Origin of the sequence: Alistipes senegalensis JC50, assembly GCF_025145645.1 — a bacterium.
Classification (GTDB): domain Bacteria; phylum Bacteroidota; class Bacteroidia; order Bacteroidales; family Rikenellaceae; genus Alistipes; species Alistipes senegalensis.
On record NZ_CP102252.1, the window covers coordinates 2017904 to 2075574 of the forward strand.

At 59.8% G+C, this 57671-nt stretch carries 46 protein-coding genes (2 of these 46 running past the window's edge); 23 read left to right on the forward strand and 23 right to left on the reverse strand.

Features of this window, described 5'->3' with window-relative positions; translation table 11 throughout:
* On the reverse strand, window positions 1-483 hold the 5' portion of the coding sequence (locus NQ519_RS07870) for a polyprenyl synthetase family protein (RefSeq protein WP_019151710.1). The gene continues 489 nt to the left of window position 1, outside the view; 483 of the gene's 972 nt are visible here — the first part of the coding sequence; its start codon is at window positions 481-483; its stop codon lies beyond the left edge, outside the window.
* Between the two features lie 117 nt (window positions 484-600).
* Here NQ519_RS07870 and NQ519_RS07875 point away from each other — a divergent pair, with 117 nt between their 5' ends.
* The gene (locus NQ519_RS07875; protein WP_026076721.1) at window positions 601-1605 is read left to right on the forward strand and encodes an ROK family protein; all 1005 of its coding nucleotides are present in this window, start codon (window positions 601-603) and stop codon (window positions 1603-1605) included.
* An 88-nt stretch (window positions 1606-1693) separates the two neighbouring features.
* Window positions 1694-2767, forward strand: a complete 1074-nt coding sequence (locus NQ519_RS07880; RefSeq protein WP_026076720.1) for an SGNH/GDSL hydrolase family protein — start codon at window positions 1694-1696, stop codon at window positions 2765-2767.
* 69 nt (window positions 2768-2836) lie between these two features.
* On the opposite strand, the gene NQ519_RS07885 is transcribed toward NQ519_RS07880, so the two are convergent.
* The 4 genes from NQ519_RS07885 to NQ519_RS07900 form a co-directional block, all read right to left on the reverse strand.
* On the reverse strand, window positions 2837-3772 hold the full coding sequence (locus NQ519_RS07885) for a hypothetical protein (RefSeq protein ID WP_019151707.1): 936 nt from the start codon (window positions 3770-3772) through the stop codon (window positions 2837-2839).
* Between the two features lie 51 nt (window positions 3773-3823).
* Entirely contained in the window at window positions 3824-4621 is a 798-nt protein-coding gene (locus NQ519_RS07890; RefSeq protein ID WP_019151706.1) for a DUF3108 domain-containing protein, read from the reverse strand.
* Window positions 4622-4696: 75 nt separating this feature from the next.
* Entirely contained in the window at window positions 4697-6808 is a 2112-nt protein-coding gene (recG, locus tag NQ519_RS07895) for an ATP-dependent DNA helicase RecG (RefSeq protein WP_019151705.1), read from the reverse strand.
* Between the two features lie 159 nt (window positions 6809-6967).
* Window positions 6968-7381: a radical SAM-associated putative lipoprotein gene (locus tag NQ519_RS07900; protein WP_019151704.1), complete on the reverse strand. Its 414-nt coding sequence runs from the start codon at window positions 7379-7381 to the stop codon at window positions 6968-6970.
* 88 nt (window positions 7382-7469) lie between these two features.
* Between NQ519_RS07900 and ispG the strand changes: the two genes are divergently transcribed.
* Together ispG and NQ519_RS07910 are read left to right on the forward strand one after the other, a co-directional pair.
* Complete coding sequence (ispG, locus tag NQ519_RS07905; protein WP_026076719.1) at window positions 7470-8951, forward strand: (E)-4-hydroxy-3-methylbut-2-enyl-diphosphate synthase; 1482 nt, start codon at window positions 7470-7472, stop codon at window positions 8949-8951.
* Window positions 8952-9126: 175 nt separating this feature from the next.
* Window positions 9127-9732, forward strand: coding sequence for a WbqC family protein (locus NQ519_RS07910; protein ID WP_227901147.1), 606 nt, complete (start codon window positions 9127-9129; stop codon window positions 9730-9732).
* Here NQ519_RS07910 and NQ519_RS07915 read toward each other — a convergent pair.
* Together NQ519_RS07915 and NQ519_RS07920 are read right to left on the reverse strand one after the other, a co-directional pair.
* Window positions 9653-11686, reverse strand: a complete 2034-nt coding sequence (locus tag NQ519_RS07915) for a glycoside hydrolase family 2 protein (protein ID WP_019151701.1) — start codon at window positions 11684-11686, stop codon at window positions 9653-9655. The two genes, NQ519_RS07910 and NQ519_RS07915, sit on opposite strands and share 80 nt — an antisense overlap.
* 370 nt (window positions 11687-12056) lie before the next feature.
* Window positions 12057-15521, reverse strand: coding sequence for a hypothetical protein (locus NQ519_RS07920; protein WP_019151700.1), 3465 nt, complete (start codon window positions 15519-15521; stop codon window positions 12057-12059).
* A gap of 158 nt (window positions 15522-15679) precedes the next feature.
* On the opposite strand from NQ519_RS07920, the gene NQ519_RS07925 reads away from it, so the two are divergent.
* From NQ519_RS07925 to NQ519_RS07945, 5 genes are all read left to right on the forward strand, one after another.
* Window positions 15680-15892, forward strand: a complete 213-nt coding sequence (locus NQ519_RS07925; RefSeq protein WP_026076718.1) for a helix-turn-helix domain-containing protein — start codon at window positions 15680-15682, stop codon at window positions 15890-15892.
* Between the two features lie 119 nt (window positions 15893-16011).
* Window positions 16012-16530, forward strand: a complete 519-nt coding sequence (locus tag NQ519_RS07930) for a CvpA family protein (RefSeq protein ID WP_019151698.1) — start codon at window positions 16012-16014, stop codon at window positions 16528-16530.
* A complete protein-coding gene (rsgA, locus tag NQ519_RS07935) occupies window positions 16520-17437 on the forward strand; it encodes a ribosome small subunit-dependent GTPase A (RefSeq protein WP_026076717.1) in 918 nt (305 codons plus the stop codon). Before NQ519_RS07930 ends, rsgA begins: the two co-directional genes overlap by 11 nt.
* Window positions 17418-18128: a TrmH family RNA methyltransferase gene (locus NQ519_RS07940; RefSeq protein ID WP_026076716.1), complete on the forward strand. Its 711-nt coding sequence runs from the start codon at window positions 17418-17420 to the stop codon at window positions 18126-18128. The genes rsgA and NQ519_RS07940 overlap by 20 nt, the downstream gene beginning before the upstream one ends.
* Entirely contained in the window at window positions 18121-19320 is a 1200-nt protein-coding gene (locus tag NQ519_RS07945) for an aspartate aminotransferase family protein (RefSeq protein WP_019151695.1), read from the forward strand. Before NQ519_RS07940 ends, NQ519_RS07945 begins: the two co-directional genes overlap by 8 nt.
* Window positions 19321-19349: 29 nt before the next feature.
* Here NQ519_RS07945 and nfo read toward each other — a convergent pair whose 3' ends face one another.
* Window positions 19350-20198, reverse strand: a complete 849-nt coding sequence (gene nfo / locus NQ519_RS07950; protein WP_019151694.1) for a deoxyribonuclease IV — start codon at window positions 20196-20198, stop codon at window positions 19350-19352.
* A gap of 95 nt (window positions 20199-20293) precedes the next feature.
* On the opposite strand from nfo, the gene NQ519_RS07955 reads away from it, so the two are divergent.
* The 3 genes from NQ519_RS07955 to NQ519_RS07965 are packed head-to-tail and all read left to right on the forward strand — an operon-like array spanning window position 20294 to window position 23359.
* A complete protein-coding gene (locus NQ519_RS07955; RefSeq protein WP_019151693.1) occupies window positions 20294-21460 on the forward strand; it encodes a DUF3078 domain-containing protein in 1167 nt (388 codons plus the stop codon).
* The gene (locus NQ519_RS07960) at window positions 21460-23094 is read left to right on the forward strand and encodes a S41 family peptidase (protein WP_019151692.1); all 1635 of its coding nucleotides are present in this window, start codon (window positions 21460-21462) and stop codon (window positions 23092-23094) included. Before NQ519_RS07955 ends, NQ519_RS07960 begins: the two co-directional genes overlap by 1 nt.
* Window positions 23087-23359, forward strand: a complete 273-nt coding sequence (locus NQ519_RS07965; RefSeq protein ID WP_019151691.1) for a hypothetical protein — start codon at window positions 23087-23089, stop codon at window positions 23357-23359. Before NQ519_RS07960 ends, NQ519_RS07965 begins: the two co-directional genes overlap by 8 nt.
* 70 nt (window positions 23360-23429) lie before the next feature.
* On the opposite strand, the gene NQ519_RS07970 is transcribed toward NQ519_RS07965, so the two are convergent.
* The 7 genes from NQ519_RS07970 to rpsO all read right to left on the reverse strand — a co-directional run bounded on the left by NQ519_RS07970 (window position 23430) and on the right by rpsO (window position 30400).
* Entirely contained in the window at window positions 23430-23984 is a 555-nt protein-coding gene (locus tag NQ519_RS07970; RefSeq protein WP_019151690.1) for an RNA polymerase sigma factor, read from the reverse strand.
* Window positions 23965-24288 (reverse strand): hypothetical protein, encoded by a 324-nt coding sequence (locus NQ519_RS07975; RefSeq protein ID WP_019151689.1) that lies wholly within the window; start codon window positions 24286-24288, stop codon window positions 23965-23967. The genes NQ519_RS07970 and NQ519_RS07975 overlap by 20 nt, the downstream gene beginning before the upstream one ends.
* The gene (locus NQ519_RS07980; RefSeq protein WP_019151688.1) at window positions 24285-24692 is read right to left on the reverse strand and encodes a 4Fe-4S dicluster domain-containing protein; all 408 of its coding nucleotides are present in this window, start codon (window positions 24690-24692) and stop codon (window positions 24285-24287) included. Before NQ519_RS07980 ends, NQ519_RS07975 begins: the two co-directional genes overlap by 4 nt.
* A gap of 114 nt (window positions 24693-24806) precedes the next feature.
* A complete protein-coding gene (gene deoC / locus NQ519_RS07985; RefSeq protein WP_019151687.1) occupies window positions 24807-25688 on the reverse strand; it encodes a deoxyribose-phosphate aldolase in 882 nt (293 codons plus the stop codon).
* A gap of 174 nt (window positions 25689-25862) precedes the next feature.
* Complete coding sequence (locus tag NQ519_RS07990) at window positions 25863-27584, reverse strand: hypothetical protein (protein WP_026076715.1); 1722 nt, start codon at window positions 27582-27584, stop codon at window positions 25863-25865.
* 207 nt (window positions 27585-27791) lie between these two features.
* Window positions 27792-30035, reverse strand: a complete 2244-nt coding sequence (gene pnp / locus NQ519_RS07995) for a polyribonucleotide nucleotidyltransferase (RefSeq protein WP_019151685.1) — start codon at window positions 30033-30035, stop codon at window positions 27792-27794.
* Window positions 30036-30127: 92 nt separating this feature from the next.
* Window positions 30128-30400, reverse strand: coding sequence for a 30S ribosomal protein S15 (rpsO, locus tag NQ519_RS08000; RefSeq protein ID WP_019151684.1), 273 nt, complete (start codon window positions 30398-30400; stop codon window positions 30128-30130).
* 191 nt (window positions 30401-30591) lie between these two features.
* Between rpsO and NQ519_RS08005 the strand changes: the two genes are divergently transcribed.
* The 4 genes from NQ519_RS08005 (at window position 30592) to bla (ending at window position 34401) form a co-directional block, all read left to right on the forward strand.
* Window positions 30592-31602, forward strand: coding sequence for an FAD:protein FMN transferase (locus tag NQ519_RS08005; RefSeq protein WP_019151683.1), 1011 nt, complete (start codon window positions 30592-30594; stop codon window positions 31600-31602).
* Between the two features lie 9 nt (window positions 31603-31611).
* Complete coding sequence (locus NQ519_RS08010; protein ID WP_019151682.1) at window positions 31612-32478, forward strand: diacylglycerol/lipid kinase family protein; 867 nt, start codon at window positions 31612-31614, stop codon at window positions 32476-32478.
* Between the two features lie 120 nt (window positions 32479-32598).
* The gene (locus NQ519_RS08015; RefSeq protein ID WP_019151681.1) at window positions 32599-33513 is read left to right on the forward strand and encodes an AraC family transcriptional regulator; all 915 of its coding nucleotides are present in this window, start codon (window positions 32599-32601) and stop codon (window positions 33511-33513) included.
* 6 nt (window positions 33514-33519) lie between these two features.
* The gene (bla, locus tag NQ519_RS08020; RefSeq protein WP_019151680.1) at window positions 33520-34401 is read left to right on the forward strand and encodes a class A beta-lactamase, subclass A2; all 882 of its coding nucleotides are present in this window, start codon (window positions 33520-33522) and stop codon (window positions 34399-34401) included.
* Between the two features lie 34 nt (window positions 34402-34435).
* On the opposite strand, the gene NQ519_RS08025 is transcribed toward bla, so the two are convergent.
* A complete protein-coding gene (locus NQ519_RS08025) occupies window positions 34436-34963 on the reverse strand; it encodes a DJ-1/PfpI family protein (protein ID WP_026076714.1) in 528 nt (175 codons plus the stop codon).
* A 148-nt stretch (window positions 34964-35111) separates the two neighbouring features.
* Here NQ519_RS08025 and NQ519_RS08030 point away from each other — a divergent pair, with 148 nt between their 5' ends.
* Window positions 35112-35477 carry a winged helix-turn-helix transcriptional regulator gene (locus NQ519_RS08030; RefSeq protein ID WP_019151678.1) on the forward strand — a complete coding sequence of 122 codons (366 nt, stop codon included), beginning with the start codon at window positions 35112-35114 and terminating at the stop codon, window positions 35475-35477.
* A 101-nt stretch (window positions 35478-35578) separates the two neighbouring features.
* Here the strand turns inward: NQ519_RS08030 and NQ519_RS08035 are convergent, their stop codons facing one another.
* From NQ519_RS08035 to hemW, 5 genes are all read right to left on the reverse strand, one after another.
* The gene (locus tag NQ519_RS08035) at window positions 35579-36796 is read right to left on the reverse strand and encodes a glycoside hydrolase family 57 protein (protein ID WP_019151677.1); all 1218 of its coding nucleotides are present in this window, start codon (window positions 36794-36796) and stop codon (window positions 35579-35581) included.
* Window positions 36797-36803: 7 nt separating this feature from the next.
* A complete protein-coding gene (locus NQ519_RS08040; protein WP_315968683.1) occupies window positions 36804-38123 on the reverse strand; it encodes a glycosyltransferase family 4 protein in 1320 nt (439 codons plus the stop codon).
* Window positions 38124-38265: 142 nt separating this feature from the next.
* The gene (locus tag NQ519_RS08045; RefSeq protein ID WP_019151675.1) at window positions 38266-40335 is read right to left on the reverse strand and encodes a glycogen debranching enzyme N-terminal domain-containing protein; all 2070 of its coding nucleotides are present in this window, start codon (window positions 40333-40335) and stop codon (window positions 38266-38268) included.
* Between the two features lie 107 nt (window positions 40336-40442).
* A complete protein-coding gene (glgP, locus tag NQ519_RS08050; RefSeq protein ID WP_019151674.1) occupies window positions 40443-44693 on the reverse strand; it encodes an alpha-glucan family phosphorylase in 4251 nt (1416 codons plus the stop codon).
* A gap of 156 nt (window positions 44694-44849) precedes the next feature.
* On the reverse strand, window positions 44850-45962 hold the full coding sequence (gene hemW, locus NQ519_RS08055) for a radical SAM family heme chaperone HemW (RefSeq protein ID WP_019151673.1): 1113 nt from the start codon (window positions 45960-45962) through the stop codon (window positions 44850-44852).
* Window positions 45963-46302: 340 nt separating this feature from the next.
* On the opposite strand from hemW, the gene pckA reads away from it, so the two are divergent.
* Window positions 46303-47910, forward strand: a complete 1608-nt coding sequence (pckA, locus tag NQ519_RS08060; RefSeq protein WP_019151672.1) for a phosphoenolpyruvate carboxykinase (ATP) — start codon at window positions 46303-46305, stop codon at window positions 47908-47910.
* Between the two features lie 254 nt (window positions 47911-48164).
* Here pckA and NQ519_RS08065 read toward each other — a convergent pair whose 3' ends face one another.
* Window positions 48165-48803 (reverse strand): DUF3575 domain-containing protein, encoded by a 639-nt coding sequence (locus tag NQ519_RS08065; protein WP_019151671.1) that lies wholly within the window; start codon window positions 48801-48803, stop codon window positions 48165-48167.
* 212 nt (window positions 48804-49015) lie between these two features.
* Entirely contained in the window at window positions 49016-50932 is a 1917-nt protein-coding gene (locus tag NQ519_RS08070) for a SusE domain-containing protein (RefSeq protein WP_019151670.1), read from the reverse strand.
* Window positions 50933-51329: 397 nt separating this feature from the next.
* On the opposite strand from NQ519_RS08070, the gene NQ519_RS08075 reads away from it, so the two are divergent.
* The 5 genes in view from NQ519_RS08075 to NQ519_RS08095 are tightly spaced (at most 26 nt apart) and all read left to right on the forward strand, a layout consistent with a single transcriptional unit that may run on beyond the window.
* Window positions 51330-53339 (forward strand): glycoside hydrolase family 97 protein, encoded by a 2010-nt coding sequence (locus NQ519_RS08075; RefSeq protein ID WP_026076712.1) that lies wholly within the window; start codon window positions 51330-51332, stop codon window positions 53337-53339.
* A gap of 26 nt (window positions 53340-53365) precedes the next feature.
* Window positions 53366-54556, forward strand: coding sequence for a glycoside hydrolase family 130 protein (locus NQ519_RS08080; RefSeq protein ID WP_026076711.1), 1191 nt, complete (start codon window positions 53366-53368; stop codon window positions 54554-54556).
* On the forward strand, window positions 54553-55995 hold the full coding sequence (locus tag NQ519_RS08085; protein ID WP_019151666.1) for an MFS transporter: 1443 nt from the start codon (window positions 54553-54555) through the stop codon (window positions 55993-55995). Before NQ519_RS08080 ends, NQ519_RS08085 begins: the two co-directional genes overlap by 4 nt.
* Window positions 55995-57200, forward strand: a complete 1206-nt coding sequence (locus NQ519_RS08090; RefSeq protein WP_019151665.1) for an AGE family epimerase/isomerase — start codon at window positions 55995-55997, stop codon at window positions 57198-57200. Before NQ519_RS08085 ends, NQ519_RS08090 begins: the two co-directional genes overlap by 1 nt.
* A 19-nt stretch (window positions 57201-57219) precedes the next feature.
* Window positions 57220-57671, forward strand: the 5' portion of a protein-coding gene (locus NQ519_RS08095) for an AraC family transcriptional regulator (RefSeq protein ID WP_019151664.1). It continues 442 nt past the right edge of the window; the window shows 452 of its 894 coding nt (coding positions 1-452); the start codon lies at window positions 57220-57222; the stop codon falls past the right edge of the window.

The window sequence follows — 57671 nt, forward strand, 5'->3', positions numbered from 1 at the left end:
GTACTCCACGACCGAGACCTTGGCCTTCTGCTCGAAATCCATGTCGTACTGCTGCCCCTCGCACACTTCGAGGGCCATGTCGTTGAACGTCGCCAGCACCTGCGGCAGCTGTTTCGCCGGAACGGTGCTCAGCAGGCGGTAGGCGTAGATCAGCATGGCGTCGCCCGAGAGGATGGCCACGTTCTGGCCCCATTTGGCATAGACCGAGGGTTTGCCGCGCCGCACGGCGGCGTTGTCCATGATGTCGTCGTGCAGCAGCGTGAAGTTGTGGAACACCTCGACCGCCGCGGCCGCGGGCAGCGCCTGCTGCATGTCGTCGGAGAAGATGCCGTGGGCGAGCATCAGCAGCATCGGCCGCAGGCGTTTGCCGCCTCCGGCCAGCGAATAGCCGATGGGCGCGTACAACAGTTCGGGTTCGGCCGGGAAGTCGGCCTGGGCGAGGTAATTCTCGATGGCGGAAAGTATCTGTTCGTTGCTTTGCATGATCCGGGTAGTGTTTTTCGACCTGAATATGTCCCAAAAGTAGGAAAAAAGTTTGGAGTAGCCGAATTTTGAATTAACTTTGACAAGATAAAACTCAACTTTAATTTGAATCCCGATATGAAAAAACTCGCTATCGGTGTGGACATCGGCGGCATCAACACCGCGTTCGGTCTCGTTGACGAGAACGGCGACCTCTATGCCGAATCGGTCATTTCGACCCGCAAATATCCCCATGTGGACGACTATCCGGCTTATGTCGAGGAGCTTTGCGACGCCATGCGCGCAATGGCCCAGAGCCTTTCGTTCGAATACGAACTGGCCGGCATCGGCATCGGCGCTCCCAACGCCAATTATCACAAAGGTACGATCGAGAATCCGGCGAACCTCTGGAAATTCAGGCCCGACGAGCCCGATCCCGACGAGTCGCGCCGCATTTTCCCGCTGGCGGCCGACATCTCGAAGCACTTCGACGGCGCGAAGACGATCATCACCAACGACGCCAACGCCGCCACGATCGGCGAAATGATCTACGGCAATGCCAAGGGCATGAGGGACTTTGTCATGATCACCCTCGGCACGGGGCTCGGTTCGGGGTTCGTCGCCAACGGCGAGATGATCTACGGCCACGACGGCTTCGCCGGGGAGTTCGGCCACGTGATCGTCGAGCGCGACGGCCGCGAGTGCGGCTGCGGACGCAAGGGCTGCCTGGAGACCTACGTTTCGGCGACGGGTATCAAGCGCACGGCGTTCGAGCTGATGGCCAAGATGAATGCTCCCAGCAAGCTGCGGGGCATTGCGTTCGAGGATTTCGACGCCTCGATGATCTCGGCGGCCGCCGAGCAGGGCGACCCCATCGCTTTGGAGGCGTTCCGCTTCACGGGCGAGATGCTGGGCCGCGCGCTGGCCGACGTGGTGACGGTGACTTCGCCCGAGGCGATCTTCCTCTTCGGCGGTCTTTCGAAGGCCGGCAAACTGCTCTTCGACCCGACGCAGTGGTACATGGAGGAGAACATGCTCTTCGTCTTCAAGAACAAGGTGAAACTGCTTCCGAGCGGTATTCAGGGCAAGAACGCCGCCATCCTCGGCGCTTCGGCGCTGATCTGGCAGGAAGCTGCGAAATAGGCCCTACGGCCGTTCCCGCAAGGGCGAGGTTCGAGGACTTCGCCCTTTTTTTCGAATAGATTAACCGACAAACCTGAATTTCTAAACGATGAAACGTCTTTTTTTACTCTCCGTCGCATTGCTGACGGTCTGGGCGGCGGCCGCGCAGGTGCGGTTCGTCGATGCCACTACCCTGAATCTGATCGGCAAGGCCCAGCCTACGTCGCAGCCCTACCACCGGATCGACACGGTCGTCTACAAGGGCTTCACCAAGTCCGAGAACCAGCAGGTGCGCTGTTCTGCGGGTCTGGCGCTGGTCTTCAAGACCAATTCTTCGCGTATCGACCTCTTGCCCGAGTACACCTCGTTCGTCTATAACGGTTCCAGCACCCCGCGGGTGGCTTCGGAGGGCTTCGACCTCTACATCCGCAAGGGCGGCGAGTGGGTGTACGCCTCCTCGCGCGCTCCCCGCAAACGCGGCGAGGCGTTCACGCTGATCAAGGGGATGGACGGCTCCGAGAAGGAGTGCCTGCTCTACCTGCCCAACTACAACGAGCTGACTTCGTTGCAGGTAGGCGTGGATGCGGACGCGAAGATCGTGCCGATGGAAAATCCCTTCCGCCACAAGATCGTGATCTTCGGTTCGAGCTTCACGCACGGCGTCAGCACCAGCCGTTCGGGCATGAGCTACCCGATGCAGATCGCCCGCAACACGGGGCTTTACTTTTGCAGCATCGCTTGCAGCGGCAACTGCAAGCTCCAGCCCTATTTCGCCGACTACCTCGCCGACGTGAAGGATGCCGATGCGATGGTCTTCGACGCCTTCTCGAATCCCGGAGCCGAGATGATCGCCGAGCGGCTGATCCCCTTCATCGCGCGAATCCGGGAGTCCCTGCCCGAGACGCCGCTGATCTTCGTGCAGACGATCTACCGCGAGAGCCGCAACTTCGACCGTGAGAGCGACGAATTCGAGGCCGCCAAGCAGGCGATGGCCCGGCAGCAGATGGCCGAGGCGGTGAAACGCTTCAAGAACGTCTATTTCATCGACAAGGCCGGTCTTACGGGCACCGATCACGTCACCTCGGCCGACGGCACGCACCCCTCGGACCTGGGTTACTGGCGCTGGGCGCAGAACCTGCAACCCGAGCTGCTGAAAGTTCTGAAGAAACACGGCATCCGCTGATCGGGCGGACGATAAGAAAGGGAGGCTTTCCGCGGAAAGCCTCCCTTTTTTGCGCCTGTCGCTGTGGGGCTATTTCATCACCACCTGCGTCTGGCCGATCAGACGGCCGTCGCTGTAAAGCTGGATCTGGTAGGTTCCGGCCGCGAATCCGGTCGAGTTGTAATAGATGCCCACTTCGAGGTCCTGATTCTGGTAGTCGATCTCACGCATGGCGGAGTAGCTCAGCCGTTCGCCCTCGAATTCGAAGGTCGGCATCGCCTCGGTGGTCAGCACATAGCCGTCGGGCGAGGTGATGCGCACGTAGACGGCCCTGTTGCCCGGCGTGGCCAGTTCGTTGGCCGCGAGCACGAAGTCCACGCGCAGGCGCGAGGCGCTCTTGACCCTCGATACGGGTTTGCTCCGGTCGTTGAGGGCCGCAAGGCGGATGTCGCGGGCGCGGAGTACCGAACCCACCTTGACCTTGTTGTCCAGTTCGGCGGCCTTCTCCTCGGCCATGTCGGCGCGCAGTCTGGCCGACGATATCTCCTTGCGGAATCCGACGTTCTCCTTGATGAGCTGTTTGTTGAGCGTGTTGAGCGAGTCGATCTGCTTCACGTAGCCCTTCATGATGGAGCGCAGCGTGCCGACCTCCTTCTCGTACTGTTTGATCTTGGCGAGGTTCCACGAACGCTCCTTCTTGAGGCGCGTCATCAGCGAATCGGCGCGTTCGCGTTCGAAGTTCAGCCCGGCGGAGATCGAGTCGTTCGAGATTTGCAGTTCGTCGTAGTCGGTCATCAGGCGTCCCAGGTCGTTCTGGATCGAATCGCGGTCGGCCTGCAACAGTTCGTTGTCGAGCATCTGTTGGCGGTGGATGCTGAAATAGAGCACCGAGATCGCCACCAGGATCACCGAAAGGATGATGATGACGATGCGGTAGCCGCGGATCGACTTCCCGGCATCGGGCTGCGGGTTCATGTAATCGTCGTCTTCGAATTCCGAAGGGTCGTATCCCTGTCTGTTTTCCATAAAAGTTGAGTTGCTTTTCTTCGCTTTCGTTCCGCTAATATACGAAAAAAATTATTTCATCAGGCTCGACACCGGATATTTGAGCCCCTTGTAGCCCGAAATGTAGGCGTTGATGCTGCCGACCTTGACCGGCGATTCGATGTAGAGCGGGATTTTGTTCTCGTCGTCGGAGATCCAGATCGTGAAGATCGTGCCGTCGGTGAACGAATATCCCTCGGTGGTTCCCAGCTGACATTCGAATTTCAGCGTCCGGAAGCGTCCCATGTTGCGGATCTTCTTGTTCTCGCGCCCCAGATAGCGGTAGTGCAGGTGGCGGATGGTGTCTTGCAGGACCATTTGCAGGGTGGCGGGCTCTCCGACGCGGAAATCCTCGGCCGTGGCCGAACGCAGGCTGAAGAACAGCGCGATGGGGTCCATGCTCTCCTGCGTGAGGCGCATCTGCTTTTCGTTGAAGGGATTCTTGCGGCTGCGCCAGCGGGTGTGGATGGTCGAGTCGGGCCAGACGTAGGTGTAATAGCTCTGGAAGGTGTAGTCGCCCTCGCGGATGTCGCTCTCGAAGCGCACGGGGCGCAGCGAGGCGGTGTCGATCCACACCGTGTAAATGTCTTCGAGGTTGAAGAACCATCGGTAGGTGGGCAGCGTGCGGCCGATGCCTTCGACCTTGTAGCGGGTCTGGCCGTCGGCGTTCTCTTCGGAGGTCTTGACCTCCACGGCGCCGACCTCCGTGTTGGGGAACATCTTGGCCTTGTAGCTCACGCGGTAGAAGAGCTGTTCGCCCGGATGGTAGAGCTGCGCGGCGAGGGGCGAGGCTGCGGCGAGCAGGAGTATGAGGGTCAGGAAACGTTTCATCGGTGGAATTTTACGAGATAAGACAGGGTTGTGTTGACGGTTTGTGATTGGATAACGTTCGTTGGGTGTTCCATATTACGAAATACGTGAAAAATCAATCTCTTCGCGGCCCGAGTAGCGCCGTCTCAGGGCTTCGAGCCCCCGGTTGGCAGGATGTGCCAGCGCGGGGTCCGCAGCGAGAATCCCGGCCGCGGCCTCGCGCGAGACGGTGAGTATCTGCACGTCGGCCGTCGGACTGGCGATTTTCAGATCAAATGCCATGCCGCTCTGCATCGTGCCGTTGATGTCGCCCGAGCCCCGCAGTTTGAGGTCGAGTTCCGCGAGCCGGAAGCCGTCGTTGGTTTCGCACATCGCATCGAGCCGCGCCCGCGATTCGCGCGAGAGCTTCTCGCCCGACATCAGGATGCAGTAGGACTGTTCGCCGCCGCGGCCCACGCGCCCGCGCAGCTGGTGGAGCTGCGAGAGCCCGAAGCGTTCGGCCGATTCGATGACCATGACCGTGGCGTTGGGCACATCGACGCCCACCTCGATCACCGATGTCGCCACGAGGATCTGGGCCTCGCCCGACTTGAACTGGCGCATCGACTCCTCCTTGTCGGCGGGCTTCATCTTGCCGTGGCAGATCGCCGTGACGTACTGCGGCAGCGGAAAATCCCGCGAGATGGCTTCGTAGCCGTCCGTGAGGTCCTTGTAGTCCATCGCCTCGGACTCCTTGATGAGCGGGTAGACGACGTAGATCTGCCGGCCCTTGGCGATCTCCTTCCGCATGAACCCGAAGAGTTTCAGCCGTGCGGCGTCCGTGTAGTGGAACGTTTTGATCGGACGGCGCCCCGGGGGCAGTTCGTCGATCACCGACACGTCGAGGTCGCCGTACATGGTCATGGCCAGCGTGCGGGGGATCGGCGTGGCGGTCATCACGAGGATGTGGGGCGGCTGTTCGTTCTTGGTCCAGAGCCGCGCGCGCTGCTCCACGCCGAAGCGGTGCTGTTCGTCGATGACGACGAATCCCAGGTTGGCGAACCGCACGCGGTCCTCGATCAGCGCATGGGTGCCGATCAGGATGTCCACCTCGCCCGAGGCGATGCCTTCGAGGGCCGTCCGGCGCTCTTTGGCTTTCGACGCGCCGGTCAGGATCGCGGTTTTCACATCCATCCCTTCGAGCATCCGGCAGATCGTGGCGAAGTGCTGACGGGCGAGTATCTCGGTCGGAGCCATCATGCAGGCCTGGTAGCCGTTGTCCACGGCCAGCAGCATCGTCATCAGCGCCACGAGGGTCTTGCCGCTGCCGACATCGCCTTGCAGCAGGCGGTTCATCTGGAATCCCGTCACGGTGTCCTGCCGGATCTCCTTGATGACCCGTTTCTGGGCTCCGGTCAGCGGGAAGGGGAGTTTTTCGTTGTAGAAGGTGTTGAATACGCCTCCGACCTTCGGGAAGAGGAACCCGTTGCTCTTGGCGAGGCGTTCGGTGCGCCGCTGCTGGATGTTGAGCTGCACGCCCAGCAGTTCGTCGAACTTCAGGCGATACTGGGCCTGCCGCAGCAGCTCCTGCGACTGGGGGAAATGGACGTTGTAGATGGCTTCGCGGAGCGGGATCAGCCCGTATTTGGCGCGGACGGCCTCGGGCATCGGGTCCGCGATGCGGTCTTTGGCCAGCGCCCAGGCATTGCAGATGATCTGATACATGCCCTTCGCGCCCAGCACGTTGCCGAGCTTCTCGGTCGAGGGGTAAATGCCCTGCATGCCGCTCTCGGCCTTGCGCGAAAGTGCCTGTTCCATAGTTTCCAGCTCGGGATGCGCCATCGACAGCTCGCCGCGGTAGAACGACGGACGCCCGAAGACGAGGTATTCGCGGCCGACCTCGATCCGTTTCTCGATCCACTTGACGCCCTGGAACCACACCAGTTCGGCCGATCCCGTGGGGTCCTGAACGAAGGCCGTGAAGCGGCGTTTGCGCCCCGTGCCGGCATAGGCCACGCCCGTCACGCGGGCCCGGAACTGGACGTAGGAGAGTCCCGCCGCATCGGTGATCTCCGAAATGCGGTAGACGCGCGTGCGGTCGATGTAACGGAACGGATAGTGGCTGAGCATGTCGCCCAGCGTGCGGATTCCCAGCTCCCGTTCGAGGAGTTTGGCCCGGGCTTCACCGACGCCCGCTACGAATTTGATATCGTTGTCGAGTATATCCACCGGGGCAAATATAGTGAAAGTCGAGTGCAATGCCAAACTTGTTTGAGCATTGCCGAGACGCAACCTGTATTCTGTGAATATACGAAAAGTCGGACGCAATGCAAACCCGATCAGGCTCTGCCGGGGCGTATTTTCTGTTCCGGAAGGCGCTGCGGGCGCTTATTCCTTCTTTTCGAGCGCCGCATCGACGCCCGAGCGGGAGAAGGTGCCTTCGTACCAACCCTTGCCCTTCCCCGTGCGGTCGGCTTCGGTAAATTCCACGGTCACTTTCTTTTCGGTAAATTCGCCGCCGTTTTCCGGTCCGTCGATGTCGGTGAAGGTCAGCGTCGTTTGGCGGAAGGACCACTCCCTGCCCGAAAGCTCGTAGGAGCCGTCGCTTCCCGACGTTACGGGACCGGCGTCCTGGCTGCCGACCTCGATGCCCTTGACGGGGGCGCCCTCCTTGTCGGTCACTTTGCCCTTGACCTTGTAGTCGAAGTACGGGGTGCCGTACATGTCGACCGTTCTTTTGTTTTCGCAGGCCGTTGCGAACCCGAGCAGCGATGCGGCTGCCAGCAGCAGTTTCTCTTTCATGACGCCGACATTTTGGTTTCTCGAAATATAGCGTTTTTTTCGCGGTTCGCCAAATCCTTGCTATCTTTGCATGCAAATCGGAAAACAGATGAATCTTTCGGAATTCAGGCGCCGCCCGGCGTGCGAAGTGCGCATCGGCGGGGTTACGATCGGCGGGAAACACCCCGTCGCCGTGCAGTCGATGACCAATACCGACACCAACGACACCGCGGCCAGCGTGGCGCAGATCGAACGCATCGACCGTGCCGGGGGGCATATCGTGCGCCTGACGGCGCAGGGCCGCCGCGAGGGCGAGAACCTCGGAAACATCGTCCGGCAGCTGCGTGCCGACGGATTTTCGACGGTCGTGGTCGCTGACATCCATTTCGTCCCCGAGGTCGCGGCCGTCGCCGCGAAGTACGTCGATAAGGTGCGCATCAACCCCGGCAACTACCGCACGGACCACGGCGAGTTCGAGGCGTTGATCGAACAGTGCCGCGAGCGGGGCGTCGCCCTGCGCATCGGCGTCAACCACGGGTCGCTGGCCCGGCGTGTCTTCGACGAGTGGGGCGATACGCCGCAGGGGATGGTCGTCTCGGCGATGGAGTTCCTGCGGGTGTGCCGCGACCGGGATTTCGATCAGGTGGTCGTCTCGATGAAGTCGTCGAACACCCGCGTGATGGTCGCCGCCTACCGCCTGCTGGTCGAGGCGATGGACGCCGAGGATATGCATTATCCGATCCACCTGGGGGTCACCGAGGCCGGGAACGGCATCGAAGGGCGCGTGAAGAGCGCCGTGGGCATCGGGGCGCTGCTGGCCGACGGCATCGGCGACACGATCCGCGTGTCGCTCACCGAAGCTCCCGAGAACGAGATTCCCGTGGCGCAGCTCCTCGCGGAGCATTTCGCCGAACGTCCGGGGCGTTTCGAGGTCCTGCATCCCGAGCGTTATTCCCCGACCGAATACCGCCGCCGTTCGCGGGTGACGGAGCCCGTCGTGCACACCGAGCCGCTGGAGGGCTTCCGCGTGATCGAGGCCGTGTCGGGCAACCCGACGGCCGAACTGCGCGCCGCGATCCTGAATCTCGATGTCCCCGACGAACCGGTCGTCGTAAAGCGCCGCTATGAAGAGTCCTCGTTGGAGACCCTCGCCGTGAAGGCCGCCGCGGACCTGGGGCCCCTGCTGCTCGACGGGTTGGCCGACGGCATCTGGATCGACGCGCCGGGCTTCCCGGAAGATGCGGTCCGCGAAGTCGAGCTGACGATCCTGCAAGCCGCGCGCGTGCGCTTCTCGCATACCGAATACATCGCCTGCCCCTCGTGCGGCCGCACGCTCTACGACATCGAAAAGACCCTCGCCGACATCAAGGCGCGCACGTCGCATCTGAAAAACCTGCGCATCGGCGTCATGGGCTGCATCGTCAACGGCCCCGGCGAGATGGCCGACGCCGACTACGGCTACGTGGGCGCCGGGCCGGGCCGCATCACCCTCTACAAGGGGCGCGAGGTCGTCGAGCGCAACATCCCGCAGGAGGAGGCCCTCGACCGCCTGATCGAATTGATTCGGGCGAACGGCGACTGGCCCGCCTGAGAAGCCGCCCGCCTGAGAGGCGGGTTTCAGGGGGCGGGCGATTGCTCCGAAACGCTCTCCGTCCGGTTCTGCGCCCGCCTGAGAGGCGGGTTTTAGGGGGCGAAGGAAAGTCATTCCGTTTTCCTCCCGGTTCCGCGCTACGGGCATTTTTAATTTTAATTCTTAATTTTTAATTGTGTCAACCGTTTTACCCCTCGCATACCTCCCCTCGGTGGAGTATTTCACGCACCTCGTGCGCGGCGGCTGCGTCGTGGACCTCGGTGAGCACTTCGTGAAGCGTTCGGAGCGCAACCGGGCCCGGATTCTGGCCGCCGACGGGGTGATGGAACTCACCGTCCATGTCCGCAATGCCAACCGTCCCCGCCAGCCGGTGCGCGACGTGCGCATCGACTACTCCAAACGCTGGCAGCATCAGCATTGGGGCGCGCTGGTCGCCTCCTACAAGTCGTCGCCCTATTTCGACTTCTACGCCGAGCGGTTCGAACCTTTCTACCGCCGGGAGTGGAAATTTCTGGCCGACTACAATCTGGAACTCCTCGACGCGGTGTGCTCGCTGGCGAAGGTTCCGATGCCGGCTCTCTCCGAATCCTATGTCGATGCCGCTCCGGGCGACCTCGACCTGCGGCCCAAACGCAAAGAGGGCCCGGCGTTCGTCGCCGAGCCCTATTTCCAGGTCTTTTCCGAGCGGATGCCCTTCGCTCCTAATTTGTCGTTTGCAGACCTGCTGTTCGCCGAAGGACCTGCGTCCGTTTCGGTTTTAGCACGTTGCCGACAAGAATAGTCACGCTGTCGCGCAGCTCTCCCGCCAGGGCTTTCACCTCGACCGTCCCGTGCATGGCCACCGAATCCGTCCGGTACTGGAACGGGGCGTATTCGGTCACGGCCAGCGTGTCGCTTCCCGCAATCAACACGGGCTCCCCGGCCGACGAGTAGACGCGGAAAGCCTGCATGTCGTTGTCGCGCAGCCGGCGCCGTTTGTCCACGATGTGCAGCGTCGGTTCCTCCCGGTTCCACATCGCTTTATAGAGGTAATACGCATCCTTGCATTCGCGGCGGTTGAGCGTCACCAGCCCGGCGCCGTTGACCCCGTAGGGGCGGCGCGACGAACCGTAGTCGAACATGTTGTCGATCCAGATTCCCCAGAACAGCGAATCGTTTTGCAGGTTTTTGGCGTACTCTTCGTGGAAGCGCGTCTGATTCTCTTCGGGCATCCAGTTCGAGCGCGGTTCGGCCTGCGCCGTGTAGCTCTTGTGGCCGATGAATCCGCTGCCGCCGTAACTTACCGCCGAGCGCAGGTGCGACCAGCTCTTTTGCAGCTGATTGCGCCACAGGATCACGTCGTCGGTCGAGCCGCGCTGCCAGCCCACGTCCTGCCGCCAGACGATCAGGTCGGTGATGAAATTGATGCCGCCGTTCTGGTCGCTGCAAGCCACCGTCGGACGCGACGGGTCGAGCGCATGGGCCGCGTCGTTCAGCCGTTTGAGGTAGGGCGTCACGTCGTCGCCCCGGGGCCAGAGCCGCGAGAAGATGCCCCACATCACCACCGAAGGGTGGTTGATATTCTGGGCGATGATCTCCTGCAACTGCTCCATCCCGTTCTGCTCGAAGGCCGGCATGGCGTAATAGGCCACGTCGCCCAGGAACGACGAGCGGTGCAGCGGCGTGTCGACCCAGACCAGCATGCCCTGCTCGTCGCAGCGGTCGTAAAGGTACTGCGCATGCGGTATCACCGCCGAACGCAGGGCGTTGGCCCCGAGTGTGCGGATCTGCCGCAGGTCGGCGTCGTAATCCTCCGGCGCCAGCGTGCCGCCCGAAAGGGCGTTGTCGTGGTAGAGCGTCACGCCGTGTACGGGAATCCGCTCGCCGTTGATCGTCAGCCCGTCGGCCGTGCTGGCGGCTATCGCGCGGAAGCCCGTGCGGACCGTGACGCTGTCGGTCACGGTCTCGTCGCCGATCGTGGCCGTCACGGTGTAGAGCGCCGGCCGGTCGGGGCTCCAGAGCGCGGGATTCTCGATGGTGAAAGGTACGACGACGGGTTTGCCGTCGAGTTTTGCCCGCTGGCGTTTGGTGTAGGTGCGGACCCCGTCAGGGTCCGTGATTGCCACGTTCAGCATGCAGGAGTTGTCGCCTTTCGAGGTGATGTGCACCTCGACTTCACCCTCGACCTTCTCGGGCGTCACGCTCTGCTGCCGCACGAGCACGCCCTCCGAACCGAGGTAGAGCGGCGATATGGCCGTGCGTTCGGTGAGAATCAGTTCGGCTTCGCGGTAGATGCCTCCGTAGAGGTTCATGTCGGTCGAGGTGGGCAGCACGTCGTCGCGGTAGCTGTTGCTGACCACCACGAGCATGGCGTTGTCGGTTCCGAACCGGACCTTGTCGGTGATCTCGAAGGTGAATGCCGTGGCGCCGCCGCGGTGCGTGCCGACGTAGTTGCCGTTGACGAATAGGTCGGCCACCGACTGCACGCCGTAGAACTTCACGAACAGGCGTTTCGAGGCCCATTCGGCGGGAATGTACATGCCGTTCTGGTAGTTGCCCGTGGTTTCGAGCCAGTAGCCCTGGGCCAGCGGGTCGGTGTTCCAGCTGTGGGGCAGGGTGACGTGGCGGGCGTTGTCGGAGGTTTTCTCCGACTTGAAGAAAAATCGCCAACCTTCGTTGATCGGAAATACCTCGCGGGCGCGGGCCGTTGCGGCGAGGCCCGTGAGCAGCAGGAGAATCGCTATGTATCGTTTCATGGCAGGCTGTTTTTTAGTGTCCGGGACAAAGATAGTGAAAAGAACGGGGGGCTCCAAAACCGAATTGCATGCGGTGCGGCAAAACGCCCCGACCGATAAAAGTGTCGTTACGACATCAAAGATAATGCAAACGGAGCGTAAAATCAAATCGGATTGTAGTCGGACAGGCTTCGTTTGTGTTCGGTAGCGGTTCGGCCGCCGTTCCGGCAGGGACAAAAAAATGGCGGACCGCGCCTCTTCGGTCCGCCAAAAAGCAGGGGATATATGTGAAACTTGTTAACTAAAAAACAACTCCTTGGGTGTCATCCCCTGCGTGAGTTAGAGGAGGAGTTTCCCGGAACCGTCGGTCCCGGGAAACCGACTCCGGGTGTTATTTCTTGAAGCTGATCTTGATCGTCTTCGTGAACGGCTTCTTCTCGTAGCCCGTCACCTTGCCGGTCTTGTCCTTGACAGGCTCGTAAGCGAAACGATACTTGTAAGTTACGTCGATCGTCGCCGTCGTGGCCGCTACCGACTCGTTGCTGGCCGTTGCCGTGATGACACCGGTCTCCTTGTCGAACGTTACGCCTACGACGGGCAGGTTGTTGGCCCATTTCAGGTCGCTGTATTCGACTTCGCCATTCGTATTCGCGAATTCGTAACCGTCGGCGGCCGTAGCGAGCGTAGACAGTGCATAGTCGTCTTGGCTCTTCGCGTAGATCGGGTTTTCGAAAATATCCTTGGCGACGGGCATGACCGTGACGGTCGTCTCGCCCTCGTTGTATTCTCCGGGTTCTTTGCCGTCGGCCGACATGGCGAGTACCTTATTCACGATGTCGAACGTAACGTCCTCTTTGCCTGCGGCCGGGAGAATGATCTCGCTGCCCTGGAAGAAGTTCCACGAATCGAAGTCGATCGGGGCTACCAGCGTGATATCGAACTGCTCCGTAGCGCAAAGTTTGTCGTTCTTGTCGAACAGTTCGGCTTTGACCGTGCACGACGGCAGGATAAAGTTCTGCCAGCTCATGCTGCTGCCCGAGATCGACGGCCATTTCGAGGCGTCGCCCTTCGCATAAACGGTTTCGTAGGTCTTGTAATCGTCATTAGCGTCTTTTACCAGCGTGTAGACGACTGTCGCACCTGCCGCCTCAGCCTCTGCGGTCATATCGTATGCGCGCTTGAGGTCGATAGCGTTCAGAACGACTGCATCTCCTTTGACTCCGGCATTCAGCTCGATGAACGGATTCTTGCCTGCCGCTCCGGGCTTGAGGTACAGATCGTTGCCCTTGAGCGAGAAGATTTCGTTGGTCAGGGTGTAGGAACCTGTCAGTTTGATCTCGAAGGCTTTGTCGTCGCTGACGATGCTGCCCTTGCCCGTTCCGGTCGGTACGGTGTAGGTGTACGAAGGCTGCTTTTCCCAGTTGATATTCGTTCCGTCGAATGCGAGTTTGAGCGTTGCGCCGTTTTCGAGCGTAACCTCAGCGGGCAGAACGATCGGGTCTGCCTTGTCGTTTCCGGCTACATTTACACCGTCATAGTTCAGCGTCAAGCCATTCAGGAAAGTAGCTACGGCTGCCTTGTCTGCGAAATACTGCTTGTCGAAGAACGTTTCGTTGACTTTCTCGAACGAGATCTCATAGTCGTCACCTACCTTGGCACCCTCGTTCTTTATCTCGTAGGAGAATGCGGGCAGTCCGTTGAAGGTTACCTTACCGGAGATGTTGACGAACGTTTCGGTGGAGCCTACCTTGGGTGCGGCGGTGAAGGTTGCTTCGCCATTGCCGTTCAGCCACTTGGTTACGGTTACCGTGAGCTGCTGTGCCGATTCGGCGTTCAGCATCTTGACCGGAGCGATCGTTACGGCAGGTACGGCCTGGCCGTCCAGAACCAGTTTGCTATCCTCGGGAAGTTCCGCTACCTCTGCATCGATCGATGCGGGCAACTCATTGAACATTTCCCAGTCCATTGCCTTGTCGGCCGGAACGGTAACCGTGAACGAATAGGTGTTGCCAGCTGCATAGGTTGCATATTTCCAGTCGATCACGCCGTTGATCTCCGTCAGCTCGGCGGCCTTGTCGCCTATGATTTTGACCTGCGATTTGATACCGGTGAGCCATGCGACGCTCTTCTTATCGAAAGTAATCGTGAGATCATCGGTAATTTCGAGTACGTTGCCTACGTTGTCAACGCTCTGTTTTGCAGCGTTTTTGACGGTAATCGGCTTGTTTGCGTTGGCTTTCTCCAGCGGCTTTGCCGGATTGACCGTGAGCTGGGTCTGGTTGGAGAAATCACCGGCGTTACCAGTGTAGGCTGCGTTTTTGTGGGTGTATGCGAATGCCAGTTTTTCGGCAACGCCTGCATCCCACAGATACTTGGCTGCGGCTTCTTCCAGCGAAAGGATCTCTTCGCCGTCCTCGTATGCGAGCTGATAGTCATTCAACAGCGTTATCGTCTCGGTCGAGTTCCATACCAGCGGATATACGGCTGCATTCTCGTAAGCGACGAGTTTGTCTTCTTCACCGGCTTTTGCCAGGATAAAGTTGTCTTTGACGTCTTCCGATGCGCCCGTGGTCGAGATATAGGGAGAAACGATCTCGAAGCCTACGTATTTGTATCCGTTGCCGTCCTCGTTCTTCTTGGCTTCCTGCTTGAGACAGAGGGCCACGGCATAGGTCTTGCCGGCCTTTTCGAGCTCCTTGTAGAGTGCCTCGTCGGCAACGGCCGTGAAGATCAGCTTGCCTTCCTCGGCCTCTACATCGCCTTCGTAGGTGACGGGTGCGGCTTCGGCAGCACGGGTCTTGACCTCTTCGGGAATGAACGAAACTGCGACCTCCCCGTCGTTGATCTGCCCGGCGAGCGTTTCGGCGAGCGCTGCGGGTGCTACGCGGAAAGCGATCTTCACTTTGGGGGAAGAAGCCAGCGGAATGTTGTCGGCTGCTTTGGCGCCAGCGATGTACGAACCGCCGAAGTTTACGTCATAATCGGCTCCGACCTCCGTCGGGACGAATACGATCGACTGGATGCGGCCGGCGAGGTCGTCGATGGCGCTCCAAATGGCCGTGATCTTTTTGTCGTATTCGGCGAATACGGTTGTCAGATCGTTGGCTTTCAGGTATGCGGCGTTGCCGGTCGTGCCGTAGTCGGGACCGTTGTCGGGAATCAGACCGATGATCTTCGCTTTCAGCTCCGAGTTGGCGGCGTCGAGGGCGGCGATGGCTGCATCGCTTACCTGACCGGCCCATACGGCCTGATTGTCTGCGATGTATTCGGCTATGTACTGGGAGAAGCCCGAACCGACCATTTCCGAGATGGCCTTGCGGATTCCATCGACTTCTTTGTCGTCGTTGATCGCTTTGACGATCTCCTGTTTGATGGCGGTCAGGTCGGCATCGCTTACGCTCGTGTCGATTTTGCCGATTTCGGTATCGATCAGCTCCTGAACTTCTTTTTGCACCTCCTTCGTCCAGATATTGGCGAGGGTGAACTGTGCCTCGATCAGTTTGTCGATGGCGGCCTGGTCGAGCGTATTGTTGCCGATCAGGTCCAGAATCTCTTTTTCAGTTTTGTAACCGAGCTTTTTTACCTCTTCGGCCAGTTTGCTGCTCGCTACGTAGCCGGCCAGTTTGGTATCCAGCTGGGCGTTGGTGACAAATGCCGAGAAATCGACATTCTGCAATTTGTCGGTGATCGCCTGAAGGGCAGAAGCGTCGGCCTTCAGCTCGATTTTGCCTTTCAGGTCGTCGATCTGACCTTTCAGGTCGTTGATGTCGTCGTCGTAATCCTTACAGCCGACGGCACCGAGCAGTGTTCCGGTCAGAAACACTGCCAGAAATTTTCTGAACAAGTTGTTTTTCATAGTACGAAAGATTGAAATAAAGATGTGTTTTGCATGTAATTTTCAATTTGTTACTCATTTGCGACGCTCGATGTTGGTATCATATATGATACGCATGGTGCAAATATATATATAAAAATTTGCACAGCAAAATTTTTGTTCAAATTTTTAGAATGCGAATGGATTATCAAGACGAGATCCGCTATATCTCTACGAGGATCAAGGAGTTGAGGAAGGAACGCAGTCTGACCGTACAGGAGTTGGCATACCGCTGCGACATGGAAAGATCCAACTTGAGCCGTATCGAGGCGGGAAGGACCAATCTGACCGTAAGAACCATGTGCGTCATCTGTAACGCACTGAATGTTACCCTGCGCGACGTGATACGCTGAGGACCGACACCTATATTTATATATTCACGTATACTTGTCTCCAAATCGTCCTTTGTATGCTTTTTTTGGGCTGTTTCGGTAAAATGTGTATCTTTACGGACACAAATTGAACGCTGTTTTTGAACGCTGTTGATCTGATCGTCTGCCTCGTGCTGGCGCTGGCCGTCTGGAACGGGTGGCGTCAGGGCTTCATTTTGCAGGTATGCTCCCTGGCGGGCATCGTCGCGGGCATCTGGCTCGCGGCGCAGTTCGGCATGCAGGCCGGCGAATGGCTGCGGCTGGACCCCGGCTTTGCCGCCGCGGGCGGATTCGTCGCGGTGCTTGTCGCGGTCATCCTCGTCGTGGCGATCGCCGGGCGGCTGGTGCGCAAACTGTTCCATTTCGCGGGATTCGGCATCGCCGACACGCTGCTGGGCGTCGCGGTTTCGGTGCTGAAATACTTGCTCGTGCTGAGCGTTCTCTTTTCGGCGTTCGACGATCTGAACGAGGATTACACCCTCGCGGGTCCGGAAACGATCGAAAAATCGAAGAGTTACAAACCGGTCATGCACCTTTCGGAGGCCGTGTTCCCCTTCCTGGAGTGGGTCGGCGGGCAGGTGCCGGGGCCGGATGAAAATACCCCGTCCGATGGAGAGTAGATTTACGGCCACCGTGGTCCGGGCGACCGGCAGTTGGTACGACGTGCTGCACGACGGCGCCATGCTGCGCTGCCGCATCCGGGGCAAACTGCGTCTGAAAGGCGTGCGGTCAACCAATCCCGTGGTCGTGGGCGACGAGGCGGTGTGCGAGGCCGACGGCGGCGACTGCGTGATCGTGGACATCGTGCCGCGCCGCAACTACGTGATCCGCCGGGCTTCGAACCTCTCCAAGGAGTCGCACATCATCGCCGCCAACGTCGATCAGGCGTTGCTGATGGTGACGCTGCGTTCGCCCGAGACGCCCAAGGAGTTCGCGGACCGTTTTTTGGTGACCTGCGAGGCTTATAAGGTTCCGGCTGCGATTCTGCTTTCGAAGATCGACTTGCAGGACGCGGAGGCCGTCGCGGAGTTCCGCGCGGTGTACGAAGGGGCCGGTTACCGCGTGCTGGAGGTCTCCGCGAAGGAGGGCCGCGGCGTGGAGGAGGTCCGGAATCTGTTGGCGGGGCGCACGACGCTCGTGTCGGGCAACTCGGGCGTCGGGAAATCGACGCTGATTCAGACCATCGACCCCTCGCTGGACATCCGCACCGGGGAGATCTCCGACAGCCACCACAAGGGCCGCCACACGACGACTTTCTCGACGATGTACCCTCTGGCCGAAGGCGGGGCGGTGATCGACACGCCGGGAATCAAGGGGTTCGGACTGCTGGACATCGACGACGCCGAACTCTGGCACTACTTCCCGGAGATGATGCGCGTGGCTCCGGGCTGCCGCTTCTACAACTGTACGCACACCCACGAACCGGGCTGCGCGGTGGTCGAAGCGGTCAAGGCGGGTGAGATCGCGTGGTCGCGTTACGAAAGCTATCTGAAAATCCTCGACGACGATGAAAAATACCGCAAATAACGCTTTGCCGGATTTCGGCCCCGAGTCGGACCCCTGCGGGAAGCGCATCGCCTGCCTCCGGGAGTTCATGACGCCCGAGCGCTACGACGTGCTGCGGAAGACGGTCGGCATGCGGACCCGCTACATGACCGTGCTGGCCGAGAACATGTACCACGGGCAGAACGCCGCGGCGCTGATCCGCCACTGCGAGGCGTTCGGGGTGCAGGAGATGCACACCGTCGAAACCTTGTGCTCCTTCGAGCCGAATCCCGACATCGCACGCGGCGCCGAGCGGTGGATCGACGTTCGGCAGCACCCTTCGACGGCGGAGGCCATCGCCGCGCTCCGCGGGGCGGGTTACCGCATCGTGGCCACCACGCCCCACCGCGAGGACGTGACGCCCGAGACTTTCGATGTCGCCCGGGGGCCTTTCGCGCTGGTTTTCGGCACGGAGCACGCGGGGATTTCCGACGAGGTGATCGCCTCGGCCGACGAATTCCTGCGCATCCCGATGTGCGGCATGGTCGAGAGCCTGAACGTCTCGGCGTCGGCGGCCATCCTGATCTACATGCTTTCGGAGCGTGTCCGCCGTTCGGTCGATGGCTGGCAGCTGCCGCCCGCCGCGCAGGCCGAAGTGCTCGACGGCTGGATGCGCGCCAGCGTGAAGGACGCCGGGGCGATACTTGCAAGAAAATTCGGAGAAAATGGCTGATATTCTGCGTAAACAATTTCTGGCCCACGTGGCCCAGACCTCGCCGTCGCCGATGTTGGTGGAGGTCGCGCGCGCCGAGGGTTCGTTTTTCTACACCCCCGGCGGGAAACGCTATTACGATCTGGTGGCGGGCGTGTCGGTGAGCAACGTCGGTCACGCGAATCCCGCCGTGGTGCGGGCCGTGCAGGAGCAGGCTGCGCGCTATATGCACGTGATGGTCTACGGCGAGCTGGTCGAGACCCCGCAGGTGGAGTACGCCGCGAAGATCGTGTCGCTGCTGCCCGCGCCGCTCGAAAGCGTCTATTTCGTCAACTCGGGCGCCGAGGCGGTCGAGGGGGCTCTCAAACTGGCCAAACGCTATACCGGACGTACCGAGATGATCTCCATGCGCCGCGCCTACCACGGTTCGACGCACGGGGCGATGAGCATGATGGGCGCTCCCGAGGGCGAGGAGTGGAAAGGGGCGTTCCGGCCCCTGCTGCCCGACGTGCAGGCCATCTCGTTCAACGATTTCGACGACCTGAAGCGCATCACGCGCCGCACGGCCTGCGTGCTTGCCGAACCCGTGCAGGGCGAGGCGGGCGTCCGGCCTCCCCGGCCGGGGTATCTGGAGGCGTTGCGCCGGCGTTGCGACGAAGTGGGGGCGCTGCTGATCTTCGACGAGATTCAGACCGGCATGGGCCGCACGGGCGAACTGTTCGCCATGCTCAAATACGGCGTCACGCCCGACATCGTCTGTCTGGCCAAAGCCCTCGGCGGCGGCATGCCGCTCGGGGCGTTCGTTTCGAGCCGTGAAATTATGGGCACCTTGCAGGAGAATCCCGTGCTGGGGCATATCACCACCTTCGGCGGCCATCCGGTCTGCTGTGCGGCCGGTCTGGCGGCGCTGAACTACCTGCTGGACAACGGGGTGGTTGCGACCGTCGAGGCGAAGGGCGCCCTGTACGAATCGCTGCTCGCCGACCATCCCGCCGTGCGGGAGATCCGCCGTTCGGGACTGCTGCTGGCCGTCGAGCTGGGCGAACCGGCGAAGCTCTATCGCATTATGGAACTGTTCAAGGAGGCAGGCATCCTGAGCGACTGGTTCCTGTTCTGCGACACGGCGTTCCGCATCTCGCCGCCGCTCACGATCTCCGACGAAGAGGTCCGCGAAAGCGCGGCGATCATCCGGGATTGTCTGGATCGGGTCTGAAAAAGGGAGGTTCGCAACCTCCCTTTTTTCTATGCCTCTCCGGCGAATGCTTTTAAGCGGGCGATCTCCTCGCTCCAGCGCGTTTCGTCCGGGGTTTCGAGAATCAGCGGAATGCCGTCGAACCGTTTGTCGCGGGCGATGTAGCGGAAACACTCCATGCCGATCATCCCTTCGCCCAGCGGCATGTGGCGGTCAACACGGCTGCCCAGTATCTTCATCGCGTCGTTCAGGTGCATCCCCTTCAGATAGCCGAATCCCACGACACGTTCCAGTTCGGCGAACGTCGCGTCGCACGCTTCGGCGGTCCGCAGATCGTACCCCGCGGCGAAGGCGTGGCAGGTGTCGATGCAGACGCCCACGCGCGATTTGTCCTCCACGCGGTCGATCAGATAGCGGAGGTGTTCGAACCGGAATCCGAGGTTCGACCCCTGCCCGGCGGTGTTCTCGATCACGGCCGTCACCCCGCGGGTTTTGTCGAGGGCGATGTTGATTGACTCGGCGATCCGGTCGAGGCTCTCCTCCTCGGTGATTTTTTGCAGGTGGCTGCCGGGATGGAAGTTCAGACGGTCGAGTCCCAGCAGTTCGCAGCGCTGCATTTCGTCGAGAAACGCTGCGCGCGATTTCTCCAGCGCCTCTTTTTCGGGATGTCCGAGGTTGATGAGGTACGAGTCGTGGGGCAGTATCTGTTCCGGCCGATAGCCGTAGGTGTCGCACGCCTTGCGGAAAGCGTCTATCTCTCCGGCGGAGAGAGGCTTGGCCACCCATTGACGTTGGTTCTTGGTGAAGAGCGCGAAAGCCGTGGCTCCTATTGCGTGCGCATTGGCGGGGGCGTTGTCCGCACCTCCCGAGGCGCTTACGTGTGCTCCGAAATATTTCATAATTCGTTCTTTCAGTTTATCTTTCAGACAAAGTTAAGGATTTTATAAATAAATTCATAAATTTGTACATTGAAAATCAATAGAATCGCTTCGCTATGAAACATCTTTTCCCGATCTTCGCACTGGCGGCCTTTCTGCTCGCGTCCGTTCCGGCTTCGGCTCAGATTTCGATCGACGAGGTCAATGCCGAGCAGCAGAGCGTGACTTTCCAGGATAAGCTGAAGTCCACCTCCGTCGATGTCGATTATTTCAACCTGGCCCGTTACAAGGCCGAGCGCGCCGCTATCCGCAAGGAGCGCAACTACCTCGAATTCGGCGGCGGGTTGCAGGGCGCCCTGACCTCCTACAACGATCCGTGGATTGCGACTTCAGGCGGTGACAACTCCATCGCATTGGTGGCGACATTCAACCTGAAACACATATTTACGAAGGATCTCTTTACCATCGAGACCAAGTTCAATGCCAAGCTGGGTTACAACCGCATGAAAGTCACTGTTGACGACAAGGAGGAGGGTATTTGGTTCAAGAATCAGGATGAGTTCGAGATTTCGACGGCTCCGTCGTTCAAGATGACGAAGAACTGGTCCTACGGCGTCATCGCCAAGTTCCGCAGCCAGTTCGTCAACGGCTACAAGTCGCGCACCGAGCAGGAGGAGGCTGACCTCAAAAGCAAGTTCATGACTCCGGCCTACCTCGACATTTCGCTGGGTATCACCTATAAAAGTCCCGAGAAGAAATTCCCTATCACGGTCAACATGTCGCCTCTCGCTATGAATGCCACCTTCGCCGAGAACGACTGGATTCGCAAACGGCAGGTGGACAAGGACGGCAACGAGATCAAACCGGCCTATCCTTACGGTATCGAGGACCCCGATCGGACTTCGAAATACGAGGGCGGTTCGTCCGTCCAGATCGACTTCGACCGCACGTTCGGCAAAACGGGTTATCTGCGTTACCGCACGATGCTCTACGGATTCTACGGCTGGATCTCTGACATCGGCCAGAGGAACAAGATCAGCGATTACAGCAAGTATCTGGAGGCTTTCGAGAAGTGGAATGCGGGAGACAAGAATATCAAGGACAAACCCCGCCTGCCGATCCATCCTATCGTCCGTTGGACGAATACCATCGACATTAAGGCAACAAAATTCCTCAGTACGACGTTGAGTTTCGAGTTGTATTACAACCGTGCCCAGAACGTCGATGTGCAGACCAAAACCCTGCTGAGCGTCGGTCTGACGTATACCTTTAAGAACAAATAATGTATAAGAATTCGAAACGCACCGTCCTTTTCCCGCTGCTGCTGGCCGCGGGGGTGGTCCTGGGCCTCGTGCTGGGACAGTATCTGGGACGCAATTCCACCACTTCGCAGCTCAAGGGCATGCTCAGCCGCATGGCGCTGCCCACGAACAAGCTGACCTATACGCTGTCGCTGATCGAGAATCAGTATGTCGATTCCGTGTCGATGGACTCCCTCGCCGAGCACGTCATTCCGCTGCTGGTCAAGGAGCTCGACCCCCATTCGGTCTACATCCCCGCTTCGGAGATGCAGGCGCTGAACGAACCTCTCGAAGGGGAGTTCGACGGTATCGGCGTGGTCTTCAACATGGCCACCGACACGGTGATCGTGCTGAACGTCATTCCGCAGGGCCCCAGCGACAAGGCCGGCATCAAGGCCGGCGACCGGATCATCGAGATCGGCGATTCGGTGGTCGCCGGGCGCAAGATTCCCCAGAACAACGTCGTGAAGATGCTGCGCGGACCGCGCGGTACGACGGTGCACCTGGGCATCGGGCGGCAGGGCATCTCCGGACTGGTGCCGATCGACGTTGAGCGCGGCGTGATCCCGATCCGGAGCATCGAATCGGCCTTCCGCATCGCCGACGGCGTGGGTTATGTCAAGCTGGGGCAGTTCGCCCGGACGACTTACGACGAGTTCCGCAGGGCGCTGGCCTCGCTGCGCGCCGAGGGGGTCACGAAGCTGATCTTCGACCTCCGGGGCAATTCGGGCGGATTCCTCGACCAGGCGATCGCCGTGGCCAACGAGTTCCTGCACAAGGGGCAGCTGATCGTCTACACCGAAGACCGCCGCCACGAACAGCTCCGGGAATACGCCGACGGCAACGGCTCGGCCCAGGACATGGAGGTCGTGGTGCTGATCGACGAGGGGAGCGCTTCGTCGAGTGAAATTCTCGCCGGAGCGTTGCAGGACAACGACCGTGGTACGATTGTTGGACGTCGTTCGTTCGGCAAGGGACTCGTCCAGCGTCAGATTCCGTACAGCGACGGATCGGCCCTGCGGCTGACCACGGCGCGTTACTACACGCCTACCGGCCGCTCGATCCAGAAGCCCTATACGATCGGCGACGACGAGAGCTACGAGGAGGATATTTGGAACCGGTATAAGAACAACGAGTTTTTCTCGGCCGACAGCATCCATTTCGCCGATTCGCTGAAACGGACGACGCCGGGCGGAAAGGTGGTTTACGGGGGCGGAGGCATCATGCCCGATGTCTTCATTCCGGCCGATACGACCGATGTGACGAAATATTTCATCGAGGTGTCGGGACGCAATATCCTCTACCGTTATACGATCGAGTATGCCGACCGGCACCGCGAGGCGCTCAACGCCGTGCAGACCATCGGCGATTTGCAGGCGCTGCTCGACAGCGACAAGACCCTTGTTGACGATTTCGTCCGTTATGCCGCCCGCAAGGGCGTTGCGCCGCGCTACGGCGACATCGCCCGCTCGCGCCGGCTGATCGAGGCCCAGCTCCGGGCCTACATCGGCCGCAATACGAAGCTGGAGGACAACGGGTTTTATGCGAACATCTATCCCGTGGACAACGTGATCGTGCGTGCCGTCGGGATATTAAAGGAGGATAAGAATGATTAAGAAGCTGATTGGTATTATCGTAGCCGTTGCGGTGATCGTCATCATCGTCGTGGCGGCTGTCCGGCGCGACAATTTCCGGTCGATGGTGTTGCGCGACGAAATGTTGAACGGTGTCCGGCCGACGGAGGAGCCTTCCCGCCTGATTTCGCCTGCCGAACTCGACGTTCCGGCCGAACTTCCCGCCGAATCCGACGTTCCGGCCGAACCTGTTCCGGACGCCGGGGCGGTCGATTCGCTGACCGTGGAGGTTACGGATTCGATCTGACGTTTCTCCGTCTCCTATGCGAAGCCGGCGGCCCTCGGAAGGGTCGCCGGCTTTCGTACGTAGGGGCGGTTCACTCCGTGAGGAGGGCTTCGTAGACCTCCGTCAAGCGGTTTCGGAGGTGTTTCACCGCATAATGCTTGCGCGAGAGCAGGGTCGCCACGGGGATTCCGGTGTCCTCGGCGAGCTCCCGGAAGGTGAATCCCTCCATTTCGGTCAGTTCGAACACGTCGCGCTGGGCGGCGGGCAGTTCGCCGAGAGCCTTTTCGACCTCCTCCCAGACCAATGTCCGCAGGTATTCCATTTCGGGAGAACTCTCCTCGTCGGCCAGCAGGGCCGTGATTTCGTTGACGAATCCGCTTTCGTCGTCCTGCCCGCGCATCTGCGGCATCCGTTCTTCACGGCGCTTGCGGCTGTGGTCGATGATGCGGTTGCGGGCCGCGCGGAAGAGCCAGGCCGCGACCTGCGTCACCGGATTCAGCGCATCGGTCTGTACGAAGCGCATGAACACGTCCTGCAAAATATCTTCGGCCTCTTCGCGCGAGGGGATGCGCCGGGCGATGAAGGCTCCCAGCTGACGGCGGTATTTCCCGAAGACTTCGGCGGGGTTATTTTTCGGGGCATTCATCCGTGGGGTTTTCTTCCCGGTACGAACGGATTCTTTGACGGATGAATTCGCGGCGTTCCTCGTGCGACATGCCGTGCATCGCCCGGTGGATGTGGCGGTGTTCGTGCCAGCCGGAATGTCCTAAGTGCCCGAAGAACAGATGGGCGAGCGCCAGCAGCCCTAACATCTGCCAGTAGCCGACCGGTTTCCAGCCGAATATGTCGGGAATCAGGGTGTTCCACAGCCACATGGCTGCGCCGACGGCCGCCGCGAGCAGGGCGACTCCTCCGATTGCATGGAGAACGAATGGAAGATTGCGTTTCATGGTTTGTTGTTGTTTTTCAGAAATTCCGGGATTTGTAAATGGCAGAATATCAGGTGGAACAATACCAGCAGCCCGAATATTTTCCAGTAGTTGACCGCCTGCCATGCTTCGGGGTCAGACGACCACGGCAGCGCGAGCGCCAGGGCAAGAACGATGGGCAACGCTCCTCGCAGAATGTGTTTCGGGGCGGTTTTGCGGGGTTCGATCTTGCGGATGACGATGGCTTTGTTGCGGCAGGAGCGTTCGCAGGCGCGGCATCCCGCGCAGCGTGCGGCGTCGGCGACTTGCACGAAGCGGCATTGTCCGTTGTCGGCCAGGCGGAGAACTCCGCGGCGGCATGCTTCGACACAGCGTCCGCATCCCGTGCAGTCGTAGGTGCGGAGTACGATTTCGGTGTTTTTCATCTTCGATAGGTTTCTATCTGTGCAGACGACCGGGCACGGAAAATATTTTAGACAGGGCAAAAAAATTCCCCGGAATGTTCCGGGGAATAGTGTTCTGAATCGTGTTGCGGTCCGCTAATAGTACTTGATTTCCTTGCCCTCGATAGCCGAAAGGAGGTTGTTGGCGGCCGAGGAGGCGCCGATGCGGAACAGGTCCGTCGTGAGCCACTCCTTGCCGAGGATCTCCTCGACGATGGTGTAGTAGAGCGCGGCGTCTTCGGGCGTGCGGACACCGCCCGCGGCCTTGAATCCGACCTTGCGGCCCGTCTTTTCGAAATAGTCCTTGATGGCCTGGCACATCACCACGGCGGCTTCGGGGGTTGCGGCCACGTCGATCTTGCCCGTCGAGGTCTTCACGAAATCGGCTCCAGCCAGCATCGACAGCAGCGAAGCCTTGCGGATCAGTTCGGGGGTTTTCAGCGCACCCGACTCGATGATCACCTTCAGCACCACATCCTCGTCCATCTCCGTGCGGATTACCTCCACCTCGTTGGCCGCTTCGTCGTACTCGCCCGTGAGCATGCGGCCCACGTTCAGCACGATGTCCACCTCGTCGGCGCCGTTTTCCACGGCCATCGCCACTTCGAGGGCCTTCACTTCGAGGAACGTCTGCGCTGCGGGGAATCCGCCCGCGACGCTCGTGATCTTCATCGGCGTACCGTCCACGGCCAGCCCCACGGTCTCCACGAATGCGGGGTAGATGCAGATCGACGCCACGTTGGGGATATGCGGATATTTCTGGTAAAACTCCACGGTCTTGCGGGCGAACTCCGTGACGGAGGTCACCGAATCGTTGCACGACAGCGTCGTGATGTCGATGGCCGAATAGCAGAATTTATAGACTTCGGTATTGTGGTTGCGTGCCCGGGCGACCTGACGGATGCGGGCGACTTCGGTGTCTACCTGTTCGGCGCTCCATGCTGGAGCGTATTCATTCAGATGGTTGGCGTATTCCATACGATCTTGTTTTTTACAAAATTAGAAAAATTATTCGATCCCGCGTCGCTTCCGGACCAATTATTTTACGAACGGGCCCGCTTTCGCATTTGTTGTCCGCTCCTTCCGGCGCCGATGCAAAAAAAGAGCCTGAACCGTTCCGGTCCAGGCTCTTTTTATTGGTTCGTGCTGAAATTACTTCTGCAACGGCTTCAGGTTGATGTCCTTGGCAGCCTTCTGAGCCAGAGCGGGGTTCTTCGAAACGGCGCTCTTCAGCTGAGCCTCTGCGGTCTTGAGGTCGCCTTCCTTCGTGGCGATTACCGCACGCAGGTAGTCGGCGTCGGCCGAGTTGTCCTTGGCGATGGCCTTCTTGGCACCGGCCAGGTCGTTCGACTGAACCAGGGCGATAGCCTCGTTGTAGCCCTTGAGCCCCTTGGCGGCAGCCTTGTAGTCACCCTCGGCGGCAGCCAGGGCAGCCTTGGCCTGAGCGTCGGCGGCAGCAGCGTACTTCTTGGCCTCTGCGGTGTTGTTGTTGGCCAGGTTAGCCAGCAACAGGTTCTTGTTGAGCTCCTTCGACGAATCCAGCTTGGCAGCCTTCTCGAACGATTTCAGGGCAGCGGCCTTGTCGCCGGCCTGCGTCTGAGCCACGCCGAGGTTGTTCCATACGCGGGCGTCGTTGAATTTCTTCGAAGCGGCGGTCAGGATGGCTACCTGCTCGTCGGCGTTCTTGGCCAGCTCCTGAGCGGCATAGAGATACTGCTCGACGGTCAGCTCGCCGCCGTTGCGGTAAGCGGCCATGATTTCAGCGTCGGTCAGACCCTGGAGGTCGGTGCTGTTGACGATCTGCGAACGGCGCAGCTCGGGAAGCACCTCTTTCTTCAGCTCCTCGAATACTGTTGACATGTTCTTGATCTCGGTCTCACGCTCTGCGGGCGAGTTGTAGAGGCTCAGCACCTGGAGAATGAGGTTCTTGTCCTTGATGTTCGATTTCTCGACCAGCTCCTTGAAGCCGTCCCAGTCCTCGCCGTAGGCAGCGGCGTCGATATCCAGACCTGCGTCTTTCAGCAGTTTGGCTACGACCTTCTTACCCGACTCGCTGCGGGCCTGCGAGAGTTTGTCGTTGAACTTCACCGGACCGTCGGGCGAAGCATAGCCCTTGACGGCGATGTTCTGCGTGGCACGGTCGTTCGTGAGGTTCTTGTCCACGTTCTCCTTGAATGCGCCGAGGTTGGCGTTCTTTTCGTTCTTCTTGGTCACTACCGACGAGTTGATCGCATAGAGCAGGTCGGTCTTGTCAACCACCGTGGTCACCTTCTTGTAGTCGTTGGCCATCTGATCCATCAGGTCGCCGTACTTGAGGTCCTTTTGCAGGGTGTTCAGACCGTAAGCGACCGTCAGACCGAATTCCTTGGCGATGGCGGCTTTGGCAGCGGCGTCGTTGCCGGCCAGCACGGCAGCCTCCTCCTTGGTGGGGATGGCTCCGGTGTTCAGGTTAACGAGCACGAACTCCTTGGCCTTGCCTTTCGGGCACTTGATCTCGGCGCGGAGCTGCAATGCGCACTGGTCCATGCGGGGATCGTAGGGGAACTCCACGTGCTGCGTGAAGTTGCCGCCGTTGATCTTGTCTACGACAGCGTAGTTCTCGTCAACTTTCGAACCCTGATAGTATTTGGTGGCGCCGGCCACTTCGCCGCCCTCGAATACGATGACGGGGGTAACCTTGATGATCGCCTTCTTGTTGAAGTACTCGACGGGGAAAGTGACATTGATGTCGGCGGCGACGATGCCGTTGTTCAGCGTGAGAATCTCGGGGGTAACCGTCAGTTTGACATCGTCCCGGTTCTTGGCCATCTTCTTGAAGCAATTACAGCTCGAAAATGCCAGGGCGGCAGCTACGAGCACAATGCTCAATTTCATTAAGTTTTTCATAATAGGGTAAATTAATGTGTTTATTTTTAATGTTTGCCTCTTGTCTGTCTCGCTTCCTCCCGGTTTTCGGAAACATTCCGTCTCTTTTCTGCCGGAGGAACAGCGCAAATATAGAAAACTCTCGCTAATTATGCAATATTCCGGACGGAAAAAAACGACGCATTTCCGTCCGAAATATCCACATTGACAGTCGTTTTAGTCCTCCTTGTGTTCATGGCGCTCCCGGCGTTCCCCGCGGTCGCGGCGTTCGCCGCGCTCTCCGCGTTCGGGACGCGGGCGGCGTTCCCGCTCCACATAGCCTTCGGGCTTGGGAAGCAGCGCCTTGCGCGACAGCTTGAGTTTGTTGGTCTTGGGGTCTACGCCGATCAGCTTGACATCGATCTCGTCGCCCTCTTTCAGACCGGTCTCCTCCATGGTCTCGAAACGCTTGTAGTCGATCTCCGAGATGTGGAGCAGGGCATCCTTGCCGGGCATGATCTCGACGAAGGCGCCGAACGCCACGATCGAACGGATTTTGCCGTGGTACGTCTCGCCCACCTCGGGAATGGCCACGATCGCCTTGATGCGCGCCAGAGCGCCGTCGAGAGCCGCCTTGTCGATGCCGAAGATATCGACATAGCCCAGATTGTTGTTCTCGGTGATGGTGATGGTGGTGTTCGTGGTCTTCTGAATGTCCTGAATGACCTTTCCGCCCGGGCCGATCACCGAACCGATCATATCCTGCGGGATGGTGATCTGTACGATGCGCGGCACGCAGGGCTTGTAGTCCGCGCGCGGCTCGGCGATGCACTCGGTGAGTTTGCCGAGGATGTGCATGCGGCCTTTGCGGGCCTGCTCCAATGCGGCGGCCAGCACCTCGTAGGAGAGTCCGTCCACCTTGATGTCCATCTGCGTGGCGGTGATGCCGTCCTTGGTGCCCGTCACCTTGAAGTCCATGTCGCCCAGGTGGTCTTCATCGCCCAGAATGTCCGACAGCACGGCCCACTTGCCGGTCTCGGAGTCGGAGATCAGACCCATGGCGATGCCCGACACGGGTTTCTTGATCTTCACGCCGGCGTCCATCAGCGCGAGGGTTCCGGCGCAGACCGTCGCCATCGACGACGAGCCGTTCGATTCGAGGATGTCCGACACGACGCGCACGGCGTAGGGGTTTTCGTCGCCCAGCGGGATCATCGGCTTCAGGGCGCGCCATGCCAGGTGGCCGTGGCCGATCTCGCGGCGGCTCAGGCCGCGTGCGGCCTTGGCCTCGCCCGTCGAGAAGGGCGGGAAGTTATAGTGGAGCACGAATTGCTCGGTGCCCTGCACGAGCACTTCGTCCTTGACCTTCTCGTCGAGTTTCGTGCCGAGCGTCACGGTCGTGAGCGACTGGGTTTCGCCGCGGGTGAAGATCGCCGAGCCGTGGGCTGCGGGCAGGTAGCCCACCTCGCACCAGATCGGGCGGATCTCGTCGGTCTTGCGGCCGTCGAGGCGCTTGCCCTCGTCGAGGATCATGTTGCGCATGGCCTTCTTCTGCACGTCGTCGTGGAAATATTTGTGGATCAGCGGGGCCTTCTCCACGAGCTCCTCCTCCGAGTAGCGGGCCGCGAACTCGGCTTCGAGGGCGTTGAACTTATCCTCGCGCTCGTGCTTCATCGTACCGCTCGTGGCAATGGCGTAAGCCTTGTCATAGAGCTCCTTGATGATCGTCTGGCGAAGCTCTTCGTCGTTGACCTCGTGGCAGTAGGTGCGCTTCACGTCCTTGCCCAGCTCCTTCGAAAGCTCGATCTGTACGGCGCAGTGCTTCTTGATCTCCTCGTGCGCGAACTTGATGGCGCCGAGCATGACCTCTTCCGAAACCTCCTTCATCTCGCCCTCGACCATCAGGATATTGTCGATCGTACCTCCGACCATGATGTCGAGGTCTACCTTCTCCATGTCCGAGTAGTTGGGGTTGATGACGTACTCACCGTCGATGCGGGCCACGCGGACCTCCGAGATGGGGCCGCCGAACGGGATGTCCGACACGGCCAGCGCGGCCGATGCGGCCAGTCCGGCCAGTGCGTCGGGCTGAATGTCCTTGTCGGCCGAGATGAGGGTGACCGTCACATAGACTTCGGCGTGGTAGTCTGCGGGGAACAGGGGGCGGAGCGCGCGGTCGATCAGCCGTGCGACGAGGATTTCGCTGTCGTTGGCGCGGCCTTCGCGCTTCATGAAGCCGCCGGGATAGCGGCCTATGGAGGCGTACTTCTCCTTGTACTCTACCTGCAAGGGCATGAAATCGGTGTCGGGTTTTGCATCCTTGGCGGCCACCACGGTGCCGAGGAGCATCGTGTCGCCCATCTTGACGACGACCGAGCCGTCGGCCTGCTTGGCCAGTTTGCCCGTTTCGATCTCGATCTGGCGTCCGTCGGCCAGCGCGATCGTTTTGCGGACTGCGTTGTACAGCTTCTTTTCTTCCATAAAAATAAACCTATAATGTTTTTCGAATTGTTTTTTCACAATGAAAATGAAGGCAACCCCTCTCGGGAATTGCCTTCATTTCTTCCTCGGGACTACTTGCGGAGATTGAGTGTCTTGACGATTGCGCGGTAGCGCTCGATATCGACCTCCTTGAGGTACTCCAGCAACTGGCGGCGCTTACCTACCAGACGCAGCAGTGCGCGCTGGGTTCCGAAGTCGTGCTTGTTGCTTTTGAGGTGGTTCGTAAGGTGGCTGATACGGTAGGAAAACAACGCGATCTGACTCTCGGGCGAACCCGTGTCGGTGTTAGACTTGCCGTACTGGCCGAAAAGCTCCTGCTTTTTCTCAGCTGTTAAATAAGCCATCGTGTAAAATTATTTTTACGTTCCACTCTACGACGCATCCCCCTTACCGTGGATAACGCCAGAGCGTTCCGCAAAGGTACTAATAAATTAAGAATTAAGAATTAAAAATGAAAAATTATTTATCTTTTCGGCCGGAAAACTTACGATATACTCCGGAAAATCGTACTTTTGTGGCTAAACGAGTGGAAATTATGTTGAAAAAGGGTATCTGCGGAGTCTTGGCCGCACTTGTCGCGGCCGCTTTCTGGAGCTGCGGGCGGCGTCCCGCCTACGTCTCGGTGGACGGGGTGATGCTGGGCACGACGCTGCACGTCGCGGCCGACGTGCGGGGCGTCTCGCCGCAGGAGCTTTACGCCGCGGTCATGGAGCTCGACCGCGAGGCCAAGGCGTCGATGTCGATCTACGACCCCGCGTCGCTGTTGAGCCGTCTGAACCGCAACGAAACCGACAGCGTTGACAGCCATATCGCCTTCAACCTCCGTCTGGCCGACAGCATCGGTTCGCTGAGCGGCGGCCGCTACGACGTGACCGTCAAACCGCTGGTCGAGGCGTGGGGATTCGCCGGGAAGGAGCGCGTCGAGCGCCCGAACGTCGATTCGATCCTCGAATTCGTGGGGCGGGAGAAGGTGCGCATCGAGGCGGGGCGGCTGGTGAAGGACGATCCCCGCGTGCAGCTCGATTTCAATTCCGTGGCCAAAGGCTACGTCGTCGATCTGCTGGCGGCGCTGGTCGAAAAATATGGCGCCGAGAATTATATCGTCGATGTCGGCGGCGAGGTCCGCTGCCGGGGCGTCAACCCCCGGGGCGATGCGTGGCGCATCGGCATCGAAACCCCCTTCGACGGCAACATGACCAACGGCGAGTATCTTCAGAAACGGGTGCGGATGCACGACGGCGGGCTGGCCACCTCGGGCAACTACCGCCGTTTCTACCTCGATGCCGAGGGGAACAAGATCGCCCACACGATCGACCCCCGCACGGGATGCAGCGCCGTTTCGCGCCTGCTGTCGGTGACGGTCGCGGCTCCGACCTGCGCCGAGGCCGACGCCCTGGGGACCATGTTCCTGGCGATGGGCGCCGACGATGCGCTGGCCGCGGCGGCCGCCATGCCGGAGGCGAAGGTCTATTTCATCCTCGCGGGCGACGGCGACGAATACGAGGAGTATGTTTCGCCGGCTATGGAAGCGTTGATCCTGCAATAACGAGATATAATGAAACAAGCTGTATTTCTCTACAACACGCAGTCGGGCAAAGGGAAGATCGCCCGCAACGTCGAGGGCATCTGCACGGTGTTCCGGGCCTACGGATACGAGATCGAACCCCGGCTGATCGACTTTTCGGCCAATCCCTTCGACGGCTGCGAGACGATCGACCTGATGGTCGTGGCGGGCGGCGACGGCACGGTCAACTACGTGGTCAACGCCATGAAGCGCAAGGGGCTGGACATTCCCGTCGGGGTGATCCCCGCGGGCACGGCCAACGATTTCGCCGGGGCGCTGGGCATGTCGCGCGAACCGCTCGAAGCGGCGCGGCAGATCGCTTCGGGAAGCATCGACCGGGTCGATGCGGGGTGTGTGAACGGGCTTTGGTTCGTCAATATCTTCTCGTTCGGCCTCTTCACGACCACCTCGCAGCGCACGCCCGACGCGCGCAAACACAAGATAGGCAAACTGGCTTACATCATCGAGGGGGCCAAGGAGATCCGTTCGATGCACGCCGTGCCGCTGGAGATCGAGGCCGATGGCGAACGCTTCGACCTGCGGTCGCTGATGGTGCTGATTTTCAACGGCGAGACCGCGGGCGGCTTCCGCCTGGCGCGCCGTTCGTCGATCAAGGACGGACTTTTCGACTGCATCCTGCTGGAAAAGAAGAACTTCTTCCGCTCGACGCTGGCCATGTGCCGTTATCTGGCGGGCGGAAACCCGAAGATCGTCCGCCATCTGCGGGCCCGGACGATCGACATCCGTTCGACGATCGACGAGCCGACGGATGTCGATGGGCAGAAGGGTGCCGGATTTCCGCTGCACATCGAGTGCATCGCCGGAGGTCTGCGCATCATGTGCGCAAAACAGCAATAAGGAATCGCTGCGGGCGGAGGGTTCGGAGAGGGCTTTGTGAAATATTTTTCCGACTCTTTTTGGGGCGGTGTTGCGATTTCGGACCGTTTTTGTTACTTTTGTCGGAAAAATTACGACGATATGGCGGATATTGGCAAAACGACACGCGGCGGCGGGCGTGAAAACCTGCGGAAAGTCTCCATCTCCCGGCTCAAAAAGGAGATGAGCGATGTCTTTTACCTTTCGGACGATCTGGTCATCTCCGCACTCACGGCCGACAAGAACACCACGGCCGACTATCCGACCTCGATCGACGGTTTCACGGCCATCATCATGATGGCGGGCGAGGCCACGGTGTCGATCGACATGCAAAACTACAACGTCAAGCCCAACACCATCGTCTTTTTCAACCCCGATTCGATCATCCGCACGGTCAAATGTTCGTCGAACGCTGCGGCTTACCTGCTGGCTTTCTCGAAGTCGTTCGTCAACGAGATCCAGATCGACCTTTCGACCTCGCTGCCGGTCTATATGCGTTTCGGCAAGGCTCCGGTGCTGGAGGTGACGCCGCAGGACGTGGATGAAATCCGCCAGCTGTTCCAGCTCATCAAGACCATGCTCCGCAGCGACAAGGAGCGCTACCGCCACGAGATCATCCGCACGCTTTTCACCACGGCGTTCTATATCATCACCGAGATCAACCAGCGCGAGCAGCCCGGCGAGATCAAACAGGGCCGCTGCGAGGTGCTGTTCGACGAGTTCATGTCGCTTCTCCAGCAGTACAACAAACGTGAGCGCAACGTGAGCTTCTACGCCAAGCAGCTCAATATCACGCCCAAATACCTCTCTTCGGTGGTGAAGGAGGTGAGCGGCAAGACCGCCGCGCGGTGGATCGACGAATCGGTGATCCTCGAAGCTAAGGCCCTGCTCAAATACTCGGGCATGAGCATTCAGGAGATCGCCTACCACCTGAATTTCTCGACCCAGTCCTTCTTCGGCAAATATTTCAAACAGCATACGGGCACTTCGCCCTCGCGTTACAAACGCAAAGGCTGACATGCCATGAAACGGCTGTTTCTGCTCTGCTGCTGCCTCGCGGCGGCCGTGCCGTTTTCGGCCCGCGGCGAATCCCTCGAACGGGCCCTCCGCGCTGTGACCGACTCGGTGCGGGCGACGGTGGGCGTCGCTGTGGTGTTCGGCGACGGCGATACGCTCGCGGTGAACGGCGGACGCTGCTATCCCATGTTGAGCGTCTGCAAGTTCCATCAGGCGCTGGCCGTGCTCGACTGCCTCGACCGCCGCGGCCTTCCCCTCACGACACGCATTCCGGTCCGCCGTTCCGATCTGCTTTCCGGTACGTGGTCGCCGTTGCGCGAAGCCTGCCCCGGGGGCGGCCGGTTCACCGTGGCGGAACTGCTGACGTACAGCGTCGCGCAGAGCGACAACAACGTCTGCGACGTGCTGTTCCGCTTTCTGGGCGGGACGGAGGCCGTGGACCGCTACATCGCCGGACTGGGCATCGGCGAAACCGTGATCGTCGCCGACGAGGAGATGATGCACCGCCATACGGACAACCAGTATCTCAACCGGACTACGCCGCTGGCCGCCGTGCGGCTGCTCGAACGCTTCCGCCGCGGGGAGCTTCTCTCCGCCGCATACGGGGATTTCCTGCTCGAAACGATGTTCGCCACGGAGACCGGGCCCGACAAACTCCGGGGGCTGCTGCCTGCGGATGTCGCCGTGGCGCACAAGACCGGCAGTTCGGACCGCGACGGGCGCGGGGTGAAGATCGCCGACAACGACATCGGCATCGTCCGCCTGCCCGACGGGCGCAGCTATTCGATCGCGGTTTTCGTCATGGATTCCCGCGAGGACGACCGGACCAACGCCGCCGTCATCGCCCGCATTTCGCGGCTCGTCTACGATTACGCCGCCCGGCGATAATGAAAAACCCCTCCGCAGAGGGGCTTTTCATGCGCTATTTCAGCGCCTCGACCACTTGCCGGATCATCGCCGGGATGGCGTGTTCCTCCTGCGCGGTGAAGAAATTGCCGTCGATTTCGAACGGGGCGTCCGTCGCCACGGGTCCCGTCACGGCGGCCTTGGCCAGCGGATGCACGGCGACACGCCGTCCGGCGGCGACGCCCGCGAATCCGAACATCATCCCCGCGGCGCAGTGGCCGATCATCGGTTTGCCCGTCTCCCCGAAGGTTTTCAGCACCTCCATCAGGTCTTTGTTCCAGGGCTCGCCGGCATGCTGTGCGAAGACCGGCACGGCGTCGCCGCAGGCGAACACCAGGGCGTCGTACTCGGCTTCGTGGCCTTTGAGGTTGGCGATCACGTCGTCCGCCGTCAGGCCGATGCCCGAGTTGGTGCGGATCTCGCGGCTCTCGGCCACGGCGAACACGGTGCAGGGAATCTTGTTCTCGAAAAACGTCTCCAGATACTGGAACAGGCCCATCCCGTTCACGGGATTCACGGCCACGACAGCTGCTCTTTTTGCCATGATTGCAATTCGTTTAGTGATACGATGGTTATTTTCGGTAAGTTTGTTATCTTTGCATACAAAGATAGGGCGAATCGCCTGTAAAAACAAGAACGCACTTAAAAATGAGTAGGTTACACGTGTGTAACCATTGCTGAATGCCAAACGGATGGAAACGGAAAAAAGTTTTCGGAATTTTACGCCCACGGGCCGTTGTCCCGTCCGGGATGTCCTGAGCCGGCTGGGGGACAAGTGGTCGATGCTGGTGCTGCTGACGCTGCACGCCAACGGCGTGATGCGTTTCAGCGAGATCCACCGCACGCTGGGCGACATTTCGCACCGCATGCTGACCGTCACCCTGCGGACGCTCGAAACCGACGGGATGATCCGCCGCAAAGTCTACGCCGAGGTGCCTCCGCGGGTGGAGTATGACCTTACGGAGCGCGGCGGGAGCCTGCTTCCGCATATTTTCGGACTGGTGGAGTGGGCGCAGGACAATATGGAGGCCATTCTCGGCGCCCGCCGGAAATCCTGAGCGGCATCCGCCGGGCACGGAGCCTTTCGGCGCGCATGTCCGGCCCGAACCGAAAAACGGGTCCCCAAAGGGGACCCGTTTCGTCATCGTCTGCGACGCACTCAGGCGCGCTTCTTCGCCGTCTTGGCCTCGATGGCCTTGTCCAGCTCGATGCTGAAATCCGAGAGGACGTTCATGTAGTTGATGAAGGCGTCGTAGGCCGAGTCGTAGGGATTGAAATAGGAGTGCACGTCGCCGTCCGACAGCCACTTGGTAGCCATGTAGTAGAAGTGGTCGGAGGTCTGCATGAAACTCCACACGTAGTCGAAATCGGGGTTTTTCAGTGTCGTGACCTTCTCTTTCAGGGCGTAGAGCTTCGAGAACGCCTCGTTCTGCAACTCGTTGCCCAGCCATGCCGTCACGTCGCGCTCCTCGTCGGCCCACGACATCACGTGCGGGCAGTGGAGCACGGCCACCGGCTGGTATTTCTTCGCCGCTTCGGTCACCGTGGCGAATTCCAGTCCGTTTTTCTTGGCCAAGACCGCTTTGGGAAGCGCGCGCATGAATTCGAAGATGCCCGTGTCGGCGGTCTGGTGTTCGCCGAAGGTCTCGTAGTCCATGAACAGGTTCACCACCTCGCCCGGCGTCTCGTCCGAAGAGAGCCATTGCACGTATTTGTCCACCGTCAGCGGCCACTGGTCCCAGCTCTTGTTCGAGAAGCGGAACGCGATGTCGTCCGAGAGCTTGTAGTTGCGCAGCAGCAGGCGCAGCTTCTGGTCGATGGCGTTGGCATAGACGTAGTTGGGCGACTTCCAGCCCAGCACGTGCTTGGCGCCCTCGGCCAGCATCGTGCGGAAGCCCATGCCGGCCACCATCTCGCCGATCTCGTCCGAATAGATCAGCTCCGTGTTGCGGAACGCCGTGGGCTTCACCCCGAACTCCTTCTTGATGAGGGCGGTGTGCAGTTTGACCTGCTCCCGGAAATCCTCTTTCGAAGCCAGCGAGGCCAGCGAGTGCGAATAGGTTTCGGCCAGGAACTCCACGCATCCCGTCGCCGCCAGCTCCTTGAACGAGTCGAGGACTTCGGGGGCGAACGCACGGAACTGCTCGACGGCGATGCCCGTGATCGAGAACGAGCAGCGGAACCTGCCCTTGTTCTCTTTGATGAGTTTCAGCAGCAGGGCGTTCATCGGCAGGTAGCACTGGCGGGCCACCTTCTGCATGATCGAGCGGTTCAGGAGGTCATCCAGATAGTTATGGTCTTTGCCCATGTTGAAGAAACGGTATTTCTTCAGACGCCAGGGCTGGTGTACCTGAAAATAGATGCAAACGGTTTTCATGGCGATACTATTTTGATTGTTTCTCATTCTCTTCGATCACGGCCTCGTAAACCGTCTTGATCTTTGCCGCAGCGTCGTTCCATTTGAGATTGGTGACCTCTTCGAGCCCCTTCGAGGCGAACATGCCCGAGAGGGCGGGGTATTTGATCAGTCCGTAGATGGCGTCCGCAAGGGCGTCCACGTCCCAGTAATCGACTTTCACGGCGTAGTCCAGCACCTCGGCCACGCCGCTCTGCTTCGAGATGATGACCGGAACGTTCGACCGCATCGCTTCGAGGGGCGAGATGCCGAAGGGCTCCGACACCGAAGGCATCACGTATACGTCCGACAGCTGGAACATCTTGTGCACATCCTCTCCGCGGAGGAATCCCGTAAAGTGGAATCGGTCGGCGATGCCGAGCCGTGCCACGCGGCGGATGACATGGTTCATCATGTCGCCCGAGCCGGCCATCACAAAGCGTACGTCGGGCACGCGCTTCAGCACCTTGGCGGCGGCCTCCACGAAATAGTCGGGTCCCTTCTGGTAGGTGATGCGTCCCAGGAAGGTCACGATCTTGTCCTTGACGCCCCGTTCGGGAACCTTGCCGCTGTTCTCGGCGAAGCGCACGGCGTTGTGCACCGTCACGACCTTGTCGGCCGGGACTCCGTAGCGGTTGATGACGATGTTGCGCGTGAGGTTCGACACGGCGATCACCCGGTCGGCGGCGTGCATGCCGGCGCGTTCGATGGCGTAGACCTGCGTGTTGACGTTCTCGCCCGAACGGTCGTATTCCGTGGCGTGCATGTGCACCACAAGCGGTTTTCCGGAAACGAGCTTGGCGGCGATGCCCGCATAGTAGGTGAGCCAGTCGTGGGCGTGGATCACGTCGAACTGCCCTTCCAGATCCTTGGCCACCTGCGCGGCGACCACGGCATAGCGGGCGACCTCCTCCATGAGGTTGGCGCCGTACTTGCCCGAAAAGGTGTAGCGTTGTTTCCAGGCATCGGTCGTTGACCAGGTCCGCTCTCCCGACTTGACATATTTTTCGTGATAGACTTCGTACTCCTCCGGCGAGATGTAGGGAACCATGTTCGAGTCGATGTGGATGAACGACATCTTTTCCAGAATGTCGTCCGCACCGCTTCCCGTCGAACCGTACATGGCTTCCACGTCGCTGGCGTTCAGCACGTGCGTGAAGCGCTGGTCCTCGTCGCCGTAGGCGTGCGGGACGACGAACGTGACGTTGACGCCGTTGCGCGCCAGTCCGCGGGTCATTCCGTAGCAGGCCGTTCCCAGTCCGCCCGCAATGTGGGGCGGAAACTCCCATCCGAACATTAATACTCTCATACCGTTATTCCTTGTTTTTTACTTATTCATCGTTTTCACGCATCCCGAGGCTTCCGATTCACGGCTCGCGGCCGTGTTTGCAAGTCCGACTCTCTCCTGAATCTCCGCCGTGGCGGAGACCTTCTGTCGGCACGACGCTGTTTTATCTCTTGGCGGTCGCTTTTTTCGCTGCGGGCTTCGCCGCTTTTGCGGCGGACGCCTTCTTGACGGCGCTTTTTCCGGCTTTCGCACTCTTCGCCGCCGGTTTTTTCGCGGCTTTCTCCGCCTTTCGGGGCTTCTCTTCCGGCCGCCGGCGCCGGATCATGCCGTAGATGTCCAGCACGGCCGCCACGCTCCACGCCTGCGAAATGGCTCCGCGGGGTGAGAACGGGGGATCGGCGTCGAACAGCTCTCCGATCGAACCGATGCCGTAGGTCTGGATGTCCTCCTCGAAGTTGGCCAGCATCTCTTCGGCCTGCGGCAGGAACGAATCGCCGTTGACATCGAAGCAGGCCCGCACGTAGAACGACAGCAGCCACGGCCATACCGAGCCGTTCTTGCCGGCGAAGTCGCGTTCGGCGGGCGTACCCTCCTGCGAACCCTTGTAGAGCGGGTTGCGGGGCGAGAGCGTCCGCAGCCCCTTGGGGGTCAGGAGGTGCTGGCTCACGGTGCGGATCACCTCCAGCTGGGTCTGCTCGTCGATCATCTTGTAGGGGAGTCCGCAGGCGAGGATCATGTTCGGGCGGATCTCCTTCGAAGTCCCTTCGCAGCCGATGCAGTCGGCCAGATAGCCCTCCGGCAGACGGAACAGTTCGTTGAACGACGCCGCGGTCCGTTCGGGCAGCGACTCCCAGGTTTTCACGAACTTCTTGTCGCCGTGTTCGCCCGCCAGCCGCAGCGTGTAGCGCACGGCGTTGTACCACAGGGTGTTGACCTCGACCTGATAGCCGTTGCGCGGGGTGACGGGCACTCCGTCAATCACCGAGTTCATCCACGTCAGGGGCACGCGCTCCGACGAGGCCCATACGAGTCCGTTCTCGTTGAGCAGCACCCGTCCCGCGACGCCTTGCTTATAGGCTTCCAGCACCCGTTTCATCGCCTTGCCGTAGCGTTCCCAGACGGCCTTGGCGCCGATCTGCTCTTCGAGCCGCTGCAACGTCCAGAAGAACCACAGCGGAGCGTCCGCGGCCACGGCCGCCGAGGCGTCCCCGGCGAACATGCCGTCCTGCATGGTGCGCACCTCGTAGTCGAGGGCGTCGATGCAGTCCTCCTTGTGGTCCTGCTCCAGGGTGATGCCGGGCAGCGAGACGAAGGTCTGGCGCCCCGAAACCCCGTGCCACGGGTAACCCGATATGACCTCCGTGCGGTTGCCCGGACGGCGGATCAGGAACTGCCGCGCCGAGTGTTCGAGGCAGCTGATGAAGTCGATCTTGTGCGTGCGGCGGGCGATGGAGCCTTCGAAGAGCTCTTCGATGGTCTTCGTCGAGCCCATCTCGTCGAGCGACGCCGAGAAGATGATGCTCTCGCCCTTTTTGAGCTCGGTTTCGAAATAGCCCGTCGTCAGCAGGTCTTCGTGTCCCTCGTAGCCGCGGGCGATGTCCTGCTGGTATTCGAAATTGTAGTACCAGTCGGGCGCCGGCACGAATTCCGTGCCGGGTTTGCTCGTCTGGAGGTAGAGCCACGGGAACGAACCGTAGAGGCGGCATTTTACGCCGTTGACCGCCGGATAGGAGCGTCCGTCGGCGGCCATGTTGGCGCGGGTCAGCGCGTGTTTGTCGCGGAAGGCCAGGAACGGGCGCAGTCTCAGACGCGTTTCGGAGTGGGCGTCCACGAGCGTGTAGCGGATCATCAGCTGCGTGCGTTTGTGAATCCAGAGCATCTCCTTCTTGAGGATGACGCCGCCCACGCGGTAGGTGATCGTGGGGGTCGGCGTGTACTCGAAGTCGGTGATGTACTTGTGGCCGCGGGGTTCGTAGACTCCCGGGAATCGGTGCAGCGCCAGATTGAACGTCTGGTCGTGCTGGATCACCGTCTCGTCGAGCGACGAGAGCAGGACGTAGGTCCGGCCGCTGTCGTCGATCGGCGCCACTATCAGTCCGTGGTAGCGGCGGGTGTTGCAGCAGACGATGGTCGTGCTCATGTATCCGCCGATGCGGTCCGTTGCGAGCATCTCGCGCTGGAGCGAGTACTCCAGGTTGCCCAATTCGCTTTTGTCGAAAGTAAGTGCTGACATATCGCTGTAAAATGCTGTTCGTCCTTATAAAGATATTGAAATTTTCAGAATATTGCAATCCTGCGACTGAAAATCGACATCTTTTTTATCCGTTTCCTTTCGGAAGCCTATGCCCATTTCACCAATGCAAAATCCATGCGATGCGGAAGATGCGGATTGCAGGGATAGATGCGCAGCGCCACGTCGAACGTGCCCGTCTCGTCGGGCGTGTAGTCCAACGCATAGGTCACCAGATTGTTGTCGGTCCGGGTTCGTTCGAGCCGGATCGTGCGGACGACGTTGACGCCCTGTCCGCCGACGATCTGGCGGGCGATGACCATCTCCACGCCGATGTCCTCCGGACGGAGGTTGGCGATGTCCACCGTCACCGAGAAGCGGTACTTCTCGCCGACGCAGACGGCCTCCTTGTCGATCTTCACGCGCTCCACGTCCACCGCGCGGACCTGGTCCCAGGCCGCCGAGACCTTGCGCTTCCAGGCCGCGATCTCGCGGGCCAGCAGGCAGGAGTCGGCGCTCAGCTTGCGCTTGCGGGCCGCCAGCTTGTCGTAGAAGCGCTCCTCGTAGTCGATCAGCATGCGGTTGGTCGTGAAGTTCGAGGCGATGTCCGCCACGCATTTCTTGACCGAGGCCACCCATTCGTGGGGGATGTTGTCCGTGCCGCGGGCGTAGTATTTCGGGGCGATCTGCTCCTCGATGGTGTTGTAGATCATCTCGGCGTCGAGTTCGTCCTGGAAGTGCTGGTCGGTGAACGTGCGCTCCATGGGCAGCATCCATCCGGCGCCCTCCTTGTAGCCCTCGACCCACCAGCCGTCGAGCACCGAGAACTGCATCACGCCGTTCATCACGCACTTTTCGCCCGAGGTTCCCGAAGCCTCCAGCGGCCGCGTCGGGGTGTTCAGCCAGACATCGACGCCCTGCACCATGCGGCGCGCCAGCTCCATGTCGTAGTTTTGCAGGAAGATGATCTTGCCCACGAACTGCGGCATGGCGGCCACCTCGACGATGCGTTTGATGAGGTCCTGCCCCGGTTTGTCGTTGGGGTGGGCTTTGCCGGCGAAGATGAACTGCACGGGGCGCTCCTTGTTGTTGACGATCGCCGCCAGCCGGTCGAGGTTCGTGAAGAGCAGGTAGGCGCGCTTGTAGGTGGCGAAGCGGCGCGCGAAACCGATGGTCAGCACGTCGGGCTTGATGCCCTCGATGATCTGGAGCATCTGGCGCGGCGAATCGAGACGCACCTGCGCGGGATCGCTGTAACGCCGGCGGATGTGCTTGATGAGCTTGTTCTTGAGCTTCATGCGCTCCTCCCACAGTTCGCCGTCGGGGATGTCGTGCACCTTCTGCCAGGCCGGGATGTCGTAGACGTGGCCTTCGAATCCGTCGGCGAAATAGCGGGCGTAGAGACGCCGCAGCGACGTGGCGATCCATGTCGGGAAGTGCACGCCGTTGGTGACGTAGCCGATGTGGAGCTCGTTCTTGAAGTAGCCCGGCCACATGTTGCCCAGAATGTCCTTCGACACCTCGCCGTGGAGCCACGACACGCCGTTGACCTCCTGCGAGAGGTTGCAGGCCAGCACCGACATCGAGAATTTCTCGTTGGGGTCGTTGGGGTTGGTCTTGCCCAGGTTGATGTACTGCTCCCAGGTGATGCCCAGCACGTCGGGATAGTGCGACATGTACTGGCGGATCATCGACTCGGGGAATGCGTCGTGGCCGGCCGGCACGGGGGTGTGCGTCGTGAAGAGCGACGACGAGCGCACCACCTCCAGCGCCTCGGAGAACGAGAGCTTGCGGTGGTTCACCAGGTCGCGGATGCGCTCCACGCCGATGAAGGCGGCGTGCCCCTCGTTGCAGTGGTACACCTCGTGTTTGACGCCCACCTTGCGCAGGGCGCGGATGCCGCCGATGCCCAGCAGGATCTCCTGTTTGAGCCGGTTCTCCCAGTCGCCTCCGTAGAGGTAGTGGGTGATCTGGCGGTCCTCTTCGAGGTTGTCCTCGATGTCGGCGTCGAGCAGGTAGAGGTCCGTGCGGCCCACCTGGCATTTCCAGATGCGCGCCGAGAGCGTGCGGCCCGGGAATGCGACGGTGACCGTCATCCAGTTGCCGGCCTCGTCGCGCACGGGCGAGATCGGGAGTTTATAGAAGTTCTGCGCCTCGTAGGTCGCCTCCTGCGCCCCCTGCGCCGAGAGTTTCTGCGTGAAGTAGCCGTAGCGGTAGAGCAGGCCCACGGCGGCCATCGGGACGTTCTTGTCCGAAGCCTCCTTGAGGTAGTCGCCGGCCAGAATGCCCAGGCCGCCCGAGTAGATTTTCAGCGACGAGTGCAGGCCGTATTCCATCGAGAAGTAGGAGATCGTCGTGGTCTTCGGGTCGGGCTTCTCGTTCATGTAGTCGCGGAACTGCGTGTGCACGGCATCGAGCATGGCGAGGAAGTTCGAGTCCTTTTCGAGCTGTTTCAGGCGTTCGACGCTCAGCGCGTCGAGAAATGCGATCGGGTTGCGCTCGCATTCGGCCCACAGCACGGGGTCGATCCCTTCGAACAGGTCGCGGGCGCCGGGGTTCCAGCACCACCAGAGGTTGCGCGACAGCTCTTCGAGGGCGTGCAGCCGCTTGGGCAGCGTCTTATCGACCATCATGCGGTTCCAGACGGGCTTCTCGACGAAAAGCTGCTGGCGCACGAAGTTGATCTGCTCGGTCTTGGCGCCTCCGTCGTCCAGCACGGCGCGGTTGGTGCGGACGATCGAACTCTCGACCGCTTCGGAATAAGCCTGTTCGTAGGCGGCGAAGAGGTGTTCCCAGAGCGCCGTCGTCGAAATCTCGTAGGCCGAGGTGCGCATTTCGTTCACGTGCTTCTCGTCCAGCAGGCTGAAGCGCAGCAGGGTTTCGGCGACCTTCTGTTCGACCTCCCGGTCGTTGTAGTCGTCGCGGCGGACGACCTCCACGCCGGCGTGTTCGCGGTGTTTGTCCACCCAGAGCCCGAATCCTGCCAGCGTCGTGGTGACGGTCGGCACCGAGAAGGCCACCGATTCCAGCGGGGTGTAGCCCCACGGCTCGTAGTAGGAGGGGAAGACCGTGAGGTCCATGCCCACCAGCAGTTCGTAATAGTCCTTGTTGAAGATGCCGTCGGCCTTGTTGAGGTAGGTCGGCACGAAGATCACCTTCACCTTCGATTCGGGACGGGTCAGGACCGAGTCCTTGAGGGCGTTGACGATCGGGTCCCAGGCCGGATTTTCGAGGTAGTGGGTCGTGTATTTGTACTGGCTCCCGTCGATGGGGTTCGACGCATCGGCCAGATGGGCCTGCAAGTCTGCGCGCGGACCGCGGTTGCCTGCGGGTACGGTGATGTAGGCCAGCACCTCGCGCCGGAGCTTGTCCGACTCCGCGAGCTGTTTGAGCGATTCGATGAAGATGTCGATGCCCTTGTTGCGGAACTCGTAGCGGCCACTGGTGCCGACGATCAGCGGGTCGCCCGCGAACTTTTCGCCCAGGCAGGCTTCGGCCACCGCGATCATCGCCTTGCGGGCCTCGTCGCGCTTGGCGTAGTACTCCTCGCCGGTCCACACGAAGTCGTTTTCGAAGCCGTTGGGCGTCACGCCGTCCGGCTCGCGGCCCAGCAGGTATTTGCATTCGTTGGCCGTGATGTCGCTCACCGTGAGGAAGGCGTCGTGGTATGCGGCGGCCATCTTCTCGATCGAATGTTTGGCCGTGACGTTGAACCGCCGGGCCAGTTCGTCGGCGTTGAATTTCGTGAGGTCGTTGTAGAGCGGCAGTCGGTTGCCGGCGATGCAGCGGCCCATGACCGTGGCGTGGGTGGTGAACACCGTGGCCACGTAGGGTGCGCGGTTGCGCAGGTAGAGGCCGCCGGCGGCGGTCATCCATTCGTGGAAATGCGCGGCGGCCTTGTCGGTCGGGGCACAGAAGGCCTCGACGTAGGAGGCGATCACCACGCCCGCGGCCCAGCCGAAGAGCACCGGCTCGATGTAGTCCCACTGTCCCGAGATCGAATCCACGTGGTACGACTCCCAGAGGCTTTTGAGGATCTCGTCCTTGCGGGGGATCAGCGACGAGAAATCGACCAGCACCGCCGTCGGTTCGCCTTTGATCTTCCAGCGGCCGACGCGCACGCGGACGCCCTCGTTGTAGAGTTTCTGGCGCCATGCCTTCAACAGCGCGGGGTCCTCCTCGAACTCGGGGTTCACGCCCTCGTGCGAGAGGTCGGGGCCGAGCAGGATGTAGCGGTCTGCGAATTTGCGGGTCACGGTCTGTGCCTTGGTCGAGATGACGGTGTGTATGCCGCCGACTTTGTTGCATACCTCCCAACTTACTTCGAACAGGAAGTCGGGGGAGTGTTTTGCATTGCTCATATACTGTGTTTGTTTGTAATTTTTTCGGGACGGAGTCGGATTCGAAATCCGGCTGCAAAGGTAACGCTTATATTTCTATAAAACAACCCGAAGCCATATTTACTAAAAAAATTTAATAATAACTTAACATTTCTGTTTCACCCGGTTGCGGGGTCGTTACGTTTCGAAAAGCGCCTCGATCACCGCATCGGAAACCAGCATCCGGGCCGCCGGCACGGCCATCCGTCCGCCGGAAACGACGAGCGCTCCGGCCCGTATCCAGGGCGCCGCGCCGCGCTGCATCCGCGCCGTGCGTTCCGGACCGAAAAGAGCCTCCGTTTCCGCCAGGCCGATGCCTTCCGCCGTGCGCAGCCGCGTCATCACATATTCGTTGAAGCGGTCGCGGTCGGTCAGCGTTTCGGTTTCCGCGGCGGCTCCCGCAAGGTAGTCTTCCACGGAGCTGACGTTCCAATGGCGTTCCCGCCCGTCGAACGAGTGGGCTGCCGGACCGATGCCGAGATACTTCGCGCCGTGCCAGTACGAGGCGTTGTGGCGCGCCCGGAACCCCGGCAGGGCGAAGTTCGAGACTTCGTAATGTTCGAAGCCCGCCCCGGTCAGCGTTTCGTGCACCAGGGCGTATTCCGCTTCGCTGACCGCCTCGTCCACCGGGGCGAACTCCCCGCGGGCGGCACGCCGTCCGAAAGCCGTATCGGGTTCTATGGTCAAATGGTATGCCGAAATGTGCTGCACGTTCAGTCCGAGCGCCGTGTCGAGCGTGCGGCGCAGCGAATCGCCGCCGAATCCCGGCACCCCGAAGATCAGGTCCACGGTGATGTTTCCATAACCTTCGGCTTGTGCACTCCGGACCGCCTGAAGGGCCTGTGCGGCGTCGTGGCGGCGGTTCATCAGTTTCAGGCATGCGTCGTCGAACGACTGTACGCCGATCGAGAGGCGGTCGATGCCCGCCCGGCGCAATGCCGCGAGGTATTCGGGCGTCAGGTCGTCGGGGTTGGCTTCGAGGGTGGTCTCCTCTGCCGCGGAGCAGTCGAACAGCTCTCCCGCATGATCCAGCAGCCCGGCGATGGTTCCGGGCGGGCAGAGCGACGGCGTTCCGCCGCCGAAATAGCGGGTGCGGACGGCTTCGCCGCCGAGATATTCGCGCTGCGCCTCCAGTTCGCGGTGCATGGCTGCCGCGAGCTCCTCCATGCGTCCCAGTCCGACGCTTTTGTAGAAATCGCAGTAGGCGCAGATGCGTTTGCAGAAGGGTATGTGGAAATAGAGTCCGGCCATACTATAAAGATATGAAAAATAACGGAAGGTACCAAAACCGGATTGTGCTTCGTCCGCAAATTCGCCGGGCAGAACGGTCCGACGAATTTCCGGCAGCTTGTTTGCAGGGAGTGTTCTGCGGTGCGGAATGCACTCCCGACGGGTTTCGGGAAACCGGGATACGCCGTTATGAATGAAGCGTATAGCGCGGCGGGGAAAAATAATAAAAATTTTTTGTAATTTCGGCTGTTATTTTTTTCACAATTCTGAAAGTTTTTCTACCTTTGTGCCGTTGGAGTCCGGAGAGTCCGGACGATAACATGAGGTTGAGAAGTGGATTTTAATCAAAAATAATTGCACTATGGACAAAATGGATTTGAAGAAGTACGGGATCACCGGCGTGACCGAGATCGTGTACAATCCCTCCTACGACGAGCTGTTCCGTGAGGAGACCAAGAAGGGCCTGCGCGGCTACGAGAAGGGTCAGCTGACCGAGACCGGTGCCGTGAACGTGATGACCGGCGTCTACACCGGCCGTTCGCCCAAGGACAAGTTCTTCGTCATGGACGAGACCACCAAGGATACGATCTGGTGGACTTCCGACGAGTATAAGAACGACAACAAGCCCGTCACGAAGGCTGCCTGGAAAGAGCTGAAGAAGATCGCTTCGCAGGAGCTGTCGGGCAAGAAACTCTACGTCGTCGATACGTTCTGCGGCGCCAACGAGAACTCGCGTCTGAAAATCCGCTTCATCATGGAGGTGGCCTGGCAGGCTCACTTCGTGAAGAACATGTTCATCCGTCCGACGGACGAGGAGCTGGAGAAGTACGGCGAGCCCGATTTCGTGGTGCTCAACGCTTCGAAGGCCAAGGTGAAGAACTACAAGAAGCTGGGTCTGAACTCGGAGACGGCCGTTGTCTTCAACCTCACCGAGAAGATGCAGGTCATCATCAACACCTGGTACGGCGGTGAGATGAAGAAAGGCATGTTCTCCTACATGAACTACCTGCTGCCGCTGAAGGGCATGGCTTCGATGCACTGCTCGGCCAACACCAACGCCAAGGGCGAGACGGCCATCTTCTTCGGTCTGTCGGGTACCGGCAAGACCACGCTTTCGACCGACCCGAAGCGCGAGCTGATCGGCGACGACGAGCACGGATGGGACGACGACGGCGTGTTCAACTTCGAGGGCGGTTGCTACGCCAAGGTCATCAACCTCTCGAAGGAGAACGAGCCCGACATCTGGAATGCCATCCGCCGCAACGCCCTGCTGGAGAACGTGACGGTGGACAAGAAGGGCAAGATCGACTACGCCGACAAGTCGGTGACGGAGAACACCCGCGTATCGTACCCGATTTTCCACATCGAGAATATCGTGAAACCCGTATCGAAGGCTCCGGCCGCCAAGAAGGTGATCTTCCTCTCGGCCGACGCATTCGGCGTGCTGCCCCCGGTTTCGATCCTGAATCCCGAGCAGACGCAGTACTACTTCCTGTCGGGCTTCACGGCCAAGCTGGCCGGCACCGAGCGCGGCATCACCGAGCCCACGCCGACCTTCTCGGCCTGCTTCGGCGCCGCATTCCTGTCGCTGCACCCCACCAAGTACGGTGAGGAGCTCGTCAAGAAGATGAAGAAGTCGGGTGCCAAGGCATACCTCGTGAACACGGGCTGGAACGGAACCGGCAAGCGTATCTCGATCAAGGATACGCGCGGCATCATCGACGCGATCCTCGACGGTTCGATCGACAAGGCTCCGACCAAGACCATGCCTATCTTCGATTTCGTGATTCCGACCGCTCTGCCGGGCGTAGACCCCAAGATCCTCGATCCGCGCGACACTTACAAGAGCGCCAAGGAGTGGGAGGTGAAGGCCGAGGACCTCGCCAACCGTTTCGTGAAGAACTTCTCGAAGTTTACGGGCAACGAGGCCGGCAAGAAGCTCGTGGCTGCCGGTCCGAAGGTGAAATAATCCGAAAGATTTTATATGTATGCGGGACTCCCCGGACCAGTCGGTCCGGGGAGTCTCTGTTTAAGAGGTTCTATGGGCGATGGAAGGCTTTTCGTGTCGGAGTCCTGTCCGCGCTTCAACCCGTCTGAGAAACGGGCTTTAAGGTCGGATGCGCGACATTGCACTCCGAAGCCCGGTCGTCCACAGCGACCCTAAAACCGCCTCTCAGACGGGCGCAGAACCGGATGGTAAGCGGGAAAAAATGCTTGGATCGTCTATAAATCAGGCGTCTTTCGCTTGGGCTGGAAAATCCGGTAGCCGATCGAAACGCCGATCTTGTTGGGATACCACTCCGAGGAGCCGTTGAACGGGTCGGGGTGCTTCGGCTGCACGGGACGATGGGGATTCATGTCGATCTCTCCGTCGAAACTGTATCCGTTGTAGTGGCTGTCCATCCAGGCCCAGCCGACATAGGCGTCGAGCAGCCACCGTTCGCCGAACTGGTATTCGTAACCCGCGCACAGTCCGATCATCATGCCGTAGCCCTTGCAGTAGCGGTTTTCGAATTTGAGGCGCCAGTTCTCGATGTAGGGTTTCGACATGTCGAAGGCCATCATGCCGATATTGGCCCCGAGATACCACCCGCGGTTGTGCTCCTTGAAGAAGCGGCGGTATTCGCCCATGAAGATGGCGAAAGTCATGTGTTTGCCGTCGAAGGATTTCCACGGGGAGATCACGACTTCGCTTTGGAGCGTGGATTTGGGGGTGACGGCGAATTCGACGGCAGGGTTTATGATCCCGACCAGCGCATAAAGCCCGTTGAGCTTGACATATCCCTGCGGGAGTGCGTTCTGTATGGCGAACAGCGTGAACAGGAGCGCACAGGCTCCGACTTTGCGAATGGTTCGTGTCATGGATTGCGGATTTCTGCCGGGTGCAAAGATAGGGATAAGCGGGGGTAAAAGCAAGTTCGCCTGCAATTTGCCGGGCGGAAGCATCCAAGGCGCAGCGACGGTACGAACAGCTGGGTTCAACTATGACGCCAAAAGCGCGAAAAATCCGGCCGATCGTGTACATCGGCCGGATTTTCACCTTCTGTCCGGATTTCGGATGCCGGGAAACTTCGTTACATCGCTTCGAATCGGACTGTCATGGTCGTGAGGTCCGCCGTGATCCGGTAGTTGCCGTTTCCGAATCCCATCAACAGGGGATAGAACTGATTGCTTCCCTGGACGAGTTCCCATCCCGTGTATCCATCGTCGAACGATCCTTTGGCACCGTATTCCGTGAGCCACTCGGTGTTCGAGATGATGAACTTGAATCCGTTGCCTTTCGGATTCCCTTCCTGTGCCGTGCCGACATTCACCGGGACATTCTCGGCGGTGAAAATCCCCGGGGAGGTTTGGGTCATTGCGACGGCTTGGTTCAGATCCCAGCCGTGGGGCATGGCATCTCCCAGGATATAGAGCGCTGCCGGGTAATCTGCTCCCTGCGCTGGCTCGAAACGTACGGCCATCGTCGTGAAGTCTACGGTGATGTCGTATGTTCCGGATGCGTATCCCATCAGCAGGGGGTAGAACTGGTTGCTGCTTTGTGCGAGTTCCCAGCCGCGGTAGCCTTGCTGTCCGTCGTGGTCGTCGAAAGCCTCTTTGGCACCGTACTCAGTGCTCCAATCGCTGTTCGAGATACCGAATTTGAATCCGTTGCCCTTGTTGTCGTCCGGATTGGCCGTGCCGACGTCGATGTTCACACCCTTGACCTGGAATACGCCGTTGCCGGTCTTGGTCAGCGGGATGAAGCTGCCGAGATTCCACCCGGCCTCCGTGGCCGGTCCGAAGAGGAACAGCGTTTCGGGATAGGCGGGTGCCGTGCCGCCCGTAAGGGTGACCTTCAGGGTATTCAGATCGACACGCACGGTATAGTAACCTTCGCTGAAACCCTGGTCGCCCGGGATGAAGCGGATGTCTCCGTCTCCGTCGCCTTTTTTCTTGAGGGTCCAGTACTCGCCGGCCGCCTCGTCGCGGATATACTCCGTCCAGTCGTAGAAGTCGAATTTGAAGCTGCTCTCCGGTTTGAGATAGATGCGGGTGTTTTCATAGATGTTCTCTCCGACAGGCAGCAGGGCGTTCGCCTCGACCATCTCCCAGCCGTTCTCCATGTTGTCGCCCAGAATGTAGAGGGCCGATTCGGGATCGAACTCCGTAACGTCGCCCGTCCGGGTCAGCGTGAGCATCATCGTGTTCAGGTCAACACTTACGGTGTAAATGCCGCTCGTGTAGTCGTACTGTAAGGGATAGAACTGCGAATCCCCGTCATTGGCGATGGCGAAAGTCTGGATCTGACCGAATTCGCCGCCGATCTTCTGCCCGTAGAACGGATAGCTGCCATCCTCCTCGATATAGAATTTGAAACCCTTGTTGTCTGCGGGTTTGCCGAATTTCAATACGACATTCTCTGCCGTGTAAACCCCTTCGTCGCCCTGCGGCAGTTCGATCGCTTTGTCCCAGCCGTATTCGCAGGCGCCGCCCTTCATCCAGAGCGATGCGGGCTTGACCACTTCGGCGGCGTAGGCCGTAGCGGCGAACGACACCTCCTCCGAGGTTTTATCTTCGATGAGGTAGTTGTCTGTGTGTGCATAGACGCAGGCCCGGAAAACGAAGCGTTCGCCGCTTTTGCCTCCGAATGTCGTTACGATGAGATCGTTGAGTTCCTTGTGGGTGAAAGAGATCGCCAGATCGGCTTCCCCCCCCCACTCTCGTTTTATCCCTTTGAACAGGTCTTCGCCCTCTACGTTCAAGTACAGGTCGTACATGACCGACGAGCTGCGGGTTACGATTGCTGCGGCTGTCCACGAGAATCTCAGGGCTTCCTGATCGGCTTTGTCAACATCGAGCGTAATCTCCTCGTCCGAGACCGTGAGCACAGGGGCCGTCAGTTCGCTCCACTCCTTGTCGGGAAAATCCGATGTGTTGTCGTCGCTGCACGAGGCGATGGGAAGAGCAAAAGCCAGCGCGCCTGCGAGGTATTTCCAAAAATGTTTCATACTGGTTGGTTTAGGTTTGTTAACGAGTTTTTCTCGAACGTAAAAATAGAGGACAAAAACCGGATAACCATGAAAAGCGCCGCATGGTACAAGCATTTGATGAAAAAGTATCATTCGGGCGGCCCGCTGTTCTGAAAGTTCAGCGATGATAGTGGGCCGGGGCGGGCTGTTTGGGGTCGTAGCGTGTTTTGGGGGAGGTGTTTCGGCCGGGGCGGAAACGCTTTTGCCGTATCGCAGGTGTTAAAATGGTATTATCCCATCCAATCGTGATACTTTTCAATCCTTCTGCGCCGCATTCGTTGCAGAACCCTTTCGAAACCTCTATTTTTACACAGCACAAACGGGAAATACCGCCTGTTTTATTGTGTGTCGTAAACCTGCTTATTATCTGTGAACCATGAGAAGAATAGTTGTATCCGTTTTATTTGCATTGCTTTGCGTTCCCGCACTCGCAGTTCGTGAAAAAAGTTATACGGTTCTTTCTCCCGATGAGACGATCGGGATTACACTGGCCGTCGGAGAGAGGTGCACCTATGAAGTCCGTGTGGACGGCCGGACGGTCGTGGCGCCCACTCCGGTGTCGATGACGCTGGGCGACGGAACCGTATGGGGCGGTTCGGCGCAGCCTTTCCGTATCCGTAAAGGGACCGTCGATACCTCTTTCGCCACGCCTTTTTATATCAAGGCGCGGGTTTCGGATCGCTACAACTGGCTGCGGGCCGATTTCCGACCGGGTTTCGCCATCGAGCTCCGGGCCTATGACGACGGGGTGGCCTATCGTTTCGTCTCGACGACGGATAAACCGCTGACCGTCGCTTCCGAAGAGGCCGGTGCTTGTTTCCCGGGAGACTGGAAATGCTGGGTCCCTTATGTTAGGGATTGTGACGGAACCGAGATCGTACCCTTCGGGAGTCAGTTCAAAACCTCGTTCGAGAATCTCTATACCGTAGCCCGGCTTTCGGAACTCGATCCCGCACGACTGGCTTTCCTGCCGCTGGTCGTAGCATCCGACGATGGCGTGAAACTCTGTTTCACCGAGGCCGATCTGCAAGCCTATCCGGGTATGTATTTCAATTATCCCGGCCAGGGAAATTCTCTGCGCGGTATTTTCGCTCCGTATCCGAAACGGACGCACGACGGGGGACATGACGATCTTCAAAATGTCGTGGACGAGTACGATGATTTTATCGCCAAGGCTTCGCCGCGGGCGTCGTTTCCGTGGCGGACGATCCTCATTGCCCGCGAGGACAGACGACTGCTCGATAACAATATGGTCATGCGTCTGGCCGAACCGTCGCGTCTTGCGGACATATCGTGGATTCGTCCGGGATTGGCGGCCTGGGAGTGGTGGAACGACTGGGGGCTTCACGGCGTCGGTTTCGAGGCCGGGGTCAATACGCCGACTTATAAGCACTATGTCGATTTCGCGGCCCGCAACGGGATCGAATATCTGGTGATGGATGACGGATGGTCGAAGGATAAGACCGACCTGATGTCGGGCGGTAGCGACCGCCTCGATTTGGACGAGGTGTTGCGTTATGCGAAAGAAAAGGGTGTAGGTATCATCCTTTGGGCGGGTTTCCGTGCTTTCGACCGCGATATGGAGGAGGTTTGCCGCCACTATTCGGCATTGGGTGTCAAAGGTTTCAAGGTTGACTTCATGGACCGCGACGACCAGCAGATCGCCGAATTCCTCTACCGCGGGGCAGCGACCGCAGCCAAATACGGGCTGTTGCTCGACTACCACGGTATTTATAAGCCTGCCGGTTTGCAGCGCACCTATCCCAATGTCGTCAATTTCGAAGGTGTACATGGACTGGAGCAGATGAAATGGTCGGAAGAGTCGGTCGATCAGGTGACCTACGATGTGACGATGCCGTTTATCCGGATGACGGCCGGTCCCGTGGACTACACCCAGGGAGCCATGCTCAATGCCGCGAAAGGACATTTCTTTCCGCGCCGCAGCGAACCGATGAGTCAGGGCACGCGCTGCCGTCAGCTGGCCGAATACATCGTCTTCCATGCTCCGCTGTCGATGCTCTGCGACTCGCCCTCCAACTACGACCGGGAACCCGAATGCACGGCCTTCATCTGCGGCGTTCCCACGGTGTGGGACCGGACCGTGGCGCTCGACGGCCGTCTCGGGGAGTATGCGGCCGTTGCCCGCTGCAAAGGGAATGTCTGGTACGTCGGCGGCCTTACGGGACACGAAGGCCGCACGGTGACGCTCGATCTCGGATTTCTGGGTGACGGGAATTTTACGGCCGAGATCTTCTGCGACGGTGCCAATGCCGCCAAGTATGGACATGATTATCAGCGTGTGATCCGTCCGCTGGGGACGGACCGAACGCTGGAAATAACGATGGCTCCTGCCGGTGGATTCGCCTTGCGGATCACCCGGGAATAAAATAAATACTCTATTTCATTCGTTTTATGACAAGATTAGATTTCGAGAAGCGTATTTCAGCCCTGCGTTCGGTTCATGAGGAGTTGATCGGCAGGAAAAATCCGGCAGCGGATTCCAACGGAGTATGGACCCGTTATACTTACCCGATCCTCACGGCTGCGCATACGCCGCTCTTCTGGCGCTACGACCTGAACCCCGCTACTAACCCTTTTTTGCTCGAACGGTTCGGGATCAACGGAACGTTCAATGCTGGAGCCATCAAGTTCGACGGCAAATACGTACTGGTGGTCCGGGTCGAAGGGAACGACCGTAAATCCTTTTTCGCTCTGGCTGAGAGCGACAACGGGATCGATGGATTCCGGTTCCGCGACCGTCCGCTGACGATTCCCCCGGTCGACGGGGATGAAACGAACCTTTACGACATGCGCCTTACGGCCCATGAGGACGGTTGGATTTACGGTGTTTTCTGTGCCGAACGGCATGATCCGTCGGCTGCCCCGGGCGATCTGTCGTCGGCCGTGGCGACGGCCGGCGTAGCCCGAACGAAGGATCTCGTGCATTGGGAGCGTCTCCCCGACATCAAGTCGCCCACGCAGCAGCGGAACGTAGTGCTTCACCCCGAATTCGTGGACGGGAAATATGCCCTGTACACCCGTCCGCAGGAGGGGTTCATCGCTGCCGGAGCTCTCGGCGGGGGGATCGGTTGGGCGCTGGTGGACGATATGACCCGTGCGGAAATCCGCGATGAGAAGATCATCGACGTGCGGTTTTACCACACGATCAAGGAGGTGAAGAACGGCGAGGGGCCCCATCCGATCCGCACTCCGCAGGGATGGCTGCATATGGCCCACGGCGTGCGCGCCTGCGCGGCGGGACTCCGTTATGTGCTTTACATGTACATGACGGCCCTGGACGATCCTTCGCAGCTGATCGCCGTGCCGGCCGGATATACGCTGGCCCCGGAGGGCGAGGAACGTGTGGGCGACGTGTCGAACGTCCTTTTCTCGAACGGTTGGATCGCCGATGACGACGGCCGGGTATTTCTCTATTATGCGTCGAGCGACACCCGCATGCACGTGGCGACATCGACCATTGAGAAACTTGTGGACTATTGTCTGCATACGCCGTCCGACGGCCTTACGACGGCGGCCTCCGTTGAGCGGCTGAACGAACTGATCGACCGAAATCTGAATTATTACCGAAAAACAGACCGATGAAAGACAACGTCACATTCCGGGAGAAGATCGGATACGGCTTCGGGGACATGGCTTCGAGCATGTTCTGGAAGATATTCGGCATGTATCTGCTCTTTTTCTATACCAGGGTGTTCGGCATCACGCCGGCCGCTGCCGGAACCATGTTTCTGGTGACCCGCATCTGGGATTCGCTCAACGATCCCATCATGGGCCTGCTGGCGGACCGCACTCGCAGCCGGTGGGGACGTTACCGTCCTTATCTGCTTTGGGGCGCCCTGCCGTTCGCCGCGATCGGAGTGCTGACGTTTTGGACGCCCGATTTCGGGATGACGGGAAAACTGGTGTGGGCCTACGTTACCTATACGGCCATGATGATGGTCTATACGCTGGTCAATGTCCCTTATGCTTCGCTGCTCGGGGTGATGACGCCGGATACGAAACTGCGCAATACGTTCTCGTCTTACCGGATGTTCTTCGCTTATGTCGGCAGTCTGGTGACCTTCATGCTGTTGCAGCCGCTGGTGGATTTCTTTGCCGGATGGCTCGGCGGCGGTGAGGCCGACATGCTGAATGAAAGCGTTGCCGGGAGCGACGTAGCCATATCGGGCATGCCGGAGGCGTGGACCTGCGCCGTGGCCGTTATCGGGGCTCTTTGCGCATTGCTCTTCTGGCTCTGCTTCCGCTGGACGCGCGAGCGGATTCGGGACGACGATTCGCAGCAGGCGAAAGGCTCGGTTGGGCGTGACCTGAAAAGCCTGGCCCGCAATGCTCCCTGGTGGATTCTTCTGGTCGCGGGAGTGGCGGTGCTGCTGTTCAATTCGATCCGCGACGGGGTGGCGATCTTCTATTTCACGGACTATGTCCGGAGCGCCTATAAACTGCCTCATCTGGGCTGGACGCTGGGAACGCTTTATCTGCTGTTGGGCCAGCTGGGGAATATGGCCGGGGTCGCTTTGGCCGTGCCGTTAGCGGCGCGTATCGGTAAAAAAGGGGCTTTTGCCGCAGCAATGGGTGCGGCGGCGGTGCTGAGTCTCTTCTTCTTCCGGCTGGAGCCTTCCGAACTGGGATGGCTTTTTACCCTGCAAGCGTTTGTCAGCGTTGCGGCGGGCGTCGTGCTGCCTTTGTTATGGAGTATGTATGCCGATATCGTCGATTACGAGGAATACCGCAGCGGCCGGCGGCCTACGGGACTGATCCTCTCCTCTTCGTCGATGTCTCAGAAACTCGGCTGGGCGCTGGGAGGCGCTGTGACGGGCTGGCTGCTTGCGGCGTTCGGTTACGATCAGTCGGCTGCTGTGCAGAGCGGTGAGGCGATAGCGGGAGTGCGGCTGATGATGAGCTGGCTCCCGGCGGCCGGATGTCTGGTGGCTGTCGTGGCGGTCCTTTTTTATCCGCTCGGCGAAAAACGTATGGAGCGAATCACGACGGAGCTCGCTCTTCGTCGGAAAACGAACGAATGATGGAAAAGATGCTTGTACAATGGCGTAACGAACTGTCGGAGGAGCTGACCTGCGGCATCCTGCCTTTCTGGACGACGTTTCTGGGTGACGGAGAGCATTTTGCGGGGCGGATCGACGGCCGCGGGAAAGCACACCCCGAAGCCGGAAAAGGTGCTGTTCTGATCGCGCGGATGTTGTGGACCTTTTCGGCCGCTTACCGCATGACCGGAAGGTCCGAATACCTGGATGTGGCCCGCAAGGTCCGCGAACTGCTGGTCTCGCGGCTGATCGACCCGGTGTACGGAGGCGTCTATTGGGAGATTGCCCCCGGCGGAGATCCGCTCTGCTGCAAGAAACAGAGCTATGCCATCGGCTTTGCGATTTACGGGTTGAGCGAATATGTCCGGGCAACGGGTGACCCGGCGGCTCTGGATGAAGCGGCTGCGTTGTTCGGGGCGCTTGAAGAACATGTCTGGGATGCGGCGCGGGGCGGATATGCCGAAGCTCTGACCCGGGACTGGCGGCCGTTGGAGGATATGCGCCTGAGCGAGAAGGATGCCAACACCTACTTCAGCATGAATACGCACCTGCATCTGCTCGAACCCTGTGCGAACCTGTTGCGGGTTTGGCCGGAAGGTCGGGTTGCGGAGGCGGTCCGGCGGTTGCTCCGCATTCATACCGATCGGATCTTCGATCCGCAGACGGGGCACCTGAACCTCTTTTTCGATGCGGAGTGGCGGCCGCAGGGACGGACAGTCTCCTACGGACATGACATCGAGGCATCGTGGCTCATCGACGAAGCCGCCGACTTGCTCGGCGATCCGCAGATCACGGCCGGTGCCGGTTCTGTGTCCGAGGCATTGGCGAAGGCTGCCGCCGAAGGCGTACAGCCCGACGGAAGCCTGATTTACGAACACGACCCGTTGACAGGACGCACCGATGCCGACCGCCATTGGTGGGTGCAGGCCGAGGCTGTCGTCGGATTTTTCAATAGGTATGAGCGAACCGGGGACGAGGCGTTTCTGAGGCGTAGCCGCGATGCGTGGCGGTATATCCGGACGCATCTGTGCGATACCGAGAACGGCGAATGGTTTTGGAGCGTTCGTGCCGACGGCTCGGTCAACCGCGACGACGACAAGGCCGGGTTCTGGAAATGCCCCTATCACAACAGCCGGATGTGTCTGGAACTGATGCGGCGCATCGGACGGCTGCTTGCTGAAAACTGAAACCGAAAAATTGAAGGCTATGGCAAATAACAATATTCTTACGGAGGTGCCTCCCATTTCGAAGCAGGACAGCTTCGTCGTGTTCGAGCGCCGGAAGAGCAATTTCAATTTTCCGATCCACATCCACAGCGAATGCGAGCTCAACTATATCATCGGGGCACGCGGCGCGCGGCGCATCGTCGGCGATCATGTGGCCGACATCGGCGACCGGGAGATGGTGCTCATTACCGGCAGCAATCTGGAACATGCGTGGATGGACGGCAACCTGGCCCCGGGAGCGGAAATCTACGAGGTGACGATCCAGTTTTCGCCGGAGCTGTTCCAGGGCGGCGGGCTGATCGACCGGAAACAGTTCGTGCCGATCAAGAAGATGTTGCAGGACGCTCAGCACGGGATCGCGTTCTCCGAAAAGACCATCCTGCAAAGCGAGCCCGGAATTCACCAGCTGATCAACAGTACGGATAATTTCAA

What these genes read in the sequence shown, in the direction of transcription:
- NQ519_RS07875 (WP_026076721.1), top strand. Translation starts at nt 601, where the DNA reads ATGAAAAAACTCGCTATCGGTGTGGACATCGGCGGCATCAACACCGCG.
- NQ519_RS07880 (WP_026076720.1), top strand. Translation starts at nt 1,694, where the DNA reads ATGAAACGTCTTTTTTTACTCTCCGTCGCATTGCTGACGGTCTGGGCG.
- NQ519_RS07885 (WP_019151707.1), bottom strand. Translation starts at nt 3,772, where the DNA reads ATGGAAAACAGACAGGGATACGACCCTTCGGAATTCGAAGACGACGAT.
- NQ519_RS07890 (WP_019151706.1), bottom strand. Translation starts at nt 4,621, where the DNA reads ATGAAACGTTTCCTGACCCTCATACTCCTGCTCGCCGCAGCCTCGCCC.
- NQ519_RS07900 (WP_019151704.1), bottom strand. Translation starts at nt 7,381, where the DNA reads ATGAAAGAGAAACTGCTGCTGGCAGCCGCATCGCTGCTCGGGTTCGCA.
- ispG (WP_026076719.1), top strand. Translation starts at nt 7,470, where the DNA reads ATGAATCTTTCGGAATTCAGGCGCCGCCCGGCGTGCGAAGTGCGCATC.
- NQ519_RS07915 (WP_019151701.1), bottom strand. Translation starts at nt 11,686, where the DNA reads ATGAAACGATACATAGCGATTCTCCTGCTGCTCACGGGCCTCGCCGCA.
- NQ519_RS07920 (WP_019151700.1), bottom strand. Translation starts at nt 15,521, where the DNA reads ATGAAAAACAACTTGTTCAGAAAATTTCTGGCAGTGTTTCTGACCGGA.
- NQ519_RS07925 (WP_026076718.1), top strand. Translation starts at nt 15,680, where the DNA reads ATGGATTATCAAGACGAGATCCGCTATATCTCTACGAGGATCAAGGAG.
- rsgA (WP_026076717.1), top strand. Translation starts at nt 16,520, where the DNA reads ATGGAGAGTAGATTTACGGCCACCGTGGTCCGGGCGACCGGCAGTTGG.
- NQ519_RS07940 (WP_026076716.1), top strand. Translation starts at nt 17,418, where the DNA reads ATGAAAAATACCGCAAATAACGCTTTGCCGGATTTCGGCCCCGAGTCG.
- NQ519_RS07945 (WP_019151695.1), top strand. Translation starts at nt 18,121, where the DNA reads ATGGCTGATATTCTGCGTAAACAATTTCTGGCCCACGTGGCCCAGACC.
- nfo (WP_019151694.1), bottom strand. Translation starts at nt 20,198, where the DNA reads ATGAAATATTTCGGAGCACACGTAAGCGCCTCGGGAGGTGCGGACAAC.
- NQ519_RS07955 (WP_019151693.1), top strand. Translation starts at nt 20,294, where the DNA reads ATGAAACATCTTTTCCCGATCTTCGCACTGGCGGCCTTTCTGCTCGCG.
- NQ519_RS07960 (WP_019151692.1), top strand. Translation starts at nt 21,460, where the DNA reads ATGTATAAGAATTCGAAACGCACCGTCCTTTTCCCGCTGCTGCTGGCC.
- NQ519_RS07965 (WP_019151691.1), top strand. Translation starts at nt 23,087, where the DNA reads ATGATTAAGAAGCTGATTGGTATTATCGTAGCCGTTGCGGTGATCGTC.
- NQ519_RS07970 (WP_019151690.1), bottom strand. Translation starts at nt 23,984, where the DNA reads ATGAATGCCCCGAAAAATAACCCCGCCGAAGTCTTCGGGAAATACCGC.
- NQ519_RS07975 (WP_019151689.1), bottom strand. Translation starts at nt 24,288, where the DNA reads ATGAAACGCAATCTTCCATTCGTTCTCCATGCAATCGGAGGAGTCGCC.
- NQ519_RS07980 (WP_019151688.1), bottom strand. Translation starts at nt 24,692, where the DNA reads ATGAAAAACACCGAAATCGTACTCCGCACCTACGACTGCACGGGATGC.
- deoC (WP_019151687.1), bottom strand. Translation starts at nt 25,688, where the DNA reads ATGGAATACGCCAACCATCTGAATGAATACGCTCCAGCATGGAGCGCC.
- NQ519_RS07990 (WP_026076715.1), bottom strand. Translation starts at nt 27,584, where the DNA reads ATGAAATTGAGCATTGTGCTCGTAGCTGCCGCCCTGGCATTTTCGAGC.
- pnp (WP_019151685.1), bottom strand. Translation starts at nt 30,035, where the DNA reads ATGGAAGAAAAGAAGCTGTACAACGCAGTCCGCAAAACGATCGCGCTG.
- rpsO (WP_019151684.1), bottom strand. Translation starts at nt 30,400, where the DNA reads ATGGCTTATTTAACAGCTGAGAAAAAGCAGGAGCTTTTCGGCCAGTAC.
- NQ519_RS08005 (WP_019151683.1), top strand. Translation starts at nt 30,592, where the DNA reads ATGTTGAAAAAGGGTATCTGCGGAGTCTTGGCCGCACTTGTCGCGGCC.
- NQ519_RS08010 (WP_019151682.1), top strand. Translation starts at nt 31,612, where the DNA reads ATGAAACAAGCTGTATTTCTCTACAACACGCAGTCGGGCAAAGGGAAG.
- NQ519_RS08015 (WP_019151681.1), top strand. Translation starts at nt 32,599, where the DNA reads ATGGCGGATATTGGCAAAACGACACGCGGCGGCGGGCGTGAAAACCTG.
- bla (WP_019151680.1), top strand. Translation starts at nt 33,520, where the DNA reads ATGAAACGGCTGTTTCTGCTCTGCTGCTGCCTCGCGGCGGCCGTGCCG.
- NQ519_RS08025 (WP_026076714.1), bottom strand. Translation starts at nt 34,963, where the DNA reads ATGGCAAAAAGAGCAGCTGTCGTGGCCGTGAATCCCGTGAACGGGATG.
- NQ519_RS08030 (WP_019151678.1), top strand. Translation starts at nt 35,112, where the DNA reads ATGGAAACGGAAAAAAGTTTTCGGAATTTTACGCCCACGGGCCGTTGT.
- NQ519_RS08035 (WP_019151677.1), bottom strand. Translation starts at nt 36,796, where the DNA reads ATGAAAACCGTTTGCATCTATTTTCAGGTACACCAGCCCTGGCGTCTG.
- NQ519_RS08040 (WP_315968683.1), bottom strand. Translation starts at nt 38,123, where the DNA reads ATGAGAGTATTAATGTTCGGATGGGAGTTTCCGCCCCACATTGCGGGC.
- NQ519_RS08045 (WP_019151675.1), bottom strand. Translation starts at nt 40,335, where the DNA reads ATGTCAGCACTTACTTTCGACAAAAGCGAATTGGGCAACCTGGAGTAC.
- glgP (WP_019151674.1), bottom strand. Translation starts at nt 44,693, where the DNA reads ATGAGCAATGCAAAACACTCCCCCGACTTCCTGTTCGAAGTAAGTTGG.
- hemW (WP_019151673.1), bottom strand. Translation starts at nt 45,962, where the DNA reads ATGGCCGGACTCTATTTCCACATACCCTTCTGCAAACGCATCTGCGCC.
- pckA (WP_019151672.1), top strand. Translation starts at nt 46,303, where the DNA reads ATGGACAAAATGGATTTGAAGAAGTACGGGATCACCGGCGTGACCGAG.
- NQ519_RS08065 (WP_019151671.1), bottom strand. Translation starts at nt 48,803, where the DNA reads ATGACACGAACCATTCGCAAAGTCGGAGCCTGTGCGCTCCTGTTCACG.
- NQ519_RS08070 (WP_019151670.1), bottom strand. Translation starts at nt 50,932, where the DNA reads ATGAAACATTTTTGGAAATACCTCGCAGGCGCGCTGGCTTTTGCTCTT.
- NQ519_RS08075 (WP_026076712.1), top strand. Translation starts at nt 51,330, where the DNA reads ATGAGAAGAATAGTTGTATCCGTTTTATTTGCATTGCTTTGCGTTCCC.
- NQ519_RS08080 (WP_026076711.1), top strand. Translation starts at nt 53,366, where the DNA reads ATGACAAGATTAGATTTCGAGAAGCGTATTTCAGCCCTGCGTTCGGTT.
- NQ519_RS08085 (WP_019151666.1), top strand. Translation starts at nt 54,553, where the DNA reads ATGAAAGACAACGTCACATTCCGGGAGAAGATCGGATACGGCTTCGGG.
- NQ519_RS08090 (WP_019151665.1), top strand. Translation starts at nt 55,995, where the DNA reads ATGGAAAAGATGCTTGTACAATGGCGTAACGAACTGTCGGAGGAGCTG.